Below are 55,978 nucleotides of genomic sequence, written 5' to 3'. Positions count from 1 at the left end.
CGGGCCCGCGCGCCATCGCTGCCTCGGCCGAGACCTATCGCCAGCTCAGCCTGTTCGGCGACGTGTTCGAGAAGGTCCGGACCGACTACGTCGAGAAGCCCGACGAGTCGAAGATGATCGAGGCGGCCGTCAACGGCATGCTCTCCTCGCTCGATCCGCATTCGAGCTACATGGACGCCAAGGCGTTCCGCGACATGCAGACGACGACCCGCGGCGAGTTCGGCGGGCTCGGCATCGAGGTCACCATGGAGGACGGCCTGATCAAGGTCGTCACGCCGATCGACGATACCCCGGCCGCCAAGGCGGGACTGCTCGCCAACGACGTGATCACGCAGATCGACGACGATCAGGTTCAGGGCCTCACCCTGAACCAGGCGGTCGACAAGATGCGCGGCCCGGTGAACTCCAGCGTCAAGCTCAAGATCAGCCGCAAGGAGTCCAAGGAGCCGATCGACGTCACGCTCACCCGCGACGTGATCAAGATCAAGCCGGTGCGTTCCAAGGTCGAGGGCGGCGACGTCGCCTATATCCGCCTGACGCAGTTCAACGAGCAGACCTTTGACGGCATGCGCGCCGCGATCGATAAGCTCACGAGCGAAATCGGGGCCGACAAGATCAAGGGCTACGTGATCGACCTGCGCAACAACCCGGGCGGCCTGCTCGATCAGGCCGTGATGGTGTCGGACGCGTTCCTCGATCGCGGCGAGATCGTCTCGACCCGCGGACGCAACCCGGACGAGACGCAGCGCTTCTCGGCCAAGGCCGGCGACCTGACCAAGGGTAAGCCCGTGGTCGTGCTGGTGAACGGCGGCTCGGCCTCGGCCTCCGAGATCGTGGCCGGCGCTCTGCAGGATCACAAGCGCGCGACCATCCTGGGCACGCGCTCCTTCGGCAAGGGCTCGGTGCAGTCAATCATCCCGCTCGGCGGCTCCGGCGCCCTGCGGCTCACCACGGCGCGCTACTACACGCCGTCGGGCCGCTCGATCCAGGCGAAGGGCATCGAGCCCGATGTCGAGGTGACGCAGGACGTGCCGGACGAGCTGAAGGGCAAGGACGAGACCAAGGGCGAGGCCGGCCTGAAGGGTCACCTGAAGCAGAAGGATACCGACGAGCGGGGCGGTTCCTCCGCCTACGTCCCGCCGGATCCCGCCAAGGACAAGCAGCTGATCTCGGCCGTCGACTTCCTGCACGGCATCCAGAAGGGCGCCGCCAACGGCACGCCGAGCGCGCAGCAGCCGCAGAAGCCGATGCCGAACTGATCTCCAGAGCCAGGAACGGCGTATCGCGAGCCCGTCCGGATTGACTTCCGGGCGGGTTTTTCATGTCCGGACGTGAAACTTAGCGGATCGTTAACCATACCCGACCGCAATGGTGGGCAGGATCCGCGTCGTCCCGGCGCGATAGGAATCGCGATTCCGCATCGAGCGCCGCTTGACCGAATCCACCGACGATATCCTTACGCGCCCCCTCGGGGTGCCGAAGGCGAAGGCCCCGGAGCAGCCCGGCGGGCGGTTCGCGCGGGCCAGCGCGGCCTTGCGCCGGCCGAAGGTCGCCGCAGGCGCAATTGCCGCAGCCCTCGCTGTCTCGATCGGCCTCGTCCTCGCGCTCGGCGATCCCCAGGGCGGCGAGCCCCGTGCGGAGGCGAAGATCGTCATCCGCGAGGCTACGGCGCGGCCCGTCGCACCGGTCGCTGCTGCGGAGCCGCAGGTCGCCACCACAGCGTCGGGGCAAGGACAACTTCAGCGCAGCGCGGAAGAGATCGAGACGGCATCGGGCGTCACCGTGGTGCGTCCGCTCGGCTCCGGCCCCACCGACGCTGTGGTCATTCGTGTTCCGCCGCCGAGCGCACCGCGTCTGGCCGCCGCCCCGGATCCCCGAATCAGCGAGCCCGGTCGGCACGGTGTCATGCCGAAGCTCGGCGAGGGTCGGGTGCGAGCGCTCGATGTCTATGCCCGCTCCGAGGAACCCGGAACGGGCCCCCGCATCGCCATCGTGGTGACCGGCCTCGGCGTCGGACAGGCCGCGACGGCCGGCGCTACGGCCCGTCTGCCGGCTGCCGTCAGCCTTGCCTTCCTGCCCTACGGCGGCGAGGCCGAGCGTGCCGCCGCCCGGGCCCGCGATGCCGGGCACGAGGTCTTCCTCCAGTTGCCGATGGAGCCGTTCGACTATCCGGACAGCGATCCCGGCCCGCAGAGCTTGCTCACGACCCTGAAGGGTCCCGAGAACGCCGACCGCCTCGCCTGGGCGCTCGCCCGCTTCCCGGGCTATGTCGGCATCGTGAACTTCATGGGATCGAAGCTGATGGCCGATTCCGCCTTCGAGCCGATCCTGCGCGAGATCGGCGCAAGGGGCCTCGGCTTCCTCGATGACGGGACAGGCCCCAAGCCGGCAACCGTCCCCGTCAACAAGAACCGGACGCCCCTCGCCCGCGCCGAGATCGTCCTCGATGCGACCCCCCGGGCCGATGCGATCGATGCGGCCCTGGCGCAGGCTGAAGCGCGCGCGCGCGCCAACGGCTTCGCCCTCGTCTCGGCCAGCGGCGCCGCGCTCACCGTCGATCGAATCGCGCGCTGGGCACGGGACCTCGATACCCGCGCGGTAAGGCTGGTGCCGGCCAGCGTGGCGTTGCGCGGTGCCCGCGACAAACGCGTTTCCACGGCCGATTGAGTGCGAGCTTACGCGAATCCCGCCGAGATAGATTTCGCAGCGGCGCCGCGATCCCGAGACCACGGTGGCGTTGCCGCGGCCGGCGCCGCTGACCTATGGTCCGGCCCATGACGACTGATCAAAATCCGGGCACCCTGGCCTACCGTCCCTGCGTGGGCGTCGCGCTGATCGCGCGATCGGGCGGCGTGTTCATCGGTCGCCGGAGCAAGGATGCGGGACCCGAGCACGTCGCCGGACCGCATATGTGGCAGATGCCGCAGGGCGGAGTCGATCCGGGCGAAGATCCGGAGGCAGCGGCCCGCCGGGAACTCTACGAAGAGACCAACGTCCCGCCGGACGCGATCCGCAAGCTCGCGGAGATCCCGGATTGGCTCCCCTACGATCTTCCGCCCGATGTCGCTCAACAGGCGTGGAAGGGGCGCTATCGCGGGCAGACCCAGAAATGGTTCGCGTTCGGCTTCGAGGGCCAGGAGGACCTGATCGACGTGCTCCAACCGGGCGGGGGAGCCCACAAGGCGGAGTTCGACGCGTGGCGGTGGGCGCGATTCGCCGAGTTGCCGGAGTTGATCATTCCCTTCAAGCGCCCGGTCTACGAGCGCGTCGTGGCGGCTTTCTCGAGCCTCGAACATTGGGCGGACGCGCGGTGACGCGTCGGCCGGGGGGCTGAGCGATGCGTTGGCTCGCGATCCTGCTCGGGCTCGCCCTTGCGTGGCTCGCCTACACCATGAGCCCGCTCTGGTCGCTCTACGATTTCGCCCAGGCGGTGCGCCGGCATGACACCGCGTATATCGAGAGCCACGTCAACTTCCGGACGCTCCGCTTGTCCCTCGTGCGCCAGATCACGGCGGCAATGCGGACCGCATCGGAGGGCGATCCGGACCTTGAGCCCCGCGACCGCCAGCGCCTCGGTGATGCGGCATACGGGCTCGCTCTCGCCCTGTCGGAGACGATGATCACCCCCGATACGGTGATCGACCTGCTCGCCAACGGCTGGCCAGACAAGCTCGATCTCGAGCGACCGGCTGGAACGCGTCCGGAGGGGCTGACGATCCGCAGCTTCGGGCGCCTGTTTCCCTATTTCACCGCGATGGAGATGCGTGGCTTTCGCGCGGTGGTGATGCCGATCCCCCCGGAGGCGCCCCGCGGTGAGCGTACGCGCATCCGGTTGCGGCTGCGCGGGCTCACGTGGCGCTTGGTCGACATCGAGATGGCCGACACGCTGCGCGATCAGATCGCCGCCAAGCTCGGCAAGGCGCTCGCCCGGGCGAAGATCGGGGCGAATGCCGGGGAGGAGCGCTGAGGGCCGAACGCCGCGGTGCAGGATGCTGGGTGGCGTGCTTCACCGCTTCGCGACGCAAGCCCCGATCGTCGCGCATTCGCGTCGGCCCAGCGTCGGTCGCGGGTCGCTACCCCGTGCGTGAGGAGTCAGCTTTCGCAGAAGGCCGGGTGCGTGAGCGGGTCCATCCGGATGCGGCGCACGCATTCAGCGCAGCGACGGCACGCTTTGTCCTGAGCGATCTCGTCCCTCACCCAACCCTTTCCCGCACGGGAGAGGGGGCAGGCCGCTCTGCCGCGGGCCTCTCAGTCGGACCCAGAAGGGTGGACATTCTAGCCCGCACGGGGGAGAGCCCCCCGCCTCACTCGGCCTATGGCCCGATCGTCGTGTGCGATCGCGTCGCAAACGCGCACGGCGCCACGCGCCGTCACTTCACCTTCGGAGCGCCGGCATCCTTCGGCTCGCGCGCCTCGCTCAGGCTCTCGGCCTTGTCCTCGTCGGTGTCACCGCCCTGCTCGATGGTCTTGGCGGGATCGGCCAAGAGCGACTTGGCGACACCGAGGAGCACCTCGCACTCGCCGGGGAATTTGTACGTGTCCAGTACGATCGCGGCATCGCGCAGCGTGCGCAGATCCCGGACCAGCTGCGCATTGGCGTCCGACTTCAGCTCGCTCTTGGCCGCGATGGCCTCCTCGATCTGAGCCCCCTTCACGTCGCAAGCCGCTTGGGCCGGACCGGCCGAGAGCGCCAGGGCGAAACCGAGTGCGGGAAGAGAGCGCCACATGGCGGGGGTCCTCGGAGATCCAGTCAGGCGTGAAGGAGGGCGGCGTTCAGCACGTCGCGGGTGAGCGCCACGATCTGGCTCGGGCGATAGGGTTTCGGCACGAAGACCGCGCCGGGGACGGCGTCGCGGGCCGACAGGCCATCCCGGCCACCGGAGGTGTAGATCACCGGAAGGTCCGGGCAGAGGTCGCGGGCGCGGCGTGCGAGGGCGAGGCCGTCCGTGTTGCGGGCCAGATCGATATCGGTGAAGAGCATGTCGACGCTCTCATTGGCCAGAATCGCCTCGGCCTGCCACGCATCCGCGGCCGTCAGGACGCGATAGCCGGCGTCGAGCAGCGTTTCGGCGGCCAGCTCGCAGACGTTCGGCTCATCCTCGACGACCAGGATCGTTGTGGCGGACTGGTCCGGCACGGGCATGGACAGGCAGGCAAACGCGGCAGCGAACGGAACCATGACGCAACTCCCACTCACCCGGCGGGGGCGCGGTATCCCCCGACCAGATCGCAGGGGCAACGGCCCCTCCCGACACGGTGTTCACCCTGTTTCGATCGAATTGCACGGGTTTGGTGAGCGGGGCGTTAACCGCCCTCCAATGCCCCTAAACGAAGCGATCCAAGTGGTTAACAAGACGTTACCGGCGTCGAACCCTGAGGCGAGATCGTGAACCGGACCTACCAGCTCGGGCTCGGACTTCTCCTGACCGGGCTCGCCGGATACGTGGACGCCCTCGGCTTCGTGCGGCTCGGCGGCCTCTACACCTCGTTCATGAGTGGGAACACCACACAGCTCGCCGTCTTTGGGGCGGAGGCCGAGCTCCATCGGATGGTGCTGCCCGCCACCCTCCTGTGCGCCTTCCTCGCGGGTTCCGTCCTCGGCAGCGGGCTCGCGATCCTCGTGCCGTCCCCCTGGACCACGCCCGCGGTGCTTGCCTATGAATCGCTCCTGATCCTCGGCGGCCTCGGGCTCGGCCTGGAATCGCCGGAACTCGGCCTTGCCGCCTTCTTCGTCGCGGTGGCGATGGGTTCGCAGAACGCGGTGCTGGCGCAGGTGAAGGGGTTTCGCGCCGGCACGACCTTCGTCACGGGTGCCTTGTTCAGCCTGGGACAGAAGATCGCCCAAGCCCTGACCCGGACCGGAGATCCGCTGGGCTGGGTCGGCGATGGTCTCGTCTGGCTGTCCCTGCTGCTCGGCGCGTATCTCGGGGCGCACGCCTACGCGCTCTTCGCCCTCTACGCCCTCATCGCCCCGGCGACGCTCGCCGGCGGGTTGGCACTGGTGACTGCGATCCTGGTCTTGCGCACGAGGCCGGCTGCCGCGAAGGTCCCCGCACCATGACCAGTCCTGTCAGCAACCCCTCCCTCACCCAGCACGTCGCCGCGCTCGATCCCGGCGCCCACGTGATCGCCGCCCAGTTCCTGAAGGAGGTGCCGGCCCTGGCGCTTAACGACGGCGCGGTCGCGCTCGTGCGGGATGGGAGCCTCACGCGCATTTCGGCGCATCCCGATGCCGGGATCCTGGTCGCGGCCGGGAACGACGCGCGCCTGCTCACCGGCGGCGATGACGGTCGCGTCGTGGAGATCCGGTCGGACGGCACCGTTGAGCAACTCGGCGCCGCCAAGGGCGGGGCCTGGATCGACGCGCTCGCGCTTCATCCGGACGGCGCGGTCGCGTGGTCGGCCGGGCGCAACGTGGTGGCGCGGGATGCCAAGGGCCGCGAGCGTACGTTCCAGGCGCCCTCGACCGCGCGCGGCCTGGTCTTCGCGCCCAAGGGCTATCGGCTCGGCGTCGCTCACTACAACGGCGTCAGCCTCTGGTACCCGAACCTTGAAACACCCGCCGAGGTGATCGCCTGGAAGGGCTCGCATATCGACGTGACGTGGTCGCCGGACGGGCGCTTCGTCGTGACCACCATGCAGGAGAACGCCCTCCACGGATGGCGGCTTCAGCCCGACAAGGGTCACATGCGGATGTCGGGCTATCCCGGCAAGGTACGCTCGGTGGCATGGTCGTCGGATGGGCACTGGCTCGCCACCGGCGGCGCAGAGGCGGCGATCGTCTGGCCGTTCGATTCCAAGGAGGGCCCGACCGGCAAGCCCCCGCGGGAATGCGGCGTCCGCCCCGCCCGGGTGTCCCGGGTCGCGTTCCACCCGAAGGCGCCGGTGCTCGCCATGGGGTACGAGGACGGCTGTATCCTGCTGGTCCGGTTCACCGACGCCGCGGAATTGCTCGTACGGCCCGCCGTTCCCGGCAGCGGCGTCACGGCGCTCGCCTGGGACAGGCATGGCGGCCGGTTGCTGTTCGGCTGCGGCGACGGACAGGCCGGCCTGCTGACATTGCCGGCCTGAACATGGCTGGAATCGCCCAGGGCCGCGTGCTCTTTGTCCGTGGACCACTCCTCGCGCCGGAGGCCTGACGTGTTCCGCGTCTTCCGCACCCTAGGCCTCGCGCTCGGCCTCCTCGGCGGCGCGGTCGCCGCGCAGGCGCCCGAGTTCGCGCAGCAATATGCCCAGCGGCTCGGCGGCGCCGCCGACGAGCTGCGCCGGCAGGTGGCGGTGCTCGATTCCGACGCCCATGCCTCCGGCACGACCCGGGACGATGCCGTCGACCGTCTGCGCAGCAACCCCGATCAGCTCGTCGCCCGGCGCGGCGCGGCAGCGCAGGCGGACATAACCCGGCTCGCCCGGCTGAGCGCGCAGCAGCAGGCTCTGACCTCGGCGACGAGCCCGTTGGGCCGCGTCGTCGCGATGCTGCGCGATCCGGACGTGCCGGTCGCCGAGGCGGCGTATCGGGATTTCAGTCCGGCCATCCCCACCAGCGCCGACGGTCTGGCGGCCGGCCTGATCGGTTTCTTCATCGCCTGGGGCGGCTGGCGGGTCGTTTCGGATGTCGGCCGGCGGGCGCTGCGGCGACGCCCGCGCGAGGCCGCCAGGGCGGCGTGACGGGGGCACGCTGGCGCGAGGTGTGGCGCCGCGTCTACAGCGGCTTGCGCGAGCCTTGCGTATCGAGCACAGAACCGGCCGTTCCGGCCCGGTGGAAGGCGCAGGATGCCGCGCGCATCAAACTCGACCCCAGCCGATCCGGCGCTCGACGCCGCGGCCCTCCTGCGACGCATCGGCTTCTTCGGCCTGTTCGTCGTGCTGCCCGTTTTGGCGCAGGTCGCCCGCCGCGCATCGGTCATCCTCGCGCCGATCGCGGTCATCCTGCTGATCATCGCCAGCGTTATCGACCGGCGGCAGCGCCCGGTGCGTTCGTCCGCTGGACGCCTCCTCACCGCGCCGGCCTTCCTGGCCGGCATGCTGGTGGTGTTCTGGTCAGCCCTGTCGCTGACCTGGACGCCGTTCCTCGGACCAGCGGTGGAGCGGCTCGTCAATCTCGCGGCTACGATCGGGCTCGCCCTGCTGGGCTACCTCGCCCTGCCCGACCGGATGCGCTCGGCCAACCTCTACCTGCTGCCGCTTGGCGTGGTGGCTGGCGCGATCGTGGCGATCGTGCTGGGTCTGTTCGGCGCTCATATGGCGCCCCCTGGAACCGAGGACGATGGCGCCCTGGATCGCGGCCTCGTTCTACTGATCCTGCTGCTCTGGCCGGCTTTGGCCTGGCTGCGGTCCCGGCGCCGCGACCGGGAGGCCCTGGCGCTGGCGCTTCTGGTTGCCCTCGCACTCACCGTCCAGCCGGATGGAACGCAGATCGCGGCCCTGGCGGTCGGGGCCGTCGCCTTCGCGGTGACGAGTTATCGGCAGAGGCTCGGCGTCCAGCTCACCGCGATCCTGTCGGCGACCCTGCTCGCCGTGGCGCCGCTGCTGCCATTCCTCGCGCGGCCGATCGGAGCCGCGGTTCTGGGACCGCTCGCGCCGACGGTGCTGTCGCTCAAGAGCTGGCAGAAGGTGGTGACCACCGATCCGGTGCGGCTGATCACCGGCCACGGCTTCGAGACCGCCCTGCGCGGGCGTCTGGTCGGGATGCTCCCGCTGAACGCGCCGACCACCGCTCTGTTCGAATTCTGGTACGAGCTTGGGATCGTCGGGGCGTTGGCCGCCGCCTTCGCACTCTACGCGTCGATCCACCGGGCCGGGCGCGACGGCCCCGCTCTGGTGCCCGGTGCCATGGGCTGCTTCGCGGCGGCCTTCACGGTGGCGTGCCTCAGCGTCGGGCTGACCGCCATCTGGTGGTTGACGACCCTCGCCATCGCCAGCGTGGTGTTCGTGTCGGTGGAGCGGGGCCAGTTCCGCACCAGCCGCCCCAAGGTCGCCAAACTGCACCGCGTGATCGCCAGCGGCGGCTGACGCGTCAGCGCTGCAAAAAGCCGTGGAGGCGGATCCAGGCCAGGAACAACCCGGGCCAGGCCGCCGCGGGGGTGCCCGGGACACCCAGCCCGAATCCGTGACCGCCGCGCTCGAACAGGTGCAGTTCGGCCGGGACCCGGGCCTTCCGCAGCGCCGCGAACATCAGCAACGGATGGTCCGCGACCGCGATCGGATCGTCGATTGCCTGGGTGAGAAAGGTCGGCGGCGTCTCCGGCCCGACCTGAAGATCGACCGAATAGGTCTTCATTTCGAGCGCCGTCACGTCGTCGCCGACGAGAATCCGTCGGGTATGGGTCCGGTCGAACGGCTTGCGCATGGTGATGACCGGATAGATCAACCCGGCGAGCGTCGGCCGTACGGGCTGTGCGTCGACGGCGTCCTCGGCGGGGTAGAGATCGTGCGCGCTGCCGACCGCGGTCTCGCCCATCAGGTGGCCGCCGGCCGAGAAGCCGAGGACACCGACGCGGGCCGGGTCGATGCCGAACTCCGTACCCCGCGACCGGATCAGACGGAGGGCGCGCTGGGCGTCCTGGCGGGGCGCGTCGGGACCGGAGCCCCAGCCCTCGGCGGGCAGGCGATAGATAAGCAGGAAGACCGTGATGCCGGCGGCATTGAGCACACGGCCGACCGGGACGCCCTCGTTGCCGATCGCGATGAACTCATAGCCGCCCCCGGCCGCCACGATCATCGCGGCGCCGTTGGGATTGGCCGGTCGCATGACCAGCAGGCAGGGTCGCGCCACGCGGGTGATGTCACCCACCGCCCCCTCGACGTAGCGATAGCCGTCCGCATCGGGTCCGGCGCCGCCACCCGGCGGCTCGCCGGGCCAGAGGTCGATCACCTGGAGGTCCGCTCCGGGCAGCGTGCGCGGCAGGGCCTTGATCGCCTCGTGCGGCGCAGGCTCCGGCGGCCCGTCCGTGGCGGCCGCCACGGGCCGCAGGCCGACGAGGCTTCCGAGACCAGCGAGCAGGAGGCGGCGGTCCAGGCGCAAGGGCAACTCCTGGGGAAGGGATCGAGCCCGGTTCCAACGCTGCCGGAGGCGTTGGGGTCCCGGAAGCGCCCGCTTCAGGTGTTCCGGGCGATCACCGCGACGTAGAAGCCGTCCGTGCCGGTGCGGTGCGGGCTCATCTGGATGCCGTGGGACGTCATCCGCACCGCCTCGCGCAGCGAGGCCGGGCCAGCCGCGAGCACGTCGGAGACCGCATCCACGACGAACCGCCCGCGCCAGCGCGACAGCAGGCCGGACACCGCCGCGTCGTTCTCGGCGGAGAGGAGCGAGCAGGTGACGTAGACGATGCGGCCACCCGGTCGGACCAGCCGGGCCGCCCGGTCGAGAACCTGAGCCTGCTCGGCCGTCCGCAGCGCGAGGCTGCCAGGGCGCAGCCGCCATTTGGCATCGGGATTGCGCCGCCACGTCCCGGATCCGGTGCAGGGGGCATCGACCAGAACCCGATCGACGGTGCCGTCGAGATCCTCCAGCACGTCGGCGCGCGCCCGGCCGCTCCGGGGTGTCCTGACATCTGCCACAGCGCCCGATCGGCGCAGGCGTTCGTGGATCGGTGCGAGGCGACGCGGATCGCCGTCGGTGGCGATCAGGCGGGCGTCGTTCCGCGTCTCGGCCGCGAGCGCGAGGGTCTTGCCGCCGCCGCCGGCACAGAGATCGACGATGGTCTCGCCGGGCCGCGGGGCGGCGAGCAAGGCAGCAAGCTGCGAGCCCTCGTCCTGGATCTCGTACCAGCCCTCCAGGAACTCGGCCTCCACATGGAGCGCGGGGCCGCGACCGTCCGCCCCGATCGGGACCCGCAGGCCCTGGGGGGCGTGCGGCGTCGGCTCCGCGCCATACGCCGCGAGCGCCGGCAGGATATCCTCGCGCCGGCCGCGCAGGGCGTTGACGCGGATGTCGAGGGGTGCGCGGCGGGCAAGCGCCTTCAGCTCCGGAATCAGGTCGTCGCCGAGCGTTTTCGCGAGGTCCGGCAGAACGAAGGACGGCGCGTCGCCGGCGACCTCGGGCGGAGCGCCCTCAAGCGTCCCCGTTTCGAGCCGCGCACGCTCGTCGTCGGTCAGCGGCTCCGGTGCGAAGCGCTCGCCGGAAAAAAGTGCCGCCACCGATGCCGCAGCAAGACCCTGCTGGAGCCGCAAGGCCCCGATCAGAACCGCCCGCGGGGCTTCGGAACCCATGATCCAGGCCGCCGAGGACCGGCGTCGCAGGGCATCGTAGACGAGACTGGCGATGCCGGCCCGGTCGCCGGAACCGGCGAACCGATGGGCGAGGCCCCAATCCTTCAGGGCATCGGCCGCTGGCCGACGGCGCTCGGCGATGTCGGTCAGCACCTCGATGGCGGCGGAGCAGCGGGCTGCGGGTGTCAGGGGTCTGGTCCTTTGGAATGGGTCAACGCCGTCGCGAAACGGCCACGCATGTCCCGCGATGCCGCCATGTTACGGCCGAGCTTCCGGCGCGATCCCGGCTGAGATTGCGCCAAGGGCGGCCCGCTGAGTGGGCCGCCGCGTGTCGTATGGCATCTATCGGCAGCGGGCCAGGGCGGTTCGATGCCGGTTGCGTTCCGGGAGGCCTCCAGACCATGCCGTTGCCTGTCACATCCGCCGTTCGTATCGCCCTCGCAGCCCTGGTAGCCGGTTCTCTGGCGGCGTGTGCCAGCGCTCCCGCCGCCCAGCCCGACTTCTCGCCGCCGCCGCGCCGGCCGGTCGATGCCAAGACGCAGCTCGAATACGGCAACCCGCCTGCGCCACCGCCCGGCCGCTACTGAGCGGAGGCGGCTCCGGCCGTTTCCCGCGCTCGCCGCGCCTCGTAGGCCTTCAGGCCGGTATAGACGAGCGTGAGCAGCGGGAAGCCTGCCTCCGGCGCGAGCCGGCGGCCGCGGGCGATCAGGTCACCGATCACGTGATCGGCCTCGATCCGTCCGCCATTCTCGATGTCCCGCAGCATCGAAGCCGTGAAGGTCGAGCCGGCGGCCGTAAGCTGCCCCCGCGCCCGCTCGGCCACCACGCCCCGCGGCGTGTAACCACTGGCCGCAGCGATCGCCGTGCATTCGGCGTGCAGCGCTGCCATCAGCTCCGCGCCGCCGGGCGCCGCCACGATGTCGCCGATTGCGGCGCGCATCAGAGTGGTGGCCCCCGCGAGCGTCGCGAGGAAGACCCATTTCTCCCACATCTCCAGCAGGATCGACTCGCTCAGCCGCGGCTGGAACTTCAGCCCGCGCATCAGGGCGTCGACCGCTTCGATCCGGGCCGAGCGCGACCCGTCCCGCTCACCGTAGGTGATGCTGCACAATTCGCTCATGTGGCGGATCGTGCCGTCCGGCGCGAGCGTCGCCGCGATGGCACAGGACCCGCCGAGGATATGCCCGGCGCCGAACCGGGCATCGAGCGCGTCGAGATGGGCGAGGCCGTTTAGCACGGGCAGGATCGCCGTCTCCGCGCCGACCGCCGGGGCGAGATCCGCGATGGCGCTGTCGAGGTCGTAGGCCTTGCAGGACAGGAGGATCAGCCCGAACCGGCCCGCTTCGGCCAGCCGGTCGGCCGTGACGGTCGGCGGGTTCGCGATGTGCAGGTCGCCGAGCGGCGAGCGGACATTCAGCCCGTCCGCGGCGAGCTTCGCCGCCCGCGCCGGCCGGACCAGAAACGTCACGTCGGCGCCGGCCTCGGCCAGGCGCGCGCCGTAATAGCCGCCGGTCGCGCCGGCTCCGACGATCAGCGTGCGCATCAGATCCTCAGGTCCGCGACGGGTAGTTGGGGCTTTCCCGCGTGATCGTCACGTCGTGGACGTGGCTCTCCCGCAGGCCGGCATTGGTAATGCGGATGAAGCGCGCGCGCTCCTGAAAATCCGGGATCGTCGCGCCGCCGACATAGCCCATGGCGGCCCGCAGGCCGCCGGCGAGCTGGTGCAGGACGTTGCCCACCGGGCCCTTGTAGGGCACCTGGCCCTCGATGCCCTCCGGCACGAGCTTGTGGGTGTCGCTGACCTCGGCCTGGAAGTAGCGGTCCGCCGAGCCGCGGGCCATCGCGCCCACCGAGCCCATGCCCCGGTACGATTTGTACGAGCGACCCTGATAGAGGAACACCTCGCCCGGCGCCTCGTCGGTGCCGGCCAGCAGCGAGCCGAGCATCGCCACCGAGGCGCCGGCTGCGATCGCCTTGGCGAGATCGCCGGAATACTTGATGCCGCCGTCGGCGATCACCGGAATGTCGGCGTCGGCGGCGGCCTCGACTGCCTCCATGAGCGCGGTGAGCTGCGGCACGCCCACGCCCGCCACGATCCGCGTCGTGCAGATCGAGCCCGGGCCGATGCCCACCTTGATGGCGTCCGCACCGGCATCGATCAGCGCCTGAGCGCCCTCGCGGGTGGCGACGTTGCCGGCAACCACCTGCACGGCGTTCGAGAGCTGCTTCACCCGGGCGACGGCGTCGAGCACCTTAATCGAGTGGCCATGCGCGGTGTCGACCACGATCACGTCGCAGCCGGCATCGATCAGGCGCTCGGCCCGCTCGAAGCCGCTGTCGCCCGTGGTGGTGGCAGCCGCGACCCGCAGGCGACCCTGCTCGTCCTTCACGGCGAAGGGGTAGGTAACGCGCTTCTCGATGTCCTTGACGGTGATCAGGCCGATGCAGCGGTAATGATCGTCGACGACCAGCAGCTTCTCGATCCGGAATTGGTGCAGCAGGCGCTTGGCCTCGTCCTGGGTCACGCCCTCCCGGACCGTGATCAGGCGGTCCCGGGTCATCAGTTCGGCGACCGGCTGGGCGGAGTTGGTGGCGAAGCGCACGTCCCGGTTGGTCAGGATGCCGACGAGCTTGCCCCGCGAGCCGTTCGGCCCGCGCTCCACCACCGGTATGCCGGAGATCCGGTTGCGCTTCATCACCTCGAAGGCGTCGGCCAGGGTCTCGTCCGGATGGATGGTGATCGGGTTCATCACCATGCCGGACTCGTACTTCTTGACGAGGCGGACCTGCTCGGCCTGCTCCGGCGGCTCGAGGTTGCGATGGATGACGCCCATGCCGCCATTGGCCGCCATGGCGATCGCCATCGGCGCCTCGGTCACCGTGTCCATCGCGGAGGCGAGGATCGGCAGGTTGAGCGGGATCGTGCGGGTCAGGCGGGAGGCGACGCTGACCTCGGTCGGCATCACCGAGGAGGCGGCTGGCCGCAGGAGCACGTCGTCGAAGGTCAGGCCCTCGATGATCGATGCGGTTTCTACTCGGGCCATCTGCCAACTTTCCTCGGACGGCGGCGCGTTTGGGGGGGCGCGCAGCGGGATCGGGTTGGCAAGTGCCAGTATCACGGTGACCACGACCGCGCCAATGCGCGCTTGCCGCGGCGCAACGCGAAAACACGCATGGCTCACGGGTTTTTCGTGCCGCGCCGCCGGTTTGCCGCCTCAGCGTAGCGCCGGCGCCCCAGGCCCCTTGTCGGTGTATTCGGGTGGCAGGCCGATATAATCGCCGAGAATGCCATCGATCCCCGGCGCCCGGCCGAACGCCTCGCAATCCGGGTCGAGGGGCGCCTCGCCGAGGGTAGTGATGCGGATGCGGTCCCAGGTCGGCAGGGTGTTGGGCGCGGTGAACGGGTCGTCGCCCGTGGCAAGCATGTAACCGAAATCCTGGCCGAACTCGCCCGCGAGGTCGTAGGCGTCGCTCGCCCGGGAGAAGCGCGGCTGGCTGGTAAAGGAATTCGCCGCGCCACCCCACACCATGGCGGCGCGCTGCTCGCGGCGGCGATCGAGGGCCTCGGCCTCCACGGTCAGGCTGCCGAGCCCGATCGGGATGCGCGGAATCGGGATGCGCCCAACGCCCTCGGCGGCGCTCAACCCGAATTGCGAGGCGACCGTGACGCCGGCCGATCCCGCGATGGTCGCGCCGGCCCCGAGCAGATCCGTCGGATCCACACGGGTCACCTGCGCCCGAACTGTGAGATCTGCGTCGCGACCGGACACGATGTCGTATTTCAGCGATAGGTCGTAGCAGAGCGCCCTATCGGCCGCGTTGGCGATCAAGCGCCGCTCGGCCGGGGTGAGCGGTCCCGCCCCCGCCACGTCGGCGTGGAACGCCGTCGGGATGATACGCACCGTATGGGCCTTGGCGAGCGCCGGCCGGTCGACATAGATCCGCGACGCGGAGGCGACTTGATCGCTCGCCTTCAGCCGGTCGTAGCGCGTCAGGGAGCCGCGGTCATTGAGCAGGACGGTGCCGCAGGCTGTCACCATCGAAAACAGGGCGATGCCGGCGGCGATCCGCGGCAGAAAACGGGCCTTGCTGGGGCTGGACGGCATCGAACTCCTCATGGTCCGCCCCATGGGTGGACCCTTCCAACAGACCGAACTTACGGCCGCGTGAAGCAAACGTAGCCATTGCGCACCCCCTACAAAAGGTGCCGCCGCTTAGCGACACAACTTCTGTGACAAGATAGATACATTCGCGAAACACGCGGGTGCGAGTCCGCCCCAACGCCGTGCAACCGACACGGCGCCACACGCGTCTGCACCGTGATGCCCTCCCCCGCCCAAAGACCGTTCTGGATCGTCCCGCTGACGGTCGCCACCGCTCTGTTCATGGAGAACACCGATTCCACGGTGATCGCCACGGCGCTGCCGAGCATCGCCGCAAGCCTCAGCGAGGATCCGATCGCCCTGAAGCTCGCCCTGACCTCCTACCTGGTCAGCCTCGCGATCTTCATCCCGGTCAGCGGCTGGATGGCGGACCGCTACGGCGCCCGCAATGTCTTCCGGGTGGCGCTCGTGGTGTTCATGGCGGGCTCGCTCGCCTGCGCGGCCGCAAACGGGCTGGCTTGGTTCGTCGCCGCGCGATTCCTGCAGGGGATGGGCGGCGCCATGATGGTGCCGGTCGGGCGGCTCGTCGTGCTGCGCAGCGTGCCGAAATCGCAGCTCGTGACGGCGCTCGCCTATCTGACCTTCCCGGCCCTCGTCGGTCCGGTGCTCGGGCCGCCGGTCGGGGGCCTGATCACGACTTGGTTCGACTGGCGCTGGATCTTCTTCATCAACCTGCCGATCGGATGCGCCGGGATCGTGCTGGCGACCCTGTACTTCGAGGATGTCCGCGAGGCGGAACGGCCGCCCCTCGACATCATGGGCTTCCTGCTGCTTGGGACTGGGCTCGCCGCCCTGATGCTCGGCTTGGCCTCGCTGGGGCGCCACCTGCTGCCGGCTTCGGTCTCCTGGGGCTGCCTCGCCGGCGGCGCGATCCTCTTGCCGCTGTACTGGGCGCACGCGAGGCGAGTCGCCCACCCGATCGTCCGGCTCGATCTGATGGAGCGGCCGACCTTCCGGGTCGCGGTGCTCGGCGGGAGCCTGTTCCGGATTGGCACCGGGGCGATCCCGTTCCTGCTGCCGCTGATGCTGCAGGTCGGGTTCGGGCTCGATGCGCTGCATTCGGGGCTGATCACCTTCGCGGCGGCCGCCGGCGCGATGTTCGTGAAGACCCTGGCGCCGAAGATCCTGCGCCGGACGGGATTCCGCACGCTGATGACGTGGAATGCGCTGCTGGCCTCGGCCTTCCTGGCGGTGAACGGTTTTTATACGGCGCAGACGTCCCACTGGGTCATGGTGGCCCTGCTGTTCGTCGGTGGCTGCTCGCGCTCGATCCAGTTCACCTGCGTCAACGCCATTGCGTATGCCGACCTCGAATCCCGCGAGATGAGCGCGGCCACGAGCTTCGCCAGCGTCTGCCAGCAGCTTTCGCTCAGCCTCGGCGTGACGCTCGGCGCGTTGGCGCTTGAGGGGACCGCCGGCCTACATGGCCGGACGCAAATCGAGGCGGGCGATTTCGGGCCGGCCTTCTTCGCCGTGGCGGTGATCTCGGCGGCCTCCGTGCTGGCATTCCGCGACCTGTCGCCGGATGCCGGAGCCGAGATCTCCGGGCGCCAGATGGTCGCCCAGACGCCGCCGACCGCCCCCGAAATGCGGCCGCGGCACGGATAGAAGGACGCTCCGGCGATCAGGCCGCGGCGCGGGCGGGGGACCGGCCGGCGGACCGCTTGCCGCCCCGCGCCGCCGGGGCCTTAATCGGGGCTTTTCCGGCGGCGGGCTTGGCCTTCGGCACGTCCGCCACCGCTCCGGCGCGCCAGCCCTGCCAGCTCCAGGCGCCGGGGCCCGTCAGGGCGTACATCAGAAAGCCCCCGGCGAGGCCGAGATCGGCCAGCAGGAGCGTGCGTTCAGCGATGGCCGCCGGGCCGACATAGTGCCAGAACGTGTGGAGCACGAAGGCCGTCAGCGTCGCGAAGGCGGCGAGCGCCAGTCCGGTGAGCCGCGGCAACACGCCGAGGATCAGCGCCAGCGGCCCGAAGACCTGGACGACGACCGCCCCCGTGGCCACGGCATTCGGGAACGGCACGCCACCGCCCGCGAGCGTCAGCGCGAAGCCCGAGACATTGAGAGCCCGCGCGATCCCCGTGGGCAGGAGCGCAGCGGCGAGCAGCAGCCGCGCGGCGAGAAGCGTTCCGTTCTGGGCGCGGTCGATCATCGGGGGTCCGGTCGGCTGGGAGAACGACCGGAGCTTGGCCGTCGCCGCTGAAGACCCGGTTAAGCTGAGCGCTCAGCCGGCAACGCCGCCCCGGAACAGCCGCCCGCGCTCGGTCCAGGCGACCACGATCAGGGCGAGGCCGCCGAGGGCCGCGTAGCCGATCCCGACCGGCAGCACCGTTCCATCGAAGGCTTGGCCGATCACGAAGCCGCAGAAGGCGCCGAGGATCGTGGTGTAGAAGCCGAGAAACGAGGAGGCCGTGCCAGCGATGGCGCCGAGCGGCTCCAGCGCCAGGGCATTGAAGTTGGGCATCGCGAAGCTGATCAGAAACTGGTTCAGCGCCAGGATCGCCAGGAACAAAGCCAGCGGCGGATGCCCATCGTAAGCCAGCCCGACGGCGACCTGCAGGAGCCCGACCAGCGTAAACGCGATGACGCCGCCATGCGACATCGCCCGCATCCCGAGCCGCCGCACCACCCGGGCGTTGATCAGCGTCGCCGTGCCCATTGCGCCCGCCACGAGCCCGAAGGCCAGGGGGAAGAGCGGGCCGAGATGGTACAGGCCGGTGTCGAAGACCTGCTGGGCCGAGCCGACATAGCCCATGATGCAGCCGGTCAGCAGCCCGAGCGCGGTCGTGTAGCCGATGGCCACGCGGGTCCTGAGCGTCAGGCGGATCGCCGCCCAGGTCGCGGCCGGCGAGAGCGGGCGCCGGTATTCCGGATGCATGGTCTCCGGCATCCGCCAGGAGAACCAGACGGCCAGCCAGAACGCCAGGACCAGCATGGAGACGAAGACATAGACCCAGGAGCCCAGCGCCAGCATCATGCCGCCGATCGCCGGGGCGATCATCGGGACGATCAGGAAGACCATCATGGTAAGCGACATCACGCTCGCCATCTCGCGGCCGGAGAAGCGGTCGCGCACGATCGCCACGGAGAGCACCCGGCCGCCGGCCGCGCCGATCCCCTGAATGATCCGGGCGGCGAGCAGCCAGAAGAAGCTCGGCGCCACCATGGCGAGGCCGCAGCCGATGACGTAGATCGCGAGGCTTCCCAGCAGCACCGGCCGGCGCCCGACCGTGTCGGAGATTGGCCCGTAGACGATCTGCGCGACACCGAAGCCGATCATGTAGACGTAGACGAGGAGCTGCAGTCGGTTCGGGTCCGCGACCGCGAAGCGCGCCTCGATCGCCGGGAAGGCCGGCAGCAGGTTGTCGATGGAGATCGCCGTCACCGCCATCATCAGCGCGATGATGGCGACGAACTCGGCGAAGCCCGGGCCCGACCAGGGGCGCGGGGCGCGGATCTCCTGGGCCGGCGGGACGGGCCGGACGGCGATGGTCAAGGCGGGCCTCGGCTTGCGCGGGAACGAGCCGTTCAGGGCGCTCCCATCACGGCACGCTTAAGGCAACCATGCCCGTCCGCTGCAGTTCAGGCCGGCAGCGGACGCAGGGCCGGCTCCCGCGGGCTGCGACCCACGAAGGTCGCCATCAGCGCCGCGACGAGGCACAGCAGACCCGCCGAGACGAACGCGCCGAAATAGGTGCCGGTGTCGGTCCGCACCATGCCGGCGAGCCAGGCCGCCGACGCCGCGCCGATCTGGTGCGCGGCCGCGATCCAGCCGAACATCAGCGCCGCGTTCTCCTCGCCAAAGGATTTTCCCGCGAGCTGGACGGTCGGCGGCACGGTGGCGATCCAGTCGAGTCCGTAGAACACGGCAAACAGCGACAGACCGTAGAAGCTGAGATCGAACGAATAGGGCAGAAAGATCAGCGAGAGGCCGCGCAGCCCGTAATACCACACCAGGAGCTTGCGCGAATCGAACCGATCCGTGAGCCAGCCCGACGCCGTTGTCCCGACGAGGTCGCAGATGCCCATCAACGCCAGCAGACCCGCGGCGGTGACCTCCGGAATCCCATGGTCGATACAGGCGGGGATCAGATGGGTGCCGACCAGCCCGTTGGTCGAGGCGCCGCAGATGAAGAACGTGCCGGCGAGCAGCCAGAAATCCTTGGAGCGCAGGCCCGTCCGCAGGCCGCGCAGGGCTCGAACCGCCGGGTTCTCGGTCAGGACCGGCGTCGGCGTCACCGTCGCTTCGCCGTAGCGGGGCAGGCCCAGATCGGCCGGCCGGTCGCGCAGAAGCAGGGCGACGAGTGGGATCAGAGCCAGCGTCGCGACGGCGACAACCAGGGAAACCGAGCGCCAGCCCTGTCCGACCGCCAGGGAGGCGAGCATCGGCAGGAAGACGAGCTGTCCGGTGGCGCTGCTCGCGGTCAGCATGCCGAGCACCAGCCCGCGCCGCTTGGCGAACCAGCGCCCCGCGACCGTGGCGCCCAGCACGTTCGCAACCATGCCGGAGCCTGAGCCGACCACGATGCCCCAGAGCAGCACCATCTGCCACGGCGCGGTCATCAGGCTGGTGGACGCTGTACCGATGGCCAGGATCAGGAGCGCCGTGCAGACCGAGCGCCTCAGGCCGAACCGCTCGATGATCGCGACCGCGAAGGGGCCGATCATGCCGTACAGGAAGATGTTGAGCGCGATCCCAACGCCGATCGTCGCCGCGGTCCAGCCGAACTCGCGCTCCCAGGGCACGATCAACACGCTCGGCGTGGCGCGTACGCCCGCGCCGACGAGGAGGACCAGGAAGGTCACCGCGGCGATGATCCAGGCATAATGCAGGCGCGATCCGGGGCGCGTCTGGGAAATGGCGGACATGGACGGGCTCCGGGGCGGGATGGTCAGCGGGCGGATCGGTCAGGTCGCGGAGATCAGCGCCTCCGCCACGGCGGAGACGGTGGCGGGATCGATCCGGGCGTTGATGCGCGCCTGCGCATCCCGCCAATAGGGCGTCGCCGCCGCGAGCGCGCCGCGGCCGGCCTCCGTCATTGCGACGAGTCGTTCCCGCGGATCCAGGGCGCCCGGGGTGACCGTCACGAGACCGCGGCGCTTGAGCGGATCCAGGTTGCGGCCCATCGTGGTCCGCTCCAACGCCGCCTCTGCGGCGAGCCGCGAGACGGGGATAGGCCCGAGCCGGTCCAGATGGCGGAGGATCGCGAACTGCGTCACCCGCAGGCCGGCAGGCTTCAGCGCCGCGTCGTAGCACGCGGTCAGCGCCCGGGTGGCACGACGGAGCGCGGAGCAGGTGCAGGGCTCGTTTGGCGACTCGCTCATGGCATAGGTGTATATGCACCTATGCCCGCTGCGGCAAGCCAACCCTGACGGTTCACGTCGATCGACACGGGTTGATCGGCAAACCGAGGCCGCGTGTCATCGACACGGCCGGTCGTGCTGCTATCGGTTGGGTCGACTCACCCGGTTCGGGAGCAGCGCGATGACACTCGAAACCGCGACGGCGTTGTCATCCTCGGAGCAGAAGACCGCCCGCACGGGCTTGATCGAGGCCGCCGCCGAGATCGTCGGGCGCCAGGGCGGACCGGGCGGCTTCGTGCGCGATCTGTTCGGGCGCGTCACCCCAGAGGATCTGGCCCCCTATTCAGCCGATGCCCTGGCCGACCTCGCCGCCCGGGCCCGGGCGTTTCTGGCCGAGCCGCGCCGGCCGGGCGACCCCGCCCGGATGCGCCTGAGCGAAGCCGAACTCGTTCGCGATGGACGCCGCCGCGAAGTCACCATCCTCGAAGTCATCAATGACAACCGCCCGTTCCTGCTCGATTCCACGCTGGCTGAACTCACCGAGCGGGGCCTGTCGCCCGATCTCGTCGCGCACCCGATCCTGGGCGTCGAGCGTGATCCCGAGGGAACGCTGATTCGCGTGGTCGGCGAGACCACCGCGGATGCCCATGGGAGTCTCGCGCGCGAGAGCTTCCTCCATATCCATTTCGACCGCACCGAGGCCGAGGCCGGCGCGCGTCTGCTGGAAGCCCTGGCTGCGGTGTATGGCGACGTCGCTCTGGCAGGGAACGATCACGACGCCATGCTGGCGCGCCTGACCGATCTCGCGGCGCAGCTCGGGCATTCTCCCGGCCCGATGCCGGAGGGCGAGACCGAGGAGGCGCGTGCCTTCCTGGAATGGCTGATCGATGGCCAGTTCCTGCTGCTCGGGATGCAGGAGCACGGGATCGACGGGGAGGCCCACCCCCTCGTGGGAGGATCGAGCCTCGGCGTCCTGCGCGATCCCGGAGCCACGCCGCTGCGCCGGGGCCGGACGCCGGTGGATTACACGCCTGAGATCTTGGCCTTCCTGGAGGAGCCGCAGCCGCTCATCATCACCAAGGCGAGCGTGAAGTCCCGCGTCCACCGCGCCGCCTATCTCGATTATGTCGGCGTCAAGTTATTCTCCGGGACGGGCAAGCTCTCAGGCGAGGTGCGGATCGTTGGCCTGTTCACCGCCTCCGCCTACACCAGCCCCGCCCGCGAGGTGCCGGTCCTGCGCCGGAAGGTCGATGCCGTCGTCGCCCGCGCCGGGCTCGATCCGACCAGCCACGCCGGGCGCAGCCTCCTGGCGGTGCTGGAGAGCTACCCGCGCGACGAGCTGTTCCAGATCGACGGCGAGCGGCTCTACCGGTTCACCCTGGCCATCGCCAACCTCGCCGACCGACCGCGGATCCGGGTTCTGTCGCGGCCGGACCGCTTCGGACGCTTCGTTTCGCTCCTCGTCTACGTGCCGAAGGACCGCTACGACTCGACGGTCCGCGCGCGGATCGGTGCCTACCTCGCCGAAGCCTATGGTGGACGGCTCAGCGCCGCCTATCCGGACTTTCCGGAGGGCCCCCTCGCCCGTACCCACTACATCGTCGGCCTGCCCGATCAGGGGGCGCCGGAGATCGATCCGGCGAGCCTCGAAGCCGGTATCGGCACCCTGATCCGGACCTGGGGCGATGCCCTGCGGGCCGCCCTCGCGCAGCGACAGGGTGGCGAGCGGGCGCGGCTCCTCGCCGGCCGGTACGCGGAGGCGTTTTCAGCTGCCTACCGGGACAACTTCCAGCCGGAGGTCGCCGTCGACGACGTCGCGATCCTGGAGGGTCTCAGCGCGGTGCAGCCGCGCGCCGTACATCTCGGCCGCCGTGGATCGGATGCCACCGCGCAGGTACGCCTGAAGGTCTTCTCGCGCGGGACCGCGATCGCCCTCTCGGACCGGGTGCCGGTTCTCGAACATCTCGGCTTCCGGGTTATCAACGAACGGACCTACCGGATCGCGCCAGCGGGTGCCGCCGAGGCGGACCGGGTCTGGATGCACGATATGCTGCTCGAAGGCGCCAGTGGTGCTCCGATCGATCTGGCTGCGCTGGAGCAACCCCTCGAAGTCGCGCTGCTCGCCATCGCGGAGGGCTCGGCGGAGTCCGACGGCTACAACCGCCTGATCCTGGAAGCGGCCCTCGACTGGCGGGAGGCCGCGCTGCTGCGGGCCTTCGGGCGCTACCTGCGCCAGCTACGCATCCGCTACGGCCAGGACTACCTCGCCGGCACCCTCAGCCGGCATCCCGGCATCGCCCGGGCGCTCGTGAATCTGTTCCGGGTCCGGTTCGACCCCGCCGTCGAGGGCGACCGTGCGGCACGGTCGGCGGAACTGCGCGCCGGCATCGAGGATGCGCTCGCCGACGTCACCAGTCTCGACGACGACCGGATCCTGCGCCGCTTCGTCAACCTCGTCGAGGCGGCCGTACGGACCAACTTCTTCCAGACCGGCGCGGACGGGAAGCCTCGGGAGACGATCAGCTTCAAATTCGCCTGCGCGAAGGTGGCGGGCATGCCGCTGCCACGGCCGCTCTTCGAGATCTTCGTCTATGCCCCACGGGTGGAGGGCGTGCATCTGCGCTTCGGTTACGTCGCCCGCGGCGGCCTGCGCTGGTCCGACCGGCCGGAGGATTTCCGCACCGAAATTCTGGGCCTCGTGAAGGCCCAGCAGGTGAAGAACGCCGTGATCGTGCCGGTGGGTGCCAAAGGCGGCTTCTTCCCCAAGCGTCTGCCACCGCCCACCGACCGCGCCGCCTGGATGCGGGAAGGCACCGAGAGTTACCGGATCTTCATCCGCACGCTCCTCGAACTCACCGACAACATCGTCGACAATGCCATCGTGCCGCCGTCCGACACGGTACGGCACGATCCGGACGACGCCTACCTCGTGGTCGCCGCCGACAAGGGCACCGCGACCTTCTCGGACATCGCCAACGCCCTCTCTCTGGAGAAGGGCCATTGGCTCGGGGACGCCTTCGCGTCCGGCGGCAGCCAGGGTTACGACCACAAGGGCATGGGCATCACGGCCCGGGGCGCCTGGGAGGCCGTGCGGCGCCATTTCCGCGAGATCGACGTCGATGTGCAGACCGACCCAATCACGGTGGTCGGCGTTGGCGACATGTCGGGCGACGTGTTCGGCAACGGCATGCTGCTGTCGCAAAGCATCCGGCTCATCGCCGCCTTTGATCATCGCGACATTTTCCTCGATCCGAACCCCGACGCGCCGGCGGGTTTTGTCGAGCGGCGACGTCTGTTCGATCTCGGCCGCTCGTCCTGGGCGGATTACGACCGGGGCGTGATCTCGCAAGGCGGGGGGGTGTTTTCCCGCAGCCTGAAGACCATCCCACTCTCCGAACAGGTCCGGGTGGCCCTCGGCTTCGACCAGGCCGAGGCCACCCCGACCGAATTGATGCAAGCGATTCTGAAGGCGCCGGTCGACCTGTTGTGGTTCGGCGGCATCGGCACCTATGTCCGCGCCACCACCGAGACCGACGAAGACGCCGGCGACCGCGCCAACGACGCCGTGCGCATCACCGGGCCAGACTTGCGGGTAAAAGTGATCGGCGAGGGCGCCAATCTCGGCCTGACCCAGCGTGGTCGTATCGAAGCGGCACGGGCGGGCGTCCGGCTTAACACCGACGCGATCGACAATTCGGCCGGCGTCAACACCTCGGACGTCGAGGTGAACATCAAGATCGCCCTGATGACGCCCGAGCGCGACGGACGCCTCAACTACGAGGCCCGCAACGTCCTGCTGGCGACCATGACCGAGGAGGTCGGCCACCTCGTCCTGCGCAACAACGAATTACAGACACTCGCCCTGTCGCTGGCCCAGCGGGGCGGCCTCGGCGAGACCGGCTTCGCCATACGGACCATGCAGGCCCTGGAGGCTGAGGGACGCCTCGACCGGGCGGTCGAGTTCCTGCCGAGCGATGCTACGCTTGCCGAGCGCCTGCGCCGCAACGAGGGGCTGACCCGGCCGGAATACGCGGTGCTGCTTGCCTACGCGAAATTGTCGCTGCACGACGCGATTCTCGACAGCGCGGTCCCGAATGACCCGTATTTCGAGCGCGAATTGCAGCGCTATTTCCCGAAGGCCCTGCGCGAACAATTCCCGGATGTCGTGAAGGGCCATCGGCTGCGCCGTGAGATTATCTCGACCGCGCTTGCCAACATCATCGTCAACCGCGGCGGCCCCTCCCTGGTGACCCGCCTCGTCGACGGGACCGGCGCGGACGCCGCCACCATCGCCAAGGCCTACGCGGTGACGCGGGACGCTTTCGGTCTCATGGAACTCAACCTCGCCATCGACGGCTTGGCGGGCCGGATCTCCGGCCAGGGCCAGCTCAACCTGTATGCGGAGGTTCAGGAACTGCTGATGAATCGGATCGTCTGGTTCATCCGCAACCTCGATCTCACCGGCGGCCTTGCGCCGGTGGTTGCGCGCTATCGGGATGGCATCGCGGCGGTCGAGGCGGCCCTGCCGAAGGCCCTCGACGAAGCGGCACGCGCGGCAATCGATATCCGTGCCGCGGAACTCAGCGGTCTGGGTATGGCCCCTGCCCTCGCCCGGCGGCTTGCCTCCCTCACCGCCCTGACCTCGGCACCCGACATCGTACGTGTCGCCGAGTTGAGCGGCCGGCCTGTGGAAGAAGTCGGGGCGACACATTTCGCATTGGAGCATGCCTTCCGCCTCGACGATCTTGCGGCTGCGGCACGGGATGTCCCGGTGGCCGACACGTTCGATCGGGTCGCCCTGGAGCGCGCCGTGGCCGGCATCGCCGCCGCCCATCGCAAGCTGACCGCCGAGGTCGTGGCCGATCTGGGGGCCGGACCCGGCGCGGTCGAGGCCTGGGCCAAGGCCCGGGGGGCGCCGCTCGCGCGGATCCGTGACGCGGTGGACGCGATCCGCGCCTCCGGCCTCACGGTCTCCAAGGCAACGGTCGCGGCGAGCCTGCTCGGCGACCTCGTACGCGCAGAGTAAGTCGCTTTCCGAACCCAAGCCGCAAGACAAATGCGCGCTCGCCATGGAGGCGTGTCGACCACACCGGGATCTGATGTCATGCTACGCAGCTGAAAACCAGACTTGTCCTGTGAGTCGACTCGGCTGCAACCAACATGGCACGCATGATCGCTCTGGTTCTGCTTCTGGTTTCGCTGGGTCTGCTCGGATGGTCGATCACAGACCATATCGACAGCTGCGTTTCTGAGACAGACCGACCCGGCGATCCATTCAAGTGCTGAGCGCAGCGGGCATCGCTGATACGGCCATCGAGGATGGGAGGCGCGCGCAGCGCGTCTCCGGCCCGTTATCGGCCCGGCCGGTCGCATGCCGAGCTTGAGAACACGACGCCGCAATCAGGCGGATGGTTGAGACCGGGCGAGCAGCCGCGCCGAACGGCCGACCGCCGTCAGGGTCAGGCCCAGGGCGACCAGCGAGACGGTGGCTGCGATCAGAGGCAATTCGCCGTAGCCGGCCCCCAACGTCAGAGCTAAGCCGCCGATCCAGGCGCCGGTGGCGTTGCCGAGGTTGAACGCCCCCTGATTGAGCGTCGAGGCGAGATTCGGCGCATCGCTCGCGGCCTCGACCACCCAGATCTGCAGCGGAGAGACCAGCGCGAAGGCCAGCCCCGACCACAGGACCAGCACCGCGACCGTCATGACCGGATGGTGCGCCACCAGAGCCAAGGTCAGGAGCACCGCCACGATACCGAGGATGCTGCTGATGATCGTCGCCATCTGGCCTCGGTCGGCGAAATGCCCACCCGCGAGGTTTCCGAGGGTCAGACCTACCCCGGCGGCGAACAGCACGCCGGTCACACCGTGGGGCGTGAACCCGGTGACGTTGGTCAGGAACGGCGTGATGTAGGTGAATACCGTGAAGAAGCTGACCGACGACAGGGTCGAGATCAGCATGGGCCGCAGCACCGGCCAGCGGCCGAGGGCCCGGAACTCGCTGAGCAGGCGTCCCCGCGTGCCAGGCAGCCCAGCGGGCACGCAGATCTGGATCGCCACGCCCGCGGCAATGCCGATCGCCACCACGGCCCAGAAGGTCGAACGCCACCCGGCGACTTGCCCGAGGGCAGTGCCGAGGGGAACACCCAGCACGTTGGCGAGGGTGAGGCCGGCGAACATGAGCGAGACGGCTTGGGTACGCCGCTCGCGCGGCACGAGATCCCGCGCCACGACGGCCCCGATCCCGAAAAAGGCGCCGTGCGCGAAGGCGGTGAGCACGCGCGCCGCCATCAGCAACGTGTAGCTCGGCGCCAAAGCGCAGCCGAGGTTGCCGAGCAGAAAGACGCCCATCAAAGCCAGGAGAGCGGTCTTGCGCGGGAGGCGGGCCGTCGCGATCGCCACGATCGGGGCGCCCACGACCACCCCCATGGCGTAGCCCGAGACGAGGTACCCGGCCTGCGGGATGGTGACGCCGAAGCTCCGGGCGACCTCCGGCAGCAGCCCCATGATGACGAATTCCGTGGTGCCGATGCCGAAGGAGGCAACGGCCAGGGCAAGGATCGGCAGTGGCGGCACGGCGAGGCTCTCCGGAGCGGTACGCATTCGATTGTGCGACGCAGCATGCGGAGGATGACAGCGTTCGGGCCACTGCCTAGTCGTGCGGACGCGGCGCACGGTTGCGCGTCGCGCAAACGGCTCCCACCCGGTCAATCTGGATGTGTTCAGCGCACGTGGCCCAGGCACCGACGCGGCGTATTCGCGCGACGATCGAACCTCTTGGCCGAATTACAGTGCGCGACTTTTATCGTTCGCGAAGAGTGGCGCTACTCGGCGGACGCCTTCTTACAAGTCCGCGACTTCGACGATGCGGCCGGAGGTTCTTTCGGAGCTGCCGACGTAGCGCCGTTGTAGTTCCGGCGCTGTTGCCCGAGTCCGAGGGCGCGCGCCAGCTCCGACCGCTGGGCGGAGTAGCTGGCTGCCGTCATCGGATAGTCCACCGGTAAGCCCCATTTCGTGCGGTAGGCCTCGGGCGACAGCCCACGCAGCGTCAGATGTCGGCGCAGCGTCTTGTAGGGCTTCCCGTCCTCGAAGCTGACGATATGATCTTGGGAGACCGACTTCCGGATTTGGGCCGGCGATAGCTTCTCGACCGGTCCCCGCGAAACGCCCGGTGCTGAGGTCAGCTGGTTCAACGCCCCGTGGACGATGTCGATCAGGCCCGGAAGATCGGTCGAGGGCAACGAGTTGTTCGACACATAGGCCGCGACGATATCGACGGCCAGCTCGATGCTGCTCGCCTGCTCAAACTCTACGTTATCGCTCATGGCTAGGCCCCGACAATCCAATTATCTGGGTCGATCAATCCCTATTGGGCGCAATCGAAATCTATCTCATCTTAGCGGATCATGCCGCAAATCTCAATCGGATGTTCCGTGCAGCAAAGACAGGTGCGCGCCGGTTTCCATTGCTGCCTCAGGCCCCCGTTGACGCCACATTAACCACGCTGCGCTAGCCTGCGTTAACCATGCCGATGACGTTGAACGTCCCAGTACGGTGAGTAAATCCCCGCATTCGATGCGCGGGATACTTGTGGAGACCAGGATCAAGTGCGGACGGCGCGGGCTGATCGACGGGAACGGCACGAAAAGCGGCTCGCTTACGCGGCCGTTGCCCTGGTGGTCGCGGCATCGCCGACCGCGGCGCAGCGCTTCGATGCGATCAGCCCCGTCGCCGGGCAGCCGGACAATCCAGGCGTTGGCCTCGACACAGCCCCGAACGGGCTCCCGGCGCTTCGGCGGCGGTTCCCCGACGGCCTGTCGCGCGACGATGGTCGCGGCTCGCCGGGCGGTGACGCCACGAGCGGCGATCAGACCGGGGGCGACAGCCTTCGGTCACTGCTCGCGCCGGCGATCCCGGCGCAGGGGCAGACGCAGCCTGGCACCTCGCAACTCGACACCCGCGCGACGGGCGGCGGTCAGCGCACCGGCGGAAGCTCCACGGCACCGAGCAACCTTGCCCCTTCAGCCCTGCTGCGGTCGCGCGCCGCGCCGCCGCGGCGCCTCGGAACGGCGACCCGCAGGATCACCCAGGAGGTCACGCAGGTTCCCAGCCCGTCGCTCAGGCTCACGCCGATCATTCAGCAGCCAGTGGTCGGCGTCCCGCTGCCACCGGCATCGACGCAGGTGCGGCCGATCCTGCCGCTGCTCGCCAATACCCCCGCTTTGGGCCTTCTGACGCCGGGTTTCATCCTCGGGACGGATCTCGCACGGCCGATCCCCACCGACCCGGCCTACGCGCCGATCGGCTACCAGATCGGCGGCGTTACATTTCTGCCGAGCTTCGCCCAGAGCCTCGGCTACGATTCGAATCCCGACCAGACCAGCCGGCAATACGCGCGTGGTTCCGTGGCTCTGCGCACCGATGCGGCGGTCGACTTCCAAAGCAACTGGGCATCGAGTTCGCTGCAGGGCTCGTTGCGCGGCGCGTATCTGGAGACGCCCCAGAACGAGGCGGCGAGCCGCCCGGCCGCCGACGGCGTCGTCCGGTGGCGCCTCGACGCCAATCGCGATCTGCATATCGACGCGGAGGGCCGCTTCCTCGTCGACACGCAGCGCACAGGGAACCCCAACCTTCAGGTTGCGACCGGGAATCTGCAGGCCGCTGCGTCCACCAGCCGGCCGTTGCTCGCCGTCTACGGCGCATCGCTCGGCGCGACCGAGACGTTCAACCGTCTGTCCGTCACGTTGCGCGGCTCGATCGACCGCTCGGAATTCGACAATGCCCGACTCTCGGACGGGACCATCATCAATCAGACCGACCGCAACCTGAATCAGTACAGTCTTCAGCTGCGAACTGCCTATGAAGTCAATCCGGATTTCAGTCCGTTCATTGACCTCTTGGGCGACACGCGGGTCTACGACCTGCGACAGGACCTGAACGGGATCCGGCGCGATTCGGACGGCGTCTCGGTGCTGGTCGGGGCGAGCTTCGGCCTGCTGCGCACGCTCACCGGCGAGATCTCGGCGGGCATCCAGCACCGCGAATACGTCGACCCGACCCTGCGCGCCATCGATGCGCCGCTGGTCAACGCCGCCCTCGTCTGGTCGATGAGCCCGCTGACGACGGTTCGTCTCACGGCCGCCACCGGCATCACCGAGACGACGATCCCAGGTTCAAGCGGTATCCTCACGGATGTCGCGACGCTCGAAGTCCAGCACGACCTGTTCCGTAACCTGTCGATCGTGCTCGGGGGCTCGTTCCTGAAGAACACCTACCAAGGCAGCACGATCCGCGAGAACGGCGTCTCGGCGACGGCGCGGCTCGACTATCACCTGACCCGGTGGCTCACCCTGCGGGGGACCTACATCTACCAGCAGATCAACAGCACGGTCGCCGGTTCGAGCTTCAGCGACAACACCGTCCTGGTCGGCCTGCGGGTGAACCCTTAGAGGGTCCCGATCGCCGGCCCCACGCATCAGAGGCGCCGCGACCCGAAGAAATCGCGCAGGAGCGCCGCAGCCTCCTGCTCGCGGAAGCCGCTATAGACTTCCGGCGCGTGGTGGCAGGTCGCCTGGTTGAACACGCGTGGCCCGTGCTCGACGCCGCCACCCTTCGGGTCCGAAGCCCCGTAATAGAGCCGCCGGATCCGCGCGAACGAGATCGCACCAGCGCACATCGGGCATGGTTCGAGGGTCACGTAGAGATCGCAGCCGGTCAGCCGCTCGTCGCCGATCGCGGCGCAGGCCTGCCGGATGGCCAGGATCTCCGCATGGGCGGTCGGATCCCGCAGGGCGCGGGGCCGGTTATGGGCAACGGCCAGCACGGTTCCATCCCGAACAACGACGGCGCCCACCGGAACCTCGCCGGCCGCCGCCCCCTGCCGGGCCGCCGCGAAGGCGCGATCGAGAGCATCAGTCGTCACAGTGCAGGCGTCCTCGACATGATGAGCAATCGAACGATGCCGGCGTATTGATCCAGAGCAATGTGAAGGCCTGGAACATTCGCCCGACCGTGACCGTTCTTAGCGTCTCGTGCGGCGTCGCCGCAGGACGACAAGAGGATAACGCCATGAGCAGCACCACGGACAAGATCAAGGGCGCCGCCAACGAGGCTCTCGGCAAGGCCAAGCAGGGTCTCGGCGACGTGACCGGCAATGACAAGATGAAGGCCGAGGGTGCGGCTCAGGAGCTCAAGGGCAAGACCCAGAGCACGGTCGGCGATGCCAAGGACACCGTGAAGTCGGCCACCGACAAGCTCTGATCGCCGCGGGGTGATCGGAACGGGACCCGCCGGTGGCGGGTTCCCGCCACGGATCGGCTCGAACAACACGAGGATGCTATGATCGGTTGGGCTGTCACGTTTCTCGTTGTCGCCATCGTTGCGGCCCTGCTCGGGTTCGGCGGCATCGCCGGTACCGCTATGGCCGCCGCTAAGATCGTCTTTTTCGTTGCGATCGCGCTGTTCCTGGTTTCCGCCGTGTTCGGCGTGATGCGCGGCCGCTCGCCGAGACTCTGACGCACCGACGACTCGCGGCGGGCGGTCATAACCGGGCTTCTCGTCGCTGCGATCCGTAAGGGGCGTTCCTCCGGGAACGCCCCTTCGCGTATCGACCTTTCCGAAACGGTCTGAAAGACCTGTCTCGCCTGTCGGTATCGGCTCTGGTAAGGCCCGGGCATGAGCGACACGCCGAACGACGATACACCGGGGGGCTCCGACCGCCCGGATTCCGAGAATGGACCAGCGCGGGCCTGGAGCCCGGCGACGGACGCCGATCGCACCCGCGATCCGGCGGAGGCGCCGCTGAAGACCGGCCGGACCAAGCAGCGCCCCGAACAGACCGCAGCGGTTCCCGAAGAACCGCCCGCCGTTCCGACCCCTGAGCCGACGCCGCCCGGTGAGCGCATCGCCAAGGCAATGGCGCGGGCCGGGATCGCGTCGCGGCGCGAGGCGGAGACGATGATCCTGGCCGGCCGGGTGAGCGTCAACGGCGAGACGCTGACCTCGCCGGCGCGCAACGTCACGGACGACGATCAGATCCTCATCGACGGCGAGCCCATGCCGTTGCGGGAGCGCAGCCGCCTGTGGATCTTCCATAAGCCGCGCGGCCTCGTCACAACGGCCCGTGATCCGGAGGGGCGGCAGACGGTCTTCGACGTCCTGCCCGAGGATCTGCCACGGGTCGTCGCGGTCGGTCGCCTCGACATCAACACCGAGGGCTTGCTGCTCCTCACCAACGACGGCGGCCTCGCCAAGGTCATCGCCCATCCCGAGACCGGATGGCTTCGCCGCTACCGTGTCCGGGCCCACGGCGACGTCGATCAGGCGCAGCTCGACCGATTGTCGAAGGGCGTCACCATCGACGACATGGAATACGGCCCCGTGGAAGCCACGCTCGACCGCGTGCAGGGCGACAACGTATGGCTGACGCTGGGGCTGCGCGAAGGCAAAAACCGCGAGGTCAAGCGCATCCTCGAACATCTCGGTCTCTCGGTGAACCGGCTGATCCGGCTGTCCTTCGGGCCGTTCCAGCTCGGCGATCTGGAGGTCGGCCTCGTCGAAGAGGTCCGGACCCGAGTCCTGAAGGACCAGCTCGGCAAATCGCTGGCCGAACAGGCGGGTGTGGATTTCGACAGTCCGGTGCGCGAGCCGATCACGCCCTTCGGCGGGTCCAAGGCCGCGGATCGGGGTGCGAAGGGGGACCAGGGGGGTGCAGGGCCCAAGCGCAACGCGGCGCGTCCCGCGCCCGCACCGCGCGTCGCGACGGGTGGTTCCGGGTCGGGCCCGCGCAACGCGGCATGGCGCGATGAGGACCCCGGCAAGCCGCGGGGTACGCGCGTACCCCGCCGCGGCGCCGATCCGCGTGTCGCGCAGGCCGCAGCGGCCGAGCGCGGGCGGGAGCGGGTCGGCTCGATCCGGACCGGGGACCGCCGCGTGGTCGTGGAGCGCCTCGCGGCCAGCCCCGTCGCGGTCGAAGCGCCAGTGAAGGCGCGCCGCCGTTACGCCGATGACGGCCCGCCGGGCGGCCAGCGCGGAGGTAGCGCCGGCTCCGGCCGCGCCGGCGGCTTCCGGACCGAGGGCGCAGCCGCACCGCGCGGCGAACGCCCGCAGAGATCCCGCGGTCAGGATGCGCAGGATGAGCGGCCGCGCCGGCCCGCAGCCCGCAGCGCCGAGGGGGGATGGGGCGACGCGAGTCGGGATACGCGACCGCAGGGCAGGACGGCTCCGCGACGGGATCGGCCATCCGACGGCGCTCCGGCTCAAGGCGCGCCGCGCGGCAAGGCCGGCTTCGGGGGCCAGGATCGTCGGCCGGCCGGCGGCAAGCCCGCCTTCGGGGGGGCGAAGGCGGGCGGCGCGCGGCCCGGCGGCAAAGCCGGCGGTTTCGGCGGCAGGGGCCCCGACCGGAATGGTGCCGGCGGAAATGGTCGGCCCGGGGGGCGGCCTGGCGGCAAGCCCGGCGGCGATAAGCCCGGCGGCGGCAAGCCCGGCGGTGGGCGCCCGCACCGCGGTACCCGATGAGGATCGTCGGCGGCGCCTGGCGCGGCCGCCGGCTCTCAGCCCCACGCACCGATGCTATCCGGCCGACCTCGGATCGCCTCCGGGAGTCGCTCTTCAACGTGCTGACGCATGCCTATGACGAGGCGCTGCCGGGGGCCCGGGTCCTCGATCTGTTCGCCGGTACGGGAGCGCTGGGTTTCGAGGCCCTGTCGCGGGGCGCGGCCTACGCGCTGCTGGTCGACGACGGGACCGAGGCCCGAGGCGTGATCCGATCGAACATCGAGGCCCTTGGTGCCGAGGGTGTGACCCGGCTGTTCCGGCGCGACGCGACCCGGCTCGGCCCCGCCGGGACGGCGGGGCAATTCTCGCTCTTGTTCTGCGATCCCCCCTACGGCCGTGATCTCGCGCCCCGCGCCCTGTCCAGCGCGGTGGCCGGCGCATGGCTTGCCCCCGGCGCCCTCGCGGTGGTGGAAGAGGCCGAAACGGTGCAACTGACTTGGCCCGCGGGCTTCACCGAGCTGGAGCGGCGCAGCTACGGGGAGACAGCCATCACCCTTGCGCGGTTCACGGGCTGACGGCTTCCGATCCCGCGTCAGAACCGCCGACCTCGGGACCGTAGTGAATGGCGAGCCACACGGTGGGCGAGTCAGTCCACTCGACGCGATGGCGTCGGTGGGGTGCGATCAGAACGGCATCGCCAGCGGTCAAGCGCCGCGGTTCCGGTTCGTCCGCGAAACGCAGATCGGCCGAACCCGCCAGCACCGCGACCCATTCGGTATGCGGTTGATCATAGTGGAACCCGGCTGGGCTCGCCTGACCGGTGGAAACGATGCGCTCCACCCGCAGGCCCGGTGCCGCGAGCAGGATTGTGACGACCTCCTCCGTGCCGCTGGACGGCAAGTCGGCGAGCAGATGAACGATGTCCGTCGTATCCATCCTGGGTCGCCTCACCGATGACGCACCGCGTCAGAACGCTGCCGGGGCCCGGTGAAACACCCGACAGGCAATCGCCGGCGCCGAGTGGGATCGGTTTCGCCGCGGGGCACGCCTCGAACGCCCCGTCCCGACGAGGCCGGCGACGCTGCATCGACGCCCCGTTTTTGGCGAGCGCTCCGACCTCAGTTGCCCGGGGTTGCGGCGTCAGCCGTTCCCGGATCGACGGTCGCCCCGGCAGCCCGATGCTGGCCGACGCGCGCGGCGGACTTCACGAGGCTGAGGACATCACGACGCATCTGATCGTCGGCAATCTGGTTGTAGGCGCGCAGAAGCTCGACGGCACCGCTCACGCGGAGCAGCGACGGGCCATTCTCGGTCGCGCTCTCGGGCTCCGGCTCGAAGAAGCTCGACACCGGTACGCCGAGCCGTTCGGCAATCGCCTGAAGGCGGCCGGCTCCAACGCGGTTCTTGCCGGTTTCGTACTTCTGGACTTGCTGGAAGCTGACGCCCAGAGCGCTGGCCAGGGCCGATTGGCTCAACCCGTTCGCCGCGCGCAGGAACGCAATGCGGCTGCCAACGCCGTGATCGATCGCCGTCGTCTGCTTCGGCTTGGGGCTGGGCTTGGCCATCTCTGTAGGTCCGAACGTCGTCTCTGTTGGCGGGCATGCGCAGTCGCAACCCGAGCCGCCGACTACAACACAGTGCTGCTAGATCGTGCGGCACAGATTCTAGCCTGCACTCGGTAGATGCCACAGCCAAGCCCGCTGTGCAACGAAAGGTCACGTGCGCCAGATCTAAGATACCAAAAATGGTCAATCGACCTGACAGGCCGCAGCGCGGAATCCGGTCAGGCGGGATTGCCGGACTTATTTCCCTCCGCGCAGGCTACGCAGAACTCAGGCCCGTAATATTTACGCCCGTCAGGGGAATGCGCCATCGTCGAAGCCGCATCGCGGGAATGCATTGGCAATCCCTCGAGGGTTGCAGCGCGACCGGATCAACCCTTCGACGCGATCTCAGGGCGGCGGGCCGAGCCAGTCGGTCACGATCGCGAGTTGCTGATCGTCCAGGAGCGCGGGGGCGTGACCGCAATCCGGTATCTCGACCCGCTTCGTGGGTGGGCCTCGCCGTGTCATCTCGTCGGCGGTCGAGGCGAGGAGCAGTTCTGAATGCTCCCCGCGCAGGAGCAGGACAGGACAGGTGATCGCGTCCCAATCGCGCCACATGCTGACGCTGTAGACCCTGCCCGGTCGGAACGCGTCGCCGATTCCGGGATCGTAGTGGGGCCGCCAGCCGCCGTTCGGCTCCGGGAAGAAGCTGTGCTTGGCGATGTGCCGCCATTGCTCGTCAGTCAGGGAACCGAACGAACCGAGCACCGTGCGCAGGCGCGACTCGCCGGAAGCCAGGTTGTGATGCAGGCGAGGTGCGTCCCGCAGGCGCGAACCGATGTGGCGGATCGGCGCCCAGGGCAGGAACGGACCGATATCGTTGATCACCATCCGGCGGATGGGCGTGTTGGCCGCGGCGGCCAGAACCATGCCGGTCAGGCCGCCCAGCGAGGTGCCGACCCAGTCGATCTTCCCGGGCACCCGCAGATGCCCGATCAAAGCGGCCATGTCGGCGGCGTATTGCGGCAGGCCGTAGAGTTCCGGATCCTTGAGCCATCCACTCGCGCCGCGTCCCGGCAGGTCCGGACAGACGACCCGGTAGCCCATCTTGGCCAGGAGATAGCCCAGCGGATCGAAGTCCCGGCCCTGACGGCTCAACCCGTGGACGCAGACGACCACGTGCGGGGAGGCCGGGTCACCCCATTCGACATAGGCGATGCGGTGGAAATCGTGGGGCGCGTAGGCCAGGACATGGCCGGTCCGGAACGGAACGTCGGCGCGGCTGAGATCGTCGAGCCGCGGCATCGTTTTCGCCGCTGCCGCCGTGTCGCGCGTCACGGCGTTTCGGTGCGCGCGACGGCTTCGCGGGCGAGCCGGCTGGTCGTCTGGTGCAGATCGACCATCTGGTCGGTGAGTCGGCGCGCCTGCTCTTGCAGGTATGCGACGTTGAGGGCAGCCACCTCCCGGGCATCGGCCGCCTTCGCCACGCGTTCGGCAAAATCGAGGTTGGCGCGGATGTTCGTATCGGACGCCACGAGCATGCGGTGCCCAATCTCGCGCATAGCCGCCATGGTGTGACCGGCGTTGTCCTCGAACGCGTTGTAGAGCCGTGCCCCGGCGGCCTCCCACTGCTCGCGCATCCTGCGAGCGCCGGCAACAAGGCTCTCGCTCAACTGGTGGGCGGTCTCGCGGCTGGAACCCATCACCGAGCGCCAGCCCTCAAAGGTCTGGGCCATCGATGTCTCGAAGGCGTTGAGCGCCATCTCGCCGGCTTCGGCAAAGCGCTCATAGGTCTCGCGCGCCCGAGCCACGCCGCTCTCGGCCAAGGCTCGCCCCGCCTGCGAGGGCACCATCGGCAGGTTGTCGTTCCCCACGGCCACCGTTCCCCCAACCGTCGGCCCCGACCGGCCGAGCCCGGATTATGGGCATCCGTCACGGTTGCCGCGCCGTCAACACCGCGGCGTGACAGAAGCCGATCGGGACACCGCCCTTGGGCATGCTGGCGATTGACAGCCGGACCGCGCGCGAAATCATCCGCAGGCGGAGCGAACGCCACGCCCGCCGCCCGATCAGAAGGCAGACCGATGACGGAGATCGATCCGCAGCACCCCGCGCCGTCCCCCGGGGCCGCTCGCCACCCCTTCGCGCGCGATCTTGATCGAACATCGGCCAATTACGTCCCGCTGACCCCGGTGAGCCTCCTGGCGCGCGCCGCCTCGGCTGCCGGTGGACGGATTGCGGTCATCGATGGCGACCGGCATCTCAGCTACGCCGATCTGTACGCCCGCTGCCGCCGACTCGCCTCCGGCCTCGCGGCGCACGGGATCGGCACCCTCGACACCGTGGCGATCCTGGCGCCCAACGTTCCCGAGATGATCGAGGCCCACTTCGCCGTGCCGATGCTCGGCGCCGTCCTCAACCCGCTGAACACGCGCCTCGATCCGGCGACGATCGCGTTCTCGCTGGCGCATGGCGGCGCCCGCGCGCTGATCGTCGAGTCCGAATATGCGCCGCTGGCCGCAAGGGCGCTCGCGGAGCTCGAGCGCCCGCTGCTGGTGGTGGCGATCGGCGAGGCCGACGTCGCCGATGCGATCTCCTACGAAAATCTCCTTGCATCCGGCGATCCCGACCACGCTTGGACCGGTCCCACGGACGAGTGGCAATCGCTCTGCCTGCTCTACACCTCCGGCACCACCGGCGATCCGAAGGGCGCGGTCTACAGCCACCGCGGTGCGTATCTTCAGGCGCTCGGCAACGCCGTCACCTTCGGGCTGACCGCCGAAAGCGTGTATCTCTGGACCCTGCCGATGTTCCATTGCAGCGGCTGGTCGTACCCCTGGGCCAGCGTCGCCGCCTGCGCGACCCAGATCTGCCTGCGCAAGGTCGAGCCGGCGGCGATCTTCCGGTTGATCGCGGAGCACGGGGTGACGCATCTCTGCGGCGCGCCGATCGTGCTCTCGATGATCGCGCACGCACCGGAATCCGATCGCGTCGCCTTTCCGCAGCGGGTACGCTGCGCGGTCGGGGGTGCGGCACCGTCCTCGACGATCATCCGCACCATGGAGGAACTGGGCTTCCAGGTCCTGCACCTCTACGGCGCCACCGAGAGCTATGGGCCCGCCACTGTCTGCCTCGCCCAGCCGGACTGGACGGAACTCAGCGACGCCGACCGCTACGCCCGCATGGCGCGGCAGGGTGTGCCGCTCGCGACCCTCGAGGCCACCGGGGTGGTGGATCCTGAAACCGACCGGCCGGTGCCGCAGGACGGCGCGACGGTCGGGGAGATCCGGCTTCGCGGGAATACCGTGATGAAGGGCTATCTGGGCAATCCCGACGCCACCGCGCGGGCACTCGCCGGGGGCTGGTACCGGACCGGCGACCTCGCGGTCTGGCATCCCGACGGATCGGTCGAGATCAAGGACCGGGCGAAGGACATCATCATCTCGGGCGGCGAGAACATCTCCAGTCTGGAGGTGGAGGAGGTGCTGATGCGCCATCCCGCCATCATGCTGGCGGCCGTGGTGGCGCGGCCCGACCCGACCTGGGGCGAGAGCCCCTGTGCGTTTCTCGAGGTGAAGCCGGGCGCCGAGCCGCCGACCGATCACGATGTGATCGCCTTCTGTCGCGAGCGGATGGCGCGCTTCAAGGTGCCGAAGACCGTGGTGTTCGGTCCGCTGCCGAAGACCTCGACCGGGAAGATCCAGAAGTTCGTGTTACGGGATCGCGCCCGGGGGCTGTGAAAAAGTCCTTGGGAATCCGTGCCGCCGGGGAGGCTTAGCCGCCGGGAGGAGCCGGCTTCCACACCTGCGCGGCCACCATCGCAGCCGCTTCCAGGGCTTCGTGGAGGTTCGGGTCGGCATCGCGCCCCCCGGCCCGGATCGCGGCGACCAGGGCCGCGACGGGTTCGCCCGCCAGGACATCCGCGCCGGCCGCAGATAACCGATCGGCCTCGGCGATCTCCCGGGCAGCGATGCCGATCGCGTTCGCGACCATCAGCGCGACGTAGCGCGGACGGCCGGTGAGACCGGGCACCACCTCTTCGGTCAGGGCCCGGCGCGCGGCGTCGAGGAGGGCGGCGCCGGAGGGTTCATCCTGCATGCTCAGCTCCACGCCGCGGGGGACGTCGCCCGCAGGATCGCCCGTTCGAGGTCCGGCACCATCCGGCCGGTGAGCGCCAGTTCGAGGGAAAATTCGCGGCCGGAAACGTGTCGCGCGCCCTGCTCCAGGGCGATCACCGCCCAGCGCAGATGCGCCAGCACCTCCCAGTAGGCGACGCTTTCCGGATCGATGGGGCGGCCACCGGCTTCCCGGTAACCCCGATAGAAGGCCGCGCGGGAACCGATGCCGCCGGCCTCCAGCTCGGACCGGCCGAAGCGCCAGCAGGCGGCGCAGAACCAGCCGAGATCCTGCGCGGGATCGCCCCAGCCGGCGAATTCCCAATCGAGCACGGCCGTGAGACCGTTTGCGTCGACCATGTAGTTGCCGGTGCGGAAATCCCGGTGGACGAGGGTCGGAGTTGGGCATGCGGGTGCGCGAAGCTCGCCCCAGCGCAAGCCCCACTCGATGGCCGGGCGCAAGACGCCGATTCCATCGAGGCTGGCACGCAGCCGCGCGATTTCGGCCCGCGCCGGGTCTGGTGCCGGCTCGCCCAGGAAGGCCAGCGCCGCGGGAGGCGTTGCTGGGTCGAAAGCCGTGTGGATCTTGGCGAGTTCGCGGCCCAGGGCGGTCGTCAGATGCTCGCGGTCGCCGCCGAGGCTCAGATCCTTGGCGATGCGCGGCCCCAGCCCGACACCCTCGACGAGGCCCATCAGCGCGAAGGGTGCGCCGATCACCGCCGGATCGTCGCAGAAGCCCACGGGCTCAGGCACGCGCACGCCGGCTTTCCAGACGGCCTCCAGGATGCGGAACTCCTCGGCGCGGGACCGGCTCGACGCGATCGTGGCGGAGGCGTCCATGCGCAGCACGAAGTCGCGCGATTCGCCTGCGATCTGGCAGCGGACGAGGCGGTTCTCCTGGATCGAGCCGCCGCCGAGCGGACGGATCTCTGCGATGTTGAGATCCGCGCGGCCGAGATGCGCGACGATCCAGGCGCGCAGCCGTTCCTGGTCCATCCGCTACAGGCCCGAGACGAGGTGACCGCCGTCGACCGCGACGACGCTGCCGGTCATGTAGGCGCCGGCCCTGGAGGCGAGGAGCAGGAGCGGCCCATCGAGCTCGGCTGCCTCGCCGAGCCGGCGCTGCGGCACGCGCTTGATCAGCGCCTTCCCGGGTTCGGACTCGAAGAACGCATCGTTGAGTTCGGTCTTGATGTAGCCCGGCGCCAGAGCGTTGACCCGGATCCCGTGGCGCGCCCATTCCAGCGCAAGGCTCTTGGTGAGCTGGACGACCCCGGCCTTCGAGGCGGCGTAGGGCGCAAGCCCGCCGGTGACGCGCAAGCCCAAGATCGACGCGATGTTGACGATGCTGCCACCCGCGCCGTGCTGGACCATGCGCTTTCCGGTCGCCTGAGCCACCAGCCAGACGCCCTTGAGATTGGTGTCGAGCACGGCGTCCCAATCCGCCTCCTCGAGATCGAGGGCGGGCTTGGTGGCGGTCACGCCGGCATTGTTGATGAGGACCTGAACGGGCCCGAACCGCGCCTCCGCCACATCCAGCGCCCGCGCGATGCTGCCGGACCCGGTCACGTCCATCACGACGGCGTGGGCCTGCCCGCCTGCCGCGGTGACGCTGGCGACGGTCTCGGCGAGGGCGTCGGCCCGGCGCGCGCACAGGGTCAGCCGTGCCCCGGCCCGGGCCAGCGTCCCGGCGAAGTGGCGCCCGAGCCCGCTGGAGGCGCCGGTCACCAGCACGTGCTGACCGGTGAGGTCGAACAGATCCGCCATCTCAGTGCAGCCGCTCGAAGGCGACCGCGATGCCCTGTCCACCGCCGATGCACATGGTCGCCAGACCATAGCGGCCGTTGATGCGGGCCAGCTCGTAAAGCGTCTTCACCGCGATGATCGCCCCCGAGGCGCCGATCGGATGCCCGAGGGCGATGGCACCGCCGTTCGGGTTCACCCGGGCGGGGTCGAGGTCGAGTTCGCGGGAGACCGCGCAGGCCTGGGCCGCGAAGGCTTCGTTCGACTCGATCACGTCGAAATCTCCGGCGCGCAGGCCGGTGCGCTCCAGCAGACGGCGCACGGCGGGCACCGGACCCATGCCCATCTCGGACGGGTCGACGCCCGCATGGGCGTAGCCGACGATCCGGGCGAGGGGCTTCGCCCCCGAACGCTCGGCTTGCGCCGCGCTTGAGAGGACGAGGGCGGCGGCGCCATCGTTCAGGCCCGAGGCGTTGCCGGCGGTGACGCTGCCGGTCTTGGAGAAGGCCGGGCGGAGTTTCGCCAAATCCTCGACGCTGGTCGCCTTCGGATGCTCGTCGGTGTCGAACGCCACCGTCTCGCGCTTGCGCTGGACGGCGACGGGCAGGATCTGGTCACGGAAAAAGCCCTCGCGGATTGCCCGGGCGGCGCGCGCCTGACTCTCGGCCGCGAAGGCGTCCTGCGCGTCGCGGGAGACGCCGTAGCGCTCGGCGATATTCTCCGCGGTGACGCCCATATGGCCGTTGCCGAACGGGTCGCTCAGCACGCCGATCATGTAATCGACGAGGATGGTATCGCCCATGCGCTGGCCGGTGCGGCCGGTCGTGAGCATATGCGGTGACCGGCTCATGTTCTCGGCGCCGCCCGCCAGCGCGATTTCGGCATCGCCGAGCAGGATGGACTGCGCCGCCGAGACGATCGCCTGCAATCCGCTGCCGCAGAGCCGGTTGACGGTCATCGCCGGCACCTCCTTGGGCACCCCGCCCTTCATGGCGGCGACGCGGGCGATGTAGGCGTCCCGCGGCTCGGTCGGGATCACGTGGCCGAACACCACGTGGCCGACGCGCTCCGGCGCCGTGCCGGCGCGCTTCAGCGCCTCCGCGACGCAGAGCGCCCCCAATTCGGAGGGCGGCGTCCCGGCCAGCGCGCCGCCGAAGGTGCCGATCGCAGTCCGCACCGCGCCTGTGATCACGACATCGGTCATCGTCATACGCTCCGATTCACGCGCCCACCGGCCAGGACCAGAAGGCGTCGCCCTCGGCCTCCAGGTTGCGGTTGAGCACCATCTTGTGGACCTCGTCGGCCCCGTCGACCAGCCGCGCCTGCCTTGCGTAGCGGTAGATCCATTCGAGCGGCGTATCGGTGGAATAGCCCCGGGCGCCGTTGATCTGAATCGCCACGTCGGCGGCCGCGTGGAGCAGGTTGGCCACATGGACCTTGGCCATCGAGACCTCCTTGCGGGCGAAGCTCCCCTGATCGAGCGCCCAGGCGGCCTTCATCACCAGCAGGCGGCCGATCTCGATCTTCATGGCGAGATCGCCCAGCATAAGCTGGATGCTCTCGCGGTCGGCCAGGCGGATGCCGAAGCCGTGGCGCTCCGCCGCGTAGGCGCGGGCGATCTCGACGCAGCGCTTCGACAGGCCGAGCCAGCGCATGCAATGGGTCAGCCGCGCCGGGCCGAGGCGGATCTGCGTGAGCTTCAGGCCGTCGCCCTCGTTCATCAGCACGTTCTCGGCCGGGATCTCGAGACCATCGAACAGAAGCTCGCAATGGCCGCCATGCTCCTCCGGCCCCATGATCGGGATGCGCCGCAGGATCTCCCAGCCGGGCTGGTCCTTGTGGAACAGGAAGGCGGTGAGGCCCTTGCGCACGTCGTCGGAGGTGCGGGCCATCAGGATGAAGTGCGCGGCCTCCTCGGCGCCGGTGATGTACCATTTGCGGCCGGTGACCACGTAGCTGTCCCCGCGGCGCTCGGCCCGGGTCTGGATCATGCCGGGATCGGAGCCGCCGCCGGGATGGGGCTCGGTCATGGCGAAGGCCGAGCGGACCTCACCGCGCACGATCGGATCGAGCCAGCGCTCCTTCTGGGCCGGGGTGGCGACCTTCTCCAGCACCATCATGTTGCCGTCGTCGGGCGCGGCCGAGTTGATTACGACCGGCCCGAAGATCGAGCGGTTCATCGCCTCGTAGCAGACCGCCATGCCGACCTTGTCGAGCCCGGCCCCACCGGTCTCCGGCTTGAGTTGGAGACACCAGAGCCCCTGCTCCCGGGCGAGGCCGCGCAGCCGGGCGAGCTCCGGTAGGCCGATGTTGCCGTGGCCGTCATAGGCCGCCGGGTCGGATTCGAGCGGAATGACATGCGCCTCGACGAAGGCCGCGATCCGCGCGCGATACTCCTCGACGCGGGGCGAGATGGTGAAATCCATGGATCGCGGGCTCCGGCGAAGGCCTGTGTTCGGTCAGGATAAGTCTGCGCGCCTGTTCTCTCCACGATCTAGGCCCGTGGGGGCAATCGCAAGGCGAAACGAAGTGCGGCGGCTGTTCGGCGCGCCCGGCCGCCGCAGCGCGCTTATCACCGCCGGCCGAACAGCCGCTCGATGTCGGAGAGCTTCAGCTCGATCGAGGTCGGGCGGCCGTGGTTGCACTGGCCGGAATTCGGGGTCGCCTCCATCTCGCGCAGGAGGGCGTTCATCTCCTCGGGCCGCAGGCGGCGGCCGGCGCGAACCGAGCCGTGGCAGCTCATACGCGACAGCACGGCATCGAGGCGCCGGCCCAGCGGACCGCCCTCGGCGGCCGGGGCACCGCCTTCCTCGTCGCCGCTGGATTCCAGGGCGTCGAGGATGTCGGTCACGAGATCGCGGATCGATGCCTTGATCAGCGCGGCCGGGACCTCGCGCACCAGCACGGCCCCGGATCCGAACGCCTCGATGGTGAGACCAAGCCGGTCGAGGTCCGGCGCGGCGGCGACCAGACGGTCGGCCTCCTCGGGGCTCATCTCGACCACGTCGGGGATCAGGAGTCCCTGCCGGGCGATGCCGCCCGCCGCCCGCTCCGCCTTCATCCGTTCGTAGACGAGGCGCTCGTGGGCGGCGTGCTGATCGACAATCACAAGGCCATCGCGGGTCTGGGCGAGGATGTAGGTCTCGTGGATCTGGGCGCGCGCCGCGCCGAGGGGATGGTCGATCGCCTCCGGGGCGTCGGCGAGGTGCCGGACATCCGCCTGGGGCGGGGCCGCAACGTCCCCGACGAAGGCCGCCTGGGATGCCTCCGCGAAGCCGCTGTGCTCCGCTAGGACGTAAGCCGGCTCCGCGGGGCGCGGCATCGGGGCCGGCCGCCAGGTCGGTGAACTCCGGTAGCCCGCAGGCGCCGCCACCGAGGGCGCGCCGGATGGGAACGGGCCGGGCCGTGTGGGCTGGAACAGGCTCGGTGCAGCCACCCCGGTATGGAGCGCAAGGGCCGGGCCGGCCGGGCGCAAGGCGTCGAGGGTCCGGGCGGCGCCGGTCGTGGCCGAGCGGGCGCCGCTGCGGCGCAGGGCATCGTGGATGGCGCTGACGATCAGCGCCCGGACCAGACCCGGCTCGCGGAAGCGCACTTCGGTCTTGGCCGGGTGGACATTCACGTCGACCCGTTCGGGATCGCACGTGATTGTCAGTCCCAGCACCGGGTGGCGGTCAGAGGCCAGGGTGTCGGCATAGGCGCCGCGCACCGCCCCGAGGAGCAGCCGGTCGCGCACCGGGCGGCCGTTGACGGCGAGATGGATGTGAGTCGCCGCGCCCCGGTGATAGGTCGGCAGGCCGACATGGCCGGTCACCGCGAACCCCTCCCGGGCGAGCGAGACCGGCAGGGCGTTGGCGGTGAAATCCGGCCCCAGCACCGCGGTGAGCCGGCGCAGATCCGCCTCCGACCCGCTCTCGGCCGGCAACACCAGGGGCTGGCCGGCATCGGCGCGCAGGGTGAAGCGGATCCCGGACTGCGTGACGGCGAGCCGGCGCAGGGTCTCCGCGATGGCGGCGTTCTCGGCCCGGTCGGATTTCAGGAACTTGAGCCGGGCCGGCGTCGCGGCGAACAGCTCGGTCACCTCGATCCGGGTGCCGCGTTGGGCCGGGGCCGGACGGACCGGACCCTTCAGGCCCGCCTCCACAATCAGGCTCGCCCCAGCCTCGGCCTCCGGCGTGCGCGTGACGACGGCGAGCCGCGACACCGCCCCGATCGAGGGCAATGCCTCGCCGCGGAATCCCAGCGTGTCGATCGCCGTCAGGTCGCCCCCGGGGAGCTTGGAGGTGGCGTGACGCTCGACGGCGAGGTCGAGGTCCTCGGGCGTCATCCCGCGCCCGTCATCGACCACACGGATCAGCCGCCGGCCGCCCGCCTCGACGGTGACTTCAATGGACCGGGCCCCGGCGTCGATGGCGTTCTCGACGAGTTCCTTCACGGCCGAGGCCGGGCGCTCCACCACCTCGCCCGCGGCGATGCGGTCGACGAGGATGGGGTCGAGGCGGCGGACGGCGGGTGCGAGGGTGGACATTGGCCGCGACGATAGACCCTCGCAGCTCGCGATCCAATTGCTGCACAGCCCCGTTCAGGCGCGCCGCTGGGACCCGCCGAGGGAGATGCGGTTCGCGCTGGTCCGTGTTCCGTGGCTCGGCGCCGCGTAGGGGCGACGGGACAGGTCGTACAGGACGTTGCCGACGACTCCGGCCGCCCGGCGCAGGGTCGTGCCGTCGCAGGTCGCCGCGACCCGGACGCCGATCTCGTGCGTATGGCTGCGGCCGTAGAGCCAGACCGCGAGACGCGCCCGGGTCGCCTCCGGGATCCCGTCCAGGAGGTAGGCGGCGCCCTCCGGATCGGCCTTGATCAGACGGCCGACCGTCTCCGGTGGGACCGGGCAGTCGACCGCGGGGTCGTCGATGCTGAGCGAACCGGCGTTCATCATGGCGAACCTGAAGTCTGTGGAACCCCAGGTTGAGACGGTTTGGTTAACGGCGCCTTACCATCACTTGTCTGCGATCCAATGCGTGGCCGTTTTCACAACGGCCGGCGCACCACCCGTGCGACGAGCCCGACGATCCCCTCCCGGAACAGCAGCACGCAGAGCACGAAGACGCAGCCCTGGATGATCGTCACCCAGGCGCCGAACTGCGCGAGGTAGGTCTCCATGGTGACGATCACGAGGGCGCCGACGATCGGCCCGAACACGGTCCCCATGCCGCCGACCAGCGTCATCAGGACCACCTCGCCCGACATCGACCAGTGGATGTCGGTGAGCGAGGCGAGCTGGAACACGATCGCCTTGGTGGAACCCGCGAGCCCCGCCAGCGTCGCCGAAAGCACGAAGACCGCAAGCTTGTACTGGCTCGCCCGGTAACCCAGCGAGATCGCCCGCGGCTCGTTGTCCCGGATCGCCTTCAGCACCTGCCCGAAGGGCGAGTGGATGATCCGGTAGATCAGCAGCATCCCGGCCATGAAGATCACGCAGACGAGGCCGTACATCGCCCGGTCGTCCGCGAGGCTGATCACCCCGAACAGGTTGCCGCGGGGCACCGCCTGGATGCCGTCCTCGCCGCCGGTGAACTTCGCCTGCAGCGAGAAGAAGAACGCCATCTGGGCGAGCGCCAGGGTGATCATCGAGAAGTAGATGCCCTGCCGGCGGATCGCCAGCGCGCCGAAAACGAGGCCCAGCAGCGCCGCGGTGCCGGTGCCGGCGAGGATCGCGAGTTCCGGCGTGAAGCCGAGCTGCTTGGCCGTGTAGGCGCAGAGGTAGCTCGCCATGCCGAAATAGGCGGCGTGACCGAAGGAGAGCAGGCCGCCGTAGCCGAGCAGCAGGTTGAAGGCGAGCGCGAACAGCGCGAAGCACAAAACCTTCATCAGATAGACGGGGTAGAGCACCAGCGGCGCCACGATCAGCAGCACGGCGATGCCGACGAAGATCAGGCGGTGGAGCGCCTTGTCGTCCCGGCCGGTCGCCGGGGCGGCAGCGATCGGGGCGGCGTCGATGGTTGCGGTGTCGGCCATGGGTGTCGAGCCTCAGTTCGCGGTCAGGCCGTGCGCCCGAACAGGCCAGCGGGTTTGACGAGCAGCACCAGCACCATGATCACGAAGATCACGGTCGCGGACGCCTCCGGATAGAACACCTTGGTCAGCCCCTCGACGAGGCCGAGGGCGAAGCCCGTGATCACCGAGCCGATGATCGAGCCCATGCCGCCGATCACCACCACGGCGAAGACCACGATGATGATGTCGGCGCCCATATTGGGATTCACCGAGTAGATCGGCGCGGCCAGCACCCCGGCGAAGCCCGCGAGCGCGACGCCGAACCCATAGGTCAGGGTCAGGAACAGCGGCACGTTGACCCCGAAGGCCTGGACGAGGGTCGGGTTCTCGGTGGCGGCGCGCAGATAGGCGCCGAGCTTGGTCTTCTCGATCACGAGCCACGTGGCGATGCAGACGGTGAGCGAGGCGACCACCACCCAGGCCCGGTAGTTCGGCAGAAACATGAAGGGCAGGCGCTGGCCGCCCGACAGCTCGGGCGGGATCGCGTAGGGGAGCCCAGAGACGCCGTACTGGTTGCGGAACATGCCCTGGATGATCAGCGCCAGCCCGAAGGTCAGGAGCAGGCCGTAGAGGTGGTCGAGCTTGTAGAGCCGGGCGATCAGCAGCCGCTCCAGCACGATGCCGAAGGCGCCGACCACGAGCGGCGCCAGCCCCAGCGCCCACCAGTAGCCGAGGCCCACGTAGGTGAGCAGCATCCAGGCCACGAACGCGCCCATCATGTAGAGCGCGCCGTGGGCGAAGTTGATGATGTTGAGGAGCCCGAAGATGATCGCGAGCCCCAGCGACAGGATCGCGTAGAATGAACCGTTGATCAGGCCGAGCAGCAATTGCCCGAACAGGGCCTGCATCGGCACACCGAAGATCGTGGTCATGGCCGGTCTCCGCGCCCCGCACCCATGCTCAGCCCTTCACGAGGGGGCATTTGCCCTCGTTGAGCGGGCGGAAGACCTGATCGCCCGGGATCGTCTCGAGCTGCTTGTAGAGGTCCCACTCGCCCTTCGACTCGGCGGGCTTCTTGACCTCGAACAGGTACATGTCGTGGATCTTGCGCCCGTCCGCGCGGATCACGCCCTTTCCGAACAGCGGATCGTCGGTCGGCATCGCCTTCATCTTGGCGACGGTCGCGGCGCCGTCCGCCGTGGATTTCAGCTCCGCCACCGCCTTCAGGTAGTGGAGCACGTCCGAGTAGACGCCCGCATGATTGGCGGTCGGCTTCGAGTTGCCCTTCATCTGCTTGGCGAAACGGTCCGAGAAGGCGCGGGTCTGGTCGTTCAAGTCCCAGTAGAACGGCTCGGTGAGCACCAGCCCCTGGGCGACCTTGGTGCCGAGGGAATGCACGTCCGAGGAGAAGACCAGGAGGCCGGCCAAAGCCTGCCCGCCCTCGGTGATGCCGAACTCACCGGCCTGCTTGATGGAATTGATCGTGTCGGTGCCGGCATTGGCGAGCCCGATCACCTTGGCGCCCGAGCCCTGCGCCTGGAGCAGGAAGGACGAGAAGTCCGAGGTCGGGAACGGCGTCTTGACCGAGCCCACGACCTTGCCGCCGTTCTTGGTGATGACCGCGCTGGTGTCGCGCTGCAGCGTCTGGCCGAACACGTAATCGGCGGTAAGGAAGAACCACGTCGTGCCGCCGCGCTTCACCATCGCGCCGCCGGTGCCGTTGGCCAGCGCCACCGTGTCGTAGACCCAGTGGATCGTGTTGGGCGTACATTGCGGCCCGGTGAGGTCGGCGGTGCCGGCGCCGGTATCGATGAAGACCTTGTTCTTCTCCTTGGTGACCTGGCTGATGGCGAGCGCCACCGATGAGGTCACCCCGTCGGTGATCATGTCGACACTGTCACGGTCGTACCATTGCCGGGCGATGGCCGCGCCGACATCGGGCTTGTTCTGGTGGTCGGCCGAGACGATCTCGACCTTGAGCCCGTGCTGCTCCGGCTTGAAATCCTCGACCGCCAGCTTGGCGGCGACCACCGAGCCCTCGCCGCTGATGTCCGAATAGGCGCCCGAGCGGTCGCCGAGGATGCCGATCTTGACGTTGGTCTGCGCCGCGGCGGTGCCCATCATCAGGGCGCCCGCGAGGGCGGCGAGGGTCACGGGCCGGGCGATACGTCCGAACATACGCGTTTCCATCCACTGGCGGCACGGCGTTCTTCCGCCGGCCGGAACTCGGGACGCCGATTTGGGCGCTTCGACAGTATTCTTGGACAGGCTCTAGACGCCGAGATAGGCGTGAAGCTTGTCGATATTGGCGTCTAGCTCGGCATTGGGGATCATGTCGACCACCCTGCCCTGTTCGATCACGAAGTGCCGGTCCGCCAGGGTCTGGGCGAAGCGGAAGTTCTGTTCCACCAGGATGATGGTGTATCCCTGAGCCTTCAACTGCTGGATGGTCCGGCCGATCTGCTGAACGATGACCGGCGCGAGACCTTCAGTCGGCTCATCGAGCAGGATCAGCTTGGCGCCGGTGCGCAGGATCCGGCCGATGGCCAACATCTGCTGCTCGCCGCCCGAGAGCTTGGTGCCCTGGCTGCTTGCCCGCTCCTTCAGGTTCGGGAACAGCGTGTGGATTTCGGCCACCGACATGCCGCCGGGCTTCACCCGCGGCGGCAGCATCAGGTTCTCGTGGACCGTGAGGCTCGCGAAGATCCCGCGCTCCTCCGGCACGTAGCCGATGCCGAGCCGGGCGATGTTGCGCGAGGCCATCCGCACGGTCTCGACACCGTCGTAGACGATCGAGCCCGCACGCTTGCCGAGGATGCCGATGATCGCCCGGAGCGTCGTGGTCTTGCCGGCGCCGTTGCGGCCCAGCAGCGTGATCACCTCGCCGGTCCGGACATCGATGTCGATGCCGTGCAGCACGTGGCTCTCGCCGTACCAGCCCTCCAGCCCGCGGACGGTGAGGAGCGAGCCGGTCGCCGGAGCGGGCGTGAAGGTCTTCACCGCGGCCTCAGGCATGTCCAGCCCCGATATACGCTTCGACCACACGCGGATCCTTCGAGACGGTGGCGTAATCGCCCTCGGCCAGCACCTGCCCCCGCGCCAGCACGGTGATGCGGTCCGACAGGGACGCCACCACCGACAGGTTGTGCTCCACCATCAGGATGGTCCGGCTTTTGGAGACCCTGCGGATGAGCTGCGCCGTGCGCTCGACATCCTCGTGGCCCATTCCGGCCATCGGCTCGTCGAGGAGCAGCATCTCGGGATCGAGGGCGAGGGTCGTGGCGATCTCCAGCGCGCGTTTGCGGCCATAGGAGAGTTCCACCGCCGGCACGTCGGCGAACTCGGACAGGCCGACATCCTCGACCAGCGCCAGCGCCTCGCCGTTCAGCGCCCGCAACACCCGCTCGGCGCGCCAGAAATCAAAGGAGTCGCCGCGTCGCCGCCGCTGCAGGGCGATACGGACATTCTCCATCACAGTCAGATGCGGGAAGACCGCTGAGATCTGGAAGGAGCGCACGAGGCCGAGCCGGGCGACGTCGGCCGCTTTCAGACCGGTGATGTCGCGGTCCTTGTAGCGGATCGTCCCCGCCGTCGGGATCAGGAACTTGGTCAGCAGGTTGAAGCAGGTGGTCTTGCCGGCTCCATTGGGCCCGATGAGCACGTGGATCGTGCCGCGCTCGACCTGCAGCGCCACGCCGTTCACGGCGCGGAACCCACGGAATTCCATCGTCAGGCCGTCGGTCGCCAGGATCACGTCCCGTGCCAAGCACTGTCCTCCCAAGTTTTGATTCTTGTTTTGAATCTTGCCGCCATATCGCCGAACCGCGCCCGGTCCGTCCATCGCAAACGCGCGACGCGGTGCGACAATCCCCGGCTGGTATATCCGCCTCGTCCGGCCACTGCGGACCGTACGAAGCTTGACCATCACTGCCGTGCCCATTAACTCAGACAAATAGAACGCGCACGTGGGAGCAGAGGGCATGGTCGGTCGCGCAGCCTACATCGCGGTCGACTGGGGGACGACAAACCGGCGAGCCTACGCGGTCGCCTCCGACGGGACAGTGCTCGAGACCTTGCGGGATGAACGCGGCGTATTGAGTCTCGCGCCGGACGCGTACCCGGCCGAGATCTCAGCCCTGCGCGCGCGCTTCGGCGTGGACCCGGTCATCGCGGTCGGGATGGTGGGCTCCAGCCGGGGCTGGTGCGAGGCGCCCTACGTCGATGCGCCCGCCACGCTGGAACGCTTGGCCGCATCCTGCCGCGAAGCCGCGCCCCATGTGCGCATCGTGCCCGGCGTGGCGCTGCGGGACGGCCGGCGGCCCGACGTGATGCGTGGGGAGGAGATCCAGATACTGGGCGCGATCCATGCCGGAACGGCGCCCGCGACCGCCCTGTTCTGCCAGCCCGGCACACACAACAAATGGGTCGAGACCGTCGATGGGGCGATCACGACCTTCACCACGGTGATGACCGGCGAACTCTTCGCTCTGCTGCGCGCCCATGGCATCCTGGCTGGGATGCTCGACGGGGTGGTTTCGGACGGGGCCCCGTTCCGCCGCGGGCTTCGCCGGGGGATTGCGTCCGGCAACCTCGCCGCGACGCTGTTCGAGGTCCGGGCCGGGCTTCTGCTCGATCGGCTCGAACCGTCCGAGGCCGCCGCCTATGCGAGCGGTGTCCTGATCGGGGCGGATGTCGCAACGCGGGAGGATCTCAGCCGCCGGCCCGTCTATCTGCTGGGCGGAGGAGACCTCAACGTCCTCTACGCCGCCGCGGTGAGCGAGTTGGGTGGGACTCCCATCACCGTGCCGGATGGAGCGACCACGGCCGGCATCCATGCCATCTGGAGCCTCAGCGCATGACGATCCTTGAGCGTTTCGAAGCCGCCTTCGCCACTTGCCCGCTGGTCGCGATCCTGCGCGGCCTGACGCCCGAAGAGGCACCCGCGGTGGGCGACGCCCTCGTGGATGCCGGCTTCACGCTGATCGAGGTGCCGCTCAATTCCCCCGATCCGTTGCGCAGCATCGCACGCCTCGCAGATCGCCTGGCCGGGCGCGCGCTAGTGGGGGCCGGCACGGTCCTCGAACCCGCGCAGGTCGCAGCGGTCGGGGACGCGGGCGGCAGCCTGATCGTTTCCCCCAACACGGATGCGGCGGTGATCGGCGCGACCTGTTCGCGCGGCCTCGTCTCCCTGCCCGGCTACCAGACGCCGACCGAAGCGTTCACGGCGCTCGCGGCCGGGGCAACCGCGCTCAAGCTGTTTCCAGCCGATGTCGCCTCGCCGGCGGCTCTCCGGGCCCATCGCGCGGTGCTGCCATCCGGAACGCGGGTGCTCGCCGTGGGCGGTGTGACCCCCGAGGGGATCGCCGCGTGGCGCGCCGCGAGCGCCGACGGGTTCGGCCTGGGCTCCAACCTCTACCGCCCCGGTAAACCAGCGGCCGATGTCGCCCGCGATGCGGCAGCCTTCGTGGAAGCCGTGCGGCGTTCCACCTGAACGCCCGTCGCCCGATCCGGTATCGGCGTTCGGCGCATCTTGTCCCGGTGCGTCTTATCCCAGTGCGTCTTGTCCCGGTGCGTCTTGGACCGTCCCCGGCAAACGCCTATCAGACAACCATCCCTGGACAGACGGGAGCGGCGTGATGGCGGATGAGATCTCGATATCGACCGAGGGCGACGGGCTCGACGTGATCGAAACGCCCTGCCTCCTGCTCGACGCCGACCGCGTGACGGCCAACGTCGCCGCCATGCGGGCCCGGCTCGACAGGCTCGGCGTGGTGCTGCGCCCGCACCTCAAGACCGCGAAATCCCGCGACGTCGCCCGGATCGCCATGGCGAGCGCGGCCGGGCCGGCGACCGTTTCCACCCTGCGCGAGGCCGAGTACTTCGCCGAGGGCGGGGTCCGCGACATGATCTACGCGGTGGGGATCGCGCCGCAGAAGCTCGAACGGGTCGGCTGGATCCGGCGGCATTGCCAGGCGGATCTCGCGATCATTCTGGATTCCGTGGAGCAGGCCGAGGCCGTGGCGGCCTGGAGCCGCCGGCACGATGATCGGTTGCCGGTGCTGATCGAAGTCGACGCGGATGGCCACCGCTCCGGCGTAAAGCCGCAGGATGCGGAACAGCTTGTCGCCATCGGCCGCATCCTCGACAGGGAAGCCGATTTGCGCGGGATCCTCCTCCATGCCGGCGACAGCTACGGGCTGAGCGAGCCGGATGCGCTCCGCGCGGCCGCCGAGGCCGAGCGCGTCGCAGCCGTGACGGCGGCGGCGTCACTTCGGGATGCCGGCCTGCCCTGCCCGGTGGTCAGCGTCGGCTCCACCCCGACCGCGCGCTATGCGGCGAATCTGGATGGCATCACCGAGGTCCGCGCCGGCGTCTTCATGATCGGCGACCTGTTTCAGGCCGGCGTTGGCTCCTGCACGGTGGAAGACATTGCGCTGACCGTCCTGGCTACGGTGATCGGCCACCAGCGGGAGAAGGGCTGGATCATCACCGATGCTGGCTGGATGGCGCTCTCGCGGGACCGGGGCACGGCCCGGCAGGCCGTCGACCAGGGCTACGGCCTCGCCTGCGACCGGACAGGCCGGCCCTATCGTGATCTGATCGTCGCCGATGCCAACCAGGAGCACGGCATCCTGGCCCTGCGAAAGGGTTCGACGGCGGCCCTGCCCGAACTTCCGGTCGGGGCGCGCCTGCGCATCCTGCCGAACCATGCCTGCGCCACGGGAGCGCAGCATGATCGCTATCACGTCATCGCCGACGGGCATCTCACGGGTGCCGTATGGCCGCGCATCAACGGCTGGTGAGCCAGCGACCCGGAGCTTCCTGATAAAGCGAGCGCTGCTCAGCGGCGCGCAGCCGGCGCGATGGCGCCGGTGATGACGGGCTCGCTCGCGACGACGCCGATAGCCGGCTGCGCCCGCTGCCGGTCGAGCTTATCGGCCGACACGAGGGCGGCGGCGATCAGGGCTGCAACCGCGAGCGTCGGCTTCAGCACGTTCCAGACCCGCGCGAGCATGGATCAAACCTCAACGGCGACGGACTGAGACCTGCGGGCGCGTCGCGAACGACATCCGCAATCCTCGCAACCTGTGCCCTCAGGCTTGCTCAAACCTTACCAGGTCACTGTGTCGGGCGCCGAGGCCGGACACTGATGCGGCACTGCATCATCATCGGTCTGCGTTGAGTCTGCTTACGGTGCCGACGCGTCCGCAGCCTCGGCGGCCAACGCCTCGAACACCAGGGCGTGACGCCGGGCCAGAGCGTTCACATCCGTGGAATAGCCCCCGCCAATGACCGCCACGAGCGGGATGCCGCGCGCCCGGGCCTGCGCCACGACGTAGCGATCCCGCGCCAGCAGGCCCTCATCCGTGAGACAGAGCCGGCCCAGGCGGTCGTCGCGGTGCGGATCGACGCCGGCGTTGTAGAAGACCAGATCCGGGACGAGCGCATCGAGCAGTTGCGGCAGGCGGTCGCGCAGTACGGCGAGGTAGTCGTCGTCGCCCAGTCGATCGGGCAGGCCGATATCCAGATCGCTGGCGATCTTCACGGACGGGTAGTTGTTCTCGCAATGCACCGACCATGTGAACAGGTCGGGACATCGCGCGAGGCAATCTGCGGTCCCGTCCCCCTGATGGACGTCGAGGTCGACGACGAGCGCGCGTCGCACCTGACCTTCGACCTGGAGCGTCCGCGCTGCCACCGCCACATCGTTGAGCACGCAGAAACCTGCGCCTTGCTGCCGCCGGGCATGATGGCTGCCGCCGGCCGCGCTGCCCGCGAGTCCCTCCGCGAGGGCGAGACGCGCCGCCAGCAGCGTCCCGCCGACGGAACTGCGTGAGCGCCGCACGACCGCTTGATCGACCGGAAGGCCGATCGCCCGCTCGATGTCCCGGGACACGGTACCGGTGAGGACCGCCTCCACGTAGGCTGGGTCGTGGGCGCGGACGAGCATGTCTGCGGTCGCCAGCTCGGGCGTGACGAAGCCCAGCGGTGCGAGGCCCTTCGCGATGAGCGTCTCGGCGAGCAACCCGTATTTGCGCATCGGAAAGCGGTGACCGGCGGGCAGGCTCGCTTCATAGGCGGGATGGAAGGCGATCGGCGGGATCATGGCCCGCCACCGAGATTAGCCAGGATGGCTCCGGCCAGCGCCGAGCCGCTGTCGTAGGCAGCCTCGATGCGCGCGCCCAGGCACCAGTCGCCGGCGGCGCCGAGCCGCAGGGCCGGATCGTAGACCGCTGATCGGTCCAGGGGCCGATCGACCTGCGCATAGCGCCAGCGATGGGCCTCCGCGTAGGTCGGGCGCAGAGCGACGCCGAGATGGCGCTCGGCAACGGGAAGGAGCGCCGCGATGATCGCCTCGCGCGGCTCTTCGAGATGATCGCGCGACCAATCCGCCGTCGCGTGGATCGTCAGCCGGGTGCCCGGGGGACGGCCCGGCTTCGATCCGTCGAGGGCGATGAGGCCGATCGGACCCGCACCCGGCTTGACCAGCGCCCCGGTCGCCGCCCCTTCGGCCGCGACCAGCACGGACCAGCACGGGGCATACGTGGCGCGCTCGACGCCGGGAAGCGCATAACCGGACGCGTCGAGCAGGGCCGTCACCTGCGGGGCGGGAAACGTGATCACCACGGTATCGAAGGGGCCGTGGACCCCGTCCGCGGCGTCGAGATGCCAGCCAAGGTCGATCCGCCGGATGCGCGCCACCGTGATGCCGGACGTGACGGGAAGTCCGGCCAGGAGATCGCGGACCGGCGCGGTCATATCGGGTACGCCGACCCGACGCCCTTCACCCGCCCAGGCGGCTGCGATGCCGCGCCGCTCCCACTCCAGCAGCTGCGCCGCGAAGGCGTCGCCATGCGCCCGCATGAATTGGGCGCCATGATCGAACCGCATCGTTCCGTGCCGTCGGGTCGCCATACGCCCGCCGACGCTGCGACCCTTGTCGAAGACGCTGACCAACGATCCGGCATCGGCCAGCCTGCGTGCCGCCGCGGCGCCAGCCATACCGGCCCCCAGGATCGCCACCCTCAGACGGTCGCTCACAGCCTCGCCCTGTCCCTGGAGCGGCTCATCGCGCCGCGTATCGGCCAAGATAGGGCGGAATTAGCCGGCGACAGCGCGACGCTCTGCCCGCGCCACGGCCGCTTCTAGGCCAGCGCCGCGTGCCGCGACGGTTTGAAGAAAGAATCGGGGGCCGATCGCTGTGGTGCGGGTAGAGGGAATCGAACCCCCACGCCTTGCGGCTGGCGATTTTGAGTCGCCCGCGTCTACCAGTTCCGCCATACCCGCCTGCCCGGCGCTCTTCGCACAGGTCGACCGCACCGGCCAAGCGTATTTTTCGCCGGCTTCGGCGATCTGGCCAAGGCGCAGCACCTGTGCTCAAAGAGCGCCCGATTATCCAATCTGGGAGATCGAATGCTCC

54 protein-coding genes and 1 tRNA gene (2 of these 55 only partly in view) are annotated in these 55,978 nt (G+C 69.4%); 21 read left to right on the top strand and 34 right to left on the bottom strand.

Translation table 11 applies throughout. The features are described from left to right. The 4 genes from MKK88_RS32545 to MKK88_RS32530 form a co-directional block, all read left to right on the top strand. On the top strand, positions 1 to 1,259 hold the 3' portion of the coding sequence (locus tag MKK88_RS32545; RefSeq protein ID WP_244007724.1) for a S41 family peptidase. Its footprint begins 82 nt before the window's first position; only the last 1,259 of its 1,341 coding nucleotides appear in the window; its start codon lies beyond the left edge, outside the window; the stop codon is at positions 1,257 to 1,259. Between the two features lie 172 nt (positions 1,260 to 1,431). Then, positions 1,432 to 2,667, top strand: coding sequence for a divergent polysaccharide deacetylase family protein (locus MKK88_RS32540; protein ID WP_244007722.1), 1,236 nt, complete (start codon positions 1,432 to 1,434; stop codon positions 2,665 to 2,667). A gap of 95 nt (positions 2,668 to 2,762) precedes the next feature. Continuing rightward, a complete protein-coding gene (locus tag MKK88_RS32535; RefSeq protein ID WP_244007720.1) occupies positions 2,763 to 3,314 on the top strand; it encodes an RNA pyrophosphohydrolase in 552 nt (183 codons plus the stop codon). 23 nt (positions 3,315 to 3,337) lie between these two features. Further along, a complete protein-coding gene (locus tag MKK88_RS32530; RefSeq protein WP_244007718.1) occupies positions 3,338 to 3,967 on the top strand; it encodes a DUF2939 domain-containing protein in 630 nt (209 codons plus the stop codon). A 403-nt stretch (positions 3,968 to 4,370) separates the two neighbouring features. Here MKK88_RS32530 and MKK88_RS32525 read toward each other — a convergent pair whose 3' ends face one another. Both MKK88_RS32525 and MKK88_RS32520 read right to left on the bottom strand, forming a co-directional pair. Next, positions 4,371 to 4,727 (bottom strand): photosystem reaction center subunit H, encoded by a 357-nt coding sequence (locus MKK88_RS32525; RefSeq protein WP_244007716.1) that lies wholly within the window; start codon positions 4,725 to 4,727, stop codon positions 4,371 to 4,373. Positions 4,728 to 4,750: 23 nt separating this feature from the next. Then, positions 4,751 to 5,179, bottom strand: coding sequence for a response regulator (locus MKK88_RS32520; RefSeq protein ID WP_244007715.1), 429 nt, complete (start codon positions 5,177 to 5,179; stop codon positions 4,751 to 4,753). Between the two features lie 207 nt (positions 5,180 to 5,386). On the opposite strand from MKK88_RS32520, the gene MKK88_RS32515 reads away from it, so the two are divergent. From MKK88_RS32515 to MKK88_RS32500, 4 genes are all read left to right on the top strand, one after another. Next, positions 5,387 to 6,061 carry a YoaK family protein gene (locus MKK88_RS32515; RefSeq protein WP_244007713.1) on the top strand — a complete coding sequence of 225 codons (675 nt, stop codon included), beginning with the start codon at positions 5,387 to 5,389 and terminating at the stop codon, positions 6,059 to 6,061. After that, the gene (locus MKK88_RS32510; protein WP_244007711.1) at positions 6,058 to 7,071 is read left to right on the top strand and encodes a WD40 repeat domain-containing protein; all 1,014 of its coding nucleotides are present in this window, start codon (positions 6,058 to 6,060) and stop codon (positions 7,069 to 7,071) included. The genes MKK88_RS32515 and MKK88_RS32510 overlap by 4 nt, the downstream gene beginning before the upstream one ends. Before the next feature lie 69 nt (positions 7,072 to 7,140). Beyond that, positions 7,141 to 7,665, top strand: a complete 525-nt coding sequence (locus tag MKK88_RS32505; RefSeq protein WP_244007709.1) for a DUF2937 family protein — start codon at positions 7,141 to 7,143, stop codon at positions 7,663 to 7,665. Between the two features lie 105 nt (positions 7,666 to 7,770). Beyond that, complete coding sequence (locus tag MKK88_RS32500; RefSeq protein ID WP_244007707.1) at positions 7,771 to 9,009, top strand: peptide ABC transporter permease; 1,239 nt, start codon at positions 7,771 to 7,773, stop codon at positions 9,007 to 9,009. Positions 9,010 to 9,013: 4 nt separating this feature from the next. On the opposite strand, the gene MKK88_RS32495 is transcribed toward MKK88_RS32500, so the two are convergent. Both MKK88_RS32495 and MKK88_RS32490 read right to left on the bottom strand, forming a co-directional pair. Further along, entirely contained in the window at positions 9,014 to 10,021 is a 1,008-nt protein-coding gene (locus MKK88_RS32495) for an alpha/beta hydrolase (RefSeq protein ID WP_244007705.1), read from the bottom strand. 74 nt (positions 10,022 to 10,095) lie between these two features. Beyond that, on the bottom strand, positions 10,096 to 11,457 hold the full coding sequence (locus MKK88_RS32490) for an RsmB/NOP family class I SAM-dependent RNA methyltransferase (RefSeq protein WP_409566742.1): 1,362 nt from the start codon (positions 11,455 to 11,457) through the stop codon (positions 10,096 to 10,098). 152 nt (positions 11,458 to 11,609) lie between these two features. On the opposite strand from MKK88_RS32490, the gene MKK88_RS32485 reads away from it, so the two are divergent. Continuing rightward, on the top strand, positions 11,610 to 11,795 hold the full coding sequence (locus MKK88_RS32485) for a hypothetical protein (protein ID WP_244007703.1): 186 nt from the start codon (positions 11,610 to 11,612) through the stop codon (positions 11,793 to 11,795). On the opposite strand, the gene panE is transcribed toward MKK88_RS32485, so the two are convergent. The 3 genes from panE to MKK88_RS32470 all read right to left on the bottom strand — a co-directional run bounded on the left by panE (position 11,789) and on the right by MKK88_RS32470 (position 15,314). After that, the gene (panE, locus tag MKK88_RS32480) at positions 11,789 to 12,751 is read right to left on the bottom strand and encodes a 2-dehydropantoate 2-reductase (RefSeq protein ID WP_244007701.1); all 963 of its coding nucleotides are present in this window, start codon (positions 12,749 to 12,751) and stop codon (positions 11,789 to 11,791) included. The genes MKK88_RS32485 and panE overlap by 7 nt on opposite strands. Before the next feature lie 7 nt (positions 12,752 to 12,758). Beyond that, on the bottom strand, positions 12,759 to 14,252 hold the full coding sequence (gene guaB / locus MKK88_RS32475) for an IMP dehydrogenase (protein WP_244007699.1): 1,494 nt from the start codon (positions 14,250 to 14,252) through the stop codon (positions 12,759 to 12,761). A gap of 171 nt (positions 14,253 to 14,423) precedes the next feature. Then, positions 14,424 to 15,314, bottom strand: a complete 891-nt coding sequence (locus MKK88_RS32470) for a DUF3313 domain-containing protein (protein WP_244007697.1) — start codon at positions 15,312 to 15,314, stop codon at positions 14,424 to 14,426. Positions 15,315 to 15,530: 216 nt separating this feature from the next. Between MKK88_RS32470 and MKK88_RS32465 the strand changes: the two genes are divergently transcribed. Next, entirely contained in the window at positions 15,531 to 16,979 is a 1,449-nt protein-coding gene (locus MKK88_RS32465) for an MFS transporter (RefSeq protein WP_244007695.1), read from the top strand. Positions 16,980 to 16,995: 16 nt separating this feature from the next. On the opposite strand, the gene MKK88_RS32460 is transcribed toward MKK88_RS32465, so the two are convergent. From MKK88_RS32460 to MKK88_RS32445, 4 genes are all read right to left on the bottom strand, one after another. Continuing rightward, positions 16,996 to 17,520 carry a DoxX family protein gene (locus MKK88_RS32460; protein ID WP_244007693.1) on the bottom strand — a complete coding sequence of 175 codons (525 nt, stop codon included), beginning with the start codon at positions 17,518 to 17,520 and terminating at the stop codon, positions 16,996 to 16,998. Positions 17,521 to 17,592: 72 nt separating this feature from the next. Further along, positions 17,593 to 18,759 (bottom strand): multidrug effflux MFS transporter, encoded by a 1,167-nt coding sequence (locus MKK88_RS32455; RefSeq protein WP_244007967.1) that lies wholly within the window; start codon positions 18,757 to 18,759, stop codon positions 17,593 to 17,595. Positions 18,760 to 18,950: 191 nt separating this feature from the next. Beyond that, complete coding sequence (locus MKK88_RS32450; RefSeq protein WP_244007692.1) at positions 18,951 to 20,237, bottom strand: MFS transporter; 1,287 nt, start codon at positions 20,235 to 20,237, stop codon at positions 18,951 to 18,953. Positions 20,238 to 20,276: 39 nt separating this feature from the next. Further along, entirely contained in the window at positions 20,277 to 20,693 is a 417-nt protein-coding gene (locus MKK88_RS32445; RefSeq protein WP_244007690.1) for a MarR family winged helix-turn-helix transcriptional regulator, read from the bottom strand. Positions 20,694 to 20,853: 160 nt separating this feature from the next. On the opposite strand from MKK88_RS32445, the gene MKK88_RS32440 reads away from it, so the two are divergent. Further along, the gene (locus tag MKK88_RS32440) at positions 20,854 to 25,698 is read left to right on the top strand and encodes an NAD-glutamate dehydrogenase (RefSeq protein ID WP_244007688.1); all 4,845 of its coding nucleotides are present in this window, start codon (positions 20,854 to 20,856) and stop codon (positions 25,696 to 25,698) included. A 374-nt stretch (positions 25,699 to 26,072) separates the two neighbouring features. On the opposite strand, the gene MKK88_RS32435 is transcribed toward MKK88_RS32440, so the two are convergent. Beyond that, positions 26,073 to 27,272 carry an MFS transporter gene (locus tag MKK88_RS32435; protein WP_279602685.1) on the bottom strand — a complete coding sequence of 400 codons (1,200 nt, stop codon included), beginning with the start codon at positions 27,270 to 27,272 and terminating at the stop codon, positions 26,073 to 26,075. A gap of 221 nt (positions 27,273 to 27,493) precedes the next feature. Beyond that, entirely contained in the window at positions 27,494 to 27,994 is a 501-nt protein-coding gene (locus MKK88_RS32430; RefSeq protein WP_244007686.1) for a MucR family transcriptional regulator, read from the bottom strand. 351 nt (positions 27,995 to 28,345) lie between these two features. Between MKK88_RS32430 and MKK88_RS32425 the strand changes: the two genes are divergently transcribed. Then, entirely contained in the window at positions 28,346 to 30,118 is a 1,773-nt protein-coding gene (locus MKK88_RS32425) for an outer membrane beta-barrel protein (protein ID WP_244007684.1), read from the top strand. A gap of 26 nt (positions 30,119 to 30,144) precedes the next feature. Here MKK88_RS32425 and MKK88_RS32420 read toward each other — a convergent pair whose 3' ends face one another. Continuing rightward, the gene (locus tag MKK88_RS32420) at positions 30,145 to 30,591 is read right to left on the bottom strand and encodes a nucleoside deaminase (protein WP_244007682.1); all 447 of its coding nucleotides are present in this window, start codon (positions 30,589 to 30,591) and stop codon (positions 30,145 to 30,147) included. Between the two features lie 146 nt (positions 30,592 to 30,737). Between MKK88_RS32420 and MKK88_RS32415 the strand changes: the two genes are divergently transcribed. The 4 genes from MKK88_RS32415 to rsmD all read left to right on the top strand — a co-directional run bounded on the left by MKK88_RS32415 (position 30,738) and on the right by rsmD (position 33,739). Next, positions 30,738 to 30,929, top strand: coding sequence for a CsbD family protein (locus MKK88_RS32415; protein WP_091714230.1), 192 nt, complete (start codon positions 30,738 to 30,740; stop codon positions 30,927 to 30,929). Between the two features lie 78 nt (positions 30,930 to 31,007). Beyond that, complete coding sequence (locus MKK88_RS32410) at positions 31,008 to 31,184, top strand: DUF1328 domain-containing protein (RefSeq protein ID WP_244007680.1); 177 nt, start codon at positions 31,008 to 31,010, stop codon at positions 31,182 to 31,184. A 159-nt stretch (positions 31,185 to 31,343) separates the two neighbouring features. Next, positions 31,344 to 33,185 (top strand): pseudouridine synthase, encoded by a 1,842-nt coding sequence (locus MKK88_RS32405; protein ID WP_244007678.1) that lies wholly within the window; start codon positions 31,344 to 31,346, stop codon positions 33,183 to 33,185. After that, positions 33,182 to 33,739 carry a 16S rRNA (guanine(966)-N(2))-methyltransferase RsmD gene (gene rsmD, locus MKK88_RS32400; RefSeq protein ID WP_244007676.1) on the top strand — a complete coding sequence of 186 codons (558 nt, stop codon included), beginning with the start codon at positions 33,182 to 33,184 and terminating at the stop codon, positions 33,737 to 33,739. Before MKK88_RS32405 ends, rsmD begins: the two co-directional genes overlap by 4 nt. Here rsmD and MKK88_RS32395 read toward each other — a convergent pair. The 4 genes from MKK88_RS32395 to MKK88_RS32380 all read right to left on the bottom strand — a co-directional run bounded on the left by MKK88_RS32395 (position 33,729) and on the right by MKK88_RS32380 (position 36,534). Then, positions 33,729 to 34,100 (bottom strand): cupin domain-containing protein, encoded by a 372-nt coding sequence (locus MKK88_RS32395; RefSeq protein ID WP_244007673.1) that lies wholly within the window; start codon positions 34,098 to 34,100, stop codon positions 33,729 to 33,731. The two genes, rsmD and MKK88_RS32395, sit on opposite strands and share 11 nt — an antisense overlap. 182 nt (positions 34,101 to 34,282) lie before the next feature. Next, positions 34,283 to 34,729: a helix-turn-helix domain-containing protein gene (locus MKK88_RS32390; RefSeq protein WP_244007671.1), complete on the bottom strand. Its 447-nt coding sequence runs from the start codon at positions 34,727 to 34,729 to the stop codon at positions 34,283 to 34,285. A 387-nt stretch (positions 34,730 to 35,116) separates the two neighbouring features. Further along, positions 35,117 to 36,046, bottom strand: a complete 930-nt coding sequence (locus MKK88_RS32385; RefSeq protein WP_244007669.1) for an alpha/beta fold hydrolase — start codon at positions 36,044 to 36,046, stop codon at positions 35,117 to 35,119. Beyond that, entirely contained in the window at positions 36,043 to 36,534 is a 492-nt protein-coding gene (locus tag MKK88_RS32380) for a phasin family protein (protein WP_244007667.1), read from the bottom strand. The genes MKK88_RS32385 and MKK88_RS32380 overlap by 4 nt, the downstream gene beginning before the upstream one ends. A 258-nt stretch (positions 36,535 to 36,792) precedes the next feature. On the opposite strand from MKK88_RS32380, the gene MKK88_RS32375 reads away from it, so the two are divergent. Continuing rightward, positions 36,793 to 38,448, top strand: coding sequence for an AMP-binding protein (locus MKK88_RS32375; RefSeq protein ID WP_244007665.1), 1,656 nt, complete (start codon positions 36,793 to 36,795; stop codon positions 38,446 to 38,448). 34 nt (positions 38,449 to 38,482) lie between these two features. On the opposite strand, the gene MKK88_RS32370 is transcribed toward MKK88_RS32375, so the two are convergent. The 12 genes from MKK88_RS32370 to MKK88_RS32315 form a co-directional block, all read right to left on the bottom strand. Next, entirely contained in the window at positions 38,483 to 38,806 is a 324-nt protein-coding gene (locus MKK88_RS32370) for a DUF6285 domain-containing protein (protein ID WP_244007663.1), read from the bottom strand. A gap of 2 nt (positions 38,807 to 38,808) precedes the next feature. Next, a complete protein-coding gene (locus MKK88_RS32365; RefSeq protein ID WP_244007661.1) occupies positions 38,809 to 39,819 on the bottom strand; it encodes a phosphotransferase family protein in 1,011 nt (336 codons plus the stop codon). A 3-nt stretch (positions 39,820 to 39,822) separates the two neighbouring features. After that, a complete protein-coding gene (locus tag MKK88_RS32360) occupies positions 39,823 to 40,590 on the bottom strand; it encodes an SDR family NAD(P)-dependent oxidoreductase (RefSeq protein ID WP_244007659.1) in 768 nt (255 codons plus the stop codon). Between the two features lies 1 nt (position 40,591). After that, positions 40,592 to 41,770, bottom strand: a complete 1,179-nt coding sequence (locus MKK88_RS32355; RefSeq protein WP_244007657.1) for an acetyl-CoA C-acyltransferase family protein — start codon at positions 41,768 to 41,770, stop codon at positions 40,592 to 40,594. Between the two features lie 16 nt (positions 41,771 to 41,786). Further along, positions 41,787 to 42,992 (bottom strand): acyl-CoA dehydrogenase family protein, encoded by a 1,206-nt coding sequence (locus MKK88_RS32350; RefSeq protein WP_244007655.1) that lies wholly within the window; start codon positions 42,990 to 42,992, stop codon positions 41,787 to 41,789. 146 nt (positions 42,993 to 43,138) lie between these two features. After that, entirely contained in the window at positions 43,139 to 45,091 is a 1,953-nt protein-coding gene (gene mutL / locus MKK88_RS32345; protein WP_244007654.1) for a DNA mismatch repair endonuclease MutL, read from the bottom strand. A 54-nt stretch (positions 45,092 to 45,145) separates the two neighbouring features. Continuing rightward, a complete protein-coding gene (locus MKK88_RS32340) occupies positions 45,146 to 45,496 on the bottom strand; it encodes a hypothetical protein (protein ID WP_244007652.1) in 351 nt (116 codons plus the stop codon). 95 nt (positions 45,497 to 45,591) lie between these two features. After that, complete coding sequence (locus MKK88_RS32335; RefSeq protein WP_244007650.1) at positions 45,592 to 46,578, bottom strand: branched-chain amino acid ABC transporter permease; 987 nt, start codon at positions 46,576 to 46,578, stop codon at positions 45,592 to 45,594. Positions 46,579 to 46,601: 23 nt separating this feature from the next. Beyond that, the gene (locus MKK88_RS32330) at positions 46,602 to 47,489 is read right to left on the bottom strand and encodes a branched-chain amino acid ABC transporter permease (RefSeq protein WP_244007648.1); all 888 of its coding nucleotides are present in this window, start codon (positions 47,487 to 47,489) and stop codon (positions 46,602 to 46,604) included. A gap of 28 nt (positions 47,490 to 47,517) precedes the next feature. Then, positions 47,518 to 48,735, bottom strand: a complete 1,218-nt coding sequence (locus MKK88_RS32325; RefSeq protein WP_244007646.1) for an ABC transporter substrate-binding protein — start codon at positions 48,733 to 48,735, stop codon at positions 47,518 to 47,520. A 93-nt stretch (positions 48,736 to 48,828) separates the two neighbouring features. Next, positions 48,829 to 49,572, bottom strand: coding sequence for an ABC transporter ATP-binding protein (locus MKK88_RS32320; RefSeq protein ID WP_244007645.1), 744 nt, complete (start codon positions 49,570 to 49,572; stop codon positions 48,829 to 48,831). Then, positions 49,565 to 50,323: an ABC transporter ATP-binding protein gene (locus MKK88_RS32315; RefSeq protein ID WP_244007643.1), complete on the bottom strand. Its 759-nt coding sequence runs from the start codon at positions 50,321 to 50,323 to the stop codon at positions 49,565 to 49,567. Before MKK88_RS32315 ends, MKK88_RS32320 begins: the two co-directional genes overlap by 8 nt. 214 nt (positions 50,324 to 50,537) lie before the next feature. Between MKK88_RS32315 and MKK88_RS32310 the strand changes: the two genes are divergently transcribed. From MKK88_RS32310 to MKK88_RS32300, 3 genes are all read left to right on the top strand, one after another. Further along, the gene (locus MKK88_RS32310) at positions 50,538 to 51,416 is read left to right on the top strand and encodes a 2-dehydro-3-deoxygalactonokinase (RefSeq protein ID WP_244007641.1); all 879 of its coding nucleotides are present in this window, start codon (positions 50,538 to 50,540) and stop codon (positions 51,414 to 51,416) included. After that, a complete protein-coding gene (locus MKK88_RS32305) occupies positions 51,413 to 52,048 on the top strand; it encodes a 2-dehydro-3-deoxy-6-phosphogalactonate aldolase (protein WP_244007639.1) in 636 nt (211 codons plus the stop codon). Before MKK88_RS32310 ends, MKK88_RS32305 begins: the two co-directional genes overlap by 4 nt. Before the next feature lie 145 nt (positions 52,049 to 52,193). After that, positions 52,194 to 53,360 (top strand): alanine racemase, encoded by a 1,167-nt coding sequence (locus tag MKK88_RS32300; RefSeq protein WP_244007637.1) that lies wholly within the window; start codon positions 52,194 to 52,196, stop codon positions 53,358 to 53,360. Positions 53,361 to 53,398: 38 nt separating this feature from the next. On the opposite strand, the gene MKK88_RS32295 is transcribed toward MKK88_RS32300, so the two are convergent. From MKK88_RS32295 to MKK88_RS32280, 4 genes are all read right to left on the bottom strand, one after another. Continuing rightward, complete coding sequence (locus MKK88_RS32295) at positions 53,399 to 53,572, bottom strand: hypothetical protein (RefSeq protein WP_244007635.1); 174 nt, start codon at positions 53,570 to 53,572, stop codon at positions 53,399 to 53,401. A 174-nt stretch (positions 53,573 to 53,746) separates the two neighbouring features. Beyond that, positions 53,747 to 54,664: a histone deacetylase gene (locus MKK88_RS32290; protein WP_244007633.1), complete on the bottom strand. Its 918-nt coding sequence runs from the start codon at positions 54,662 to 54,664 to the stop codon at positions 53,747 to 53,749. Beyond that, entirely contained in the window at positions 54,661 to 55,599 is a 939-nt protein-coding gene (locus MKK88_RS32285) for an NAD(P)/FAD-dependent oxidoreductase (protein ID WP_244007631.1), read from the bottom strand. Before MKK88_RS32285 ends, MKK88_RS32290 begins: the two co-directional genes overlap by 4 nt. A gap of 161 nt (positions 55,600 to 55,760) precedes the next feature. Next, positions 55,761 to 55,845, bottom strand: a tRNA-Leu gene (locus MKK88_RS32280). Positions 55,846 to 55,971: 126 nt separating this feature from the next. Between MKK88_RS32280 and MKK88_RS32275 the strand changes: the two genes are divergently transcribed. Then, a protein-coding gene (locus tag MKK88_RS32275; protein WP_244007629.1) for a YqaA family protein crosses the window boundary here: on the top strand, positions 55,972 to 55,978 show its beginning. Its footprint extends 575 nt past the window's final position; 7 of the gene's 582 nt are visible here — the first part of the coding sequence; it begins with the start codon at positions 55,972 to 55,974; the stop codon falls past the right edge of the window.

This window comes from Methylobacterium sp. E-005 (genome assembly GCF_022829725.1).
Taxonomy (GTDB): Bacteria; Pseudomonadota; Alphaproteobacteria; order Rhizobiales; family Beijerinckiaceae; genus Methylobacterium.
Note: the sequence above shows the minus strand (reverse complement) of the source record. Positions and strands in the feature narration are given on the sequence as shown.

Coding starts and splice junctions, on each gene's coding strand:
- MKK88_RS32320 (WP_244007645.1), bottom strand. CDS start 49,572: ATGCCTGAGGCCGCGGTGAAGACCTTCACGCCCGCTCCGGCGACCGGC.
- MKK88_RS32395 (WP_244007673.1), bottom strand. CDS start 34,100: ATGGATACGACGGACATCGTTCATCTGCTCGCCGACTTGCCGTCCAGC.
- MKK88_RS32340 (WP_244007652.1), bottom strand. CDS start 45,496: ATGAACGCCGGTTCGCTCAGCATCGACGACCCCGCGGTCGACTGCCCG.
- MKK88_RS32450 (WP_244007692.1), bottom strand. CDS start 20,237: ATGTCCGCCATTTCCCAGACGCGCCCCGGATCGCGCCTGCATTATGCC.
- MKK88_RS32530 (WP_244007718.1), top strand. CDS start 3,338: ATGCGTTGGCTCGCGATCCTGCTCGGGCTCGCCCTTGCGTGGCTCGCC.
- MKK88_RS32360 (WP_244007659.1), bottom strand. CDS start 40,590: ATGGCGGATCTGTTCGACCTCACCGGTCAGCACGTGCTGGTGACCGGC.
- MKK88_RS32365 (WP_244007661.1), bottom strand. CDS start 39,819: ATGGACCAGGAACGGCTGCGCGCCTGGATCGTCGCGCATCTCGGCCGC.
- MKK88_RS32290 (WP_244007633.1), bottom strand. CDS start 54,664: ATGATCCCGCCGATCGCCTTCCATCCCGCCTATGAAGCGAGCCTGCCC.
- MKK88_RS32335 (WP_244007650.1), bottom strand. CDS start 46,578: ATGGCCGACACCGCAACCATCGACGCCGCCCCGATCGCTGCCGCCCCG.
- MKK88_RS32410 (WP_244007680.1), top strand. CDS start 31,008: ATGATCGGTTGGGCTGTCACGTTTCTCGTTGTCGCCATCGTTGCGGCC.
- mutL (WP_244007654.1), bottom strand. CDS start 45,091: ATGTCCACCCTCGCACCCGCCGTCCGCCGCCTCGACCCCATCCTCGTC.
- MKK88_RS32415 (WP_091714230.1), top strand. CDS start 30,738: ATGAGCAGCACCACGGACAAGATCAAGGGCGCCGCCAACGAGGCTCTC.
- rsmD (WP_244007676.1), top strand. CDS start 33,182: ATGAGGATCGTCGGCGGCGCCTGGCGCGGCCGCCGGCTCTCAGCCCCA.
- MKK88_RS32465 (WP_244007695.1), top strand. CDS start 15,531: ATGCCCTCCCCCGCCCAAAGACCGTTCTGGATCGTCCCGCTGACGGTC.
- MKK88_RS32430 (WP_244007686.1), bottom strand. CDS start 27,994: ATGAGCGATAACGTAGAGTTTGAGCAGGCGAGCAGCATCGAGCTGGCC.
- MKK88_RS32405 (WP_244007678.1), top strand. CDS start 31,344: ATGAGCGACACGCCGAACGACGATACACCGGGGGGCTCCGACCGCCCG.
- MKK88_RS32390 (WP_244007671.1), bottom strand. CDS start 34,729: ATGGCCAAGCCCAGCCCCAAGCCGAAGCAGACGACGGCGATCGATCAC.
- MKK88_RS32535 (WP_244007720.1), top strand. CDS start 2,763: ATGGTCCGGCCCATGACGACTGATCAAAATCCGGGCACCCTGGCCTAC.
- MKK88_RS32455 (WP_244007967.1), bottom strand. CDS start 18,759: ATGGCGGTGACGGCGATCTCCATCGACAACCTGCTGCCGGCCTTCCCG.
- MKK88_RS32355 (WP_244007657.1), bottom strand. CDS start 41,770: ATGACCGATGTCGTGATCACAGGCGCGGTGCGGACTGCGATCGGCACC.
- MKK88_RS32295 (WP_244007635.1), bottom strand. CDS start 53,572: ATGCTCGCGCGGGTCTGGAACGTGCTGAAGCCGACGCTCGCGGTTGCA.
- MKK88_RS32485 (WP_244007703.1), top strand. CDS start 11,610: ATGCCGTTGCCTGTCACATCCGCCGTTCGTATCGCCCTCGCAGCCCTG.
- MKK88_RS32350 (WP_244007655.1), bottom strand. CDS start 42,992: ATGGATTTCACCATCTCGCCCCGCGTCGAGGAGTATCGCGCGCGGATC.
- MKK88_RS32435 (WP_279602685.1), bottom strand. CDS start 27,272: ATGCGTACCGCTCCGGAGAGCCTCGCCGTGCCGCCACTGCCGATCCTT.
- MKK88_RS32370 (WP_244007663.1), bottom strand. CDS start 38,806: ATGCAGGATGAACCCTCCGGCGCCGCCCTCCTCGACGCCGCGCGCCGG.
- MKK88_RS32300 (WP_244007637.1), top strand. CDS start 52,194: ATGGCGGATGAGATCTCGATATCGACCGAGGGCGACGGGCTCGACGTG.
- MKK88_RS32470 (WP_244007697.1), bottom strand. CDS start 15,314: ATGCCGTCCAGCCCCAGCAAGGCCCGTTTTCTGCCGCGGATCGCCGCC.
- MKK88_RS32520 (WP_244007715.1), bottom strand. CDS start 5,179: ATGGTTCCGTTCGCTGCCGCGTTTGCCTGCCTGTCCATGCCCGTGCCG.
- MKK88_RS32440 (WP_244007688.1), top strand. CDS start 20,854: ATGACACTCGAAACCGCGACGGCGTTGTCATCCTCGGAGCAGAAGACC.
- panE (WP_244007701.1), bottom strand. CDS start 12,751: ATGCGCACGCTGATCGTCGGAGCCGGCGCGACCGGCGGCTATTACGGC.
- MKK88_RS32500 (WP_244007707.1), top strand. CDS start 7,771: ATGCCGCGCGCATCAAACTCGACCCCAGCCGATCCGGCGCTCGACGCC.
- guaB (WP_244007699.1), bottom strand. CDS start 14,252: ATGGCCCGAGTAGAAACCGCATCGATCATCGAGGGCCTGACCTTCGAC.
- MKK88_RS32310 (WP_244007641.1), top strand. CDS start 50,538: ATGGTCGGTCGCGCAGCCTACATCGCGGTCGACTGGGGGACGACAAAC.
- MKK88_RS32525 (WP_244007716.1), bottom strand. CDS start 4,727: ATGTGGCGCTCTCTTCCCGCACTCGGTTTCGCCCTGGCGCTCTCGGCC.
- MKK88_RS32325 (WP_244007646.1), bottom strand. CDS start 48,735: ATGTTCGGACGTATCGCCCGGCCCGTGACCCTCGCCGCCCTCGCGGGC.
- MKK88_RS32510 (WP_244007711.1), top strand. CDS start 6,058: ATGACCAGTCCTGTCAGCAACCCCTCCCTCACCCAGCACGTCGCCGCG.
- MKK88_RS32305 (WP_244007639.1), top strand. CDS start 51,413: ATGACGATCCTTGAGCGTTTCGAAGCCGCCTTCGCCACTTGCCCGCTG.
- MKK88_RS32330 (WP_244007648.1), bottom strand. CDS start 47,489: ATGACCACGATCTTCGGTGTGCCGATGCAGGCCCTGTTCGGGCAATTG.
- MKK88_RS32460 (WP_244007693.1), bottom strand. CDS start 17,520: ATGATCGACCGCGCCCAGAACGGAACGCTTCTCGCCGCGCGGCTGCTG.
- MKK88_RS32375 (WP_244007665.1), top strand. CDS start 36,793: ATGACGGAGATCGATCCGCAGCACCCCGCGCCGTCCCCCGGGGCCGCT.
- MKK88_RS32445 (WP_244007690.1), bottom strand. CDS start 20,693: ATGAGCGAGTCGCCAAACGAGCCCTGCACCTGCTCCGCGCTCCGTCGT.